Below are 56,233 nucleotides of genomic sequence, written 5' to 3' on the forward strand. Positions count from 1 at the left end.
TCAATGGGAACAGGGAGCATTGAGGAAAACGGAGTCATAAGAAAATATGGTTTATTAACTAAATTGGAAAAACTAGAGCCAACCATTACAAAGGTGCTTGAGCTGGAAAATGAACAAGAAGTCGCTCAGTTTTTGCAGGATGTCCCATGGCAGCCAGCCAATAAGATAGCAAGACCTCCCGAGTATTCTTTTCAGGTTGATGGCGTGCGTATCGAAATGTGGAAGGGCTATGGTGGATCTCTTTATCTTCAAAAGGTAGGGAGTGGAGAAATCCAGCTGAATGCTAAAAGAGCAATGCAGTTAAAAGCGCTAATAGGTTTACAGGAATCTTAGCAAGTCTCTTTGAAAGAGGCTTGTTTTTTGTTGAGGAGAAAATTATAGTGAAAGTACCATGTTAAAATAACTTTTCATTACATCTAGGATAAAATACATAGAGATATTTGTTGTTAGGAATAATTGCTTAATGATGGGAAATTAAATGAGTCCAAAGAATTGTAATATTTTGTGTGCAAAGGTAGTATTAAAGAAGTAAGGGTGAAAATAAGGGGGAGCGGTATGAACACACAAGAATTTGAAGAATTATGGATTACGCTCAATGAATTATATAATGCTGATCGCTTTTTAGAATATATAGAAATAAGTAGTGCCGCAATCGAGAGTGCCATTGAGCTTGGAATGTATGATAAGGCTATCCTGCTATTGCGCTATAGTTGTGCTAGTTATTTTCAAACGGGTGATCTACAGCTTTCCATCAGTGTCCTTGAACAATATCGTGAGCTAACCTTTCAACATGGCAATGATATCGATTTAATTCAATACTACAATTTAGCCGCTATTTATTGGGGAACATTTGGTCATTTAAAGAAATCAGAAGAGTTAATGCTGAAGGGCTTAAAAATAGCTGAAACGATTCATCATGTGGAGAGTATGGGGAAAATTTACAATAACCTAAGTGATTTAGAAATTTCGATGGGCAACTATCGCACAGCCAAGGAATTTGCCCTAAAAAGTCTTTACTATTCGAATGCATTTGAAGTGAAGCATAAAGAGCCCTATACAGGGGTTATGTATCCTAAAACGAACCTAGCTGTTGCACTTATCTGGCTGGAAGAATTTGATGAAGCGAACGAACTCTTACTAGAATTGCTGGCAACGATTCAAGATCCGCCTTATTCGAAAGTACAACTAGAGGTATTCAATGCGTACGCCTTCCTATGTGAAAAACAAGGGCGTATCAGTGAAGCCATTGATTTATATCAAAAGACGAAACATTATGCCCTGCAAAACAATGACCTGTCCTTGCTGCAAATCATTTATAATTCTTTAGTGAAATTAATTGAGGCACAGGGCAATAAAATTGTGTTATGTGCTATACAAAAAGAATTTATAAATATTTTATTAGAAATTCAACGTGAAAACTATTCACATGTATTGTTTGAAATGGAATATAACGATCATAAGAAGCAATTTGAAAAAAATGCCTATATGGATCCGCTGACAAATATCTACAATCGACGCTATTTTGATGAACAGGCGAAAAAGATGGTTGAAAAAGCGGCCGAAAGTAATCAGCAACTAGCTTTAATGATGGTGGATTTAGACCATTTTAAAGAAATCAATGATATGAATGGACATTTAATTGGCGATGATGCGTTGACGAGTACAGCCAAAGCATTAAAGGACTATTTTGAACCGTTTGAGTCCATTGTTGCTCGTTTTGGTGGGGATGAATTTATTGTGCTAAGTCAGGTTAAGGAAGGGGAATCGGTGCAAATATTGGCTGATAATCTTTATCACGCATTAACGGCATTGTCTCTGGTAGTGAATAATGAAAAGGTTCATTTGGAATTTAGCATTGGAGTAAGTACCAATCAGCGAGGCAGCATTGTAAAAGTGGAAGAACTAATCCAACATGCAGATGAAGCGCTCTATAAGTCCAAGCGCAATGGTCGCAACCAAATTACGCACTATAATCATTATTCCGATGTGGGAAATGGTATATAAACGAGGGAGAGGCATATCTGCATAGGAAGTGCCTCTTTTGTGTAAGTTGTCAACTAATGGTTTGGATTGATTAAGCCATAATAAACAATATCTTCGAAAGCACCATTTTTATACACATGCTGTTTTAGGGTTCCCTCATAATGCATCCCGCATTTCTCCATGATTTTGCCGGATGCAGGATTGGATTGAAAATACTGAGCATAGACACGATGATACTTTTTCTCTTGAAACGCAAAGGCGATGATTGCTTGGGTTGCTTCTGTCCCATAGCCATTTCCCCAATAGTGCTCCCCAATCCAATAGGCGATTTCGCCCCTTTGATGTGGTTGCTGATTGGACAACCCTATCGCCCCATATAATTGCCCACTAAGTTTGTCTGTTATAGCCCATTCATAGAGGCGATTCTCCTCAAAGTTTTGTTGATGAGTGGCTATCCATGACAATGCACAATCTATTGTATAGGGATAAGGTACGTTCAGTGTGCTTTTGTAAATGGCATAATTGTTACATAAAACACTTACCTCAGGTGCATCTGCTTCTGTAAAAGGGCGGAGTAATAAACGCTCAGTCTCCATTGTTTTTTCTGCTGCTCGGTAAATCATCGAATTCCTCCTTTGTCTTCAGCGATATTTTTTAAAGCTTGAGAAGATGAATCGATTATAGCACAATAAAAGGGAAAATAAACCAAATAACAGTTAAAAATACATCTTGAATCAGAATAAATATTTATTGAAAAACGATAAAAATTATGATAAATTGTACAGGAGAATAAATAAAAGAGGTGCGTCAGATGAAACGAGAAACGCTCTTTTTAAAGATAGCTGTTTTTCTAATGGGAATACCGGTTCTTGCCTTATGTCTATTGGTAGTTCCTCGTGTAGCGATAGGGGCAGCACAGCATTTTCCGAAAACAACCATTTTTGCTTTACTAGGTGTTTATGCAACGGCCATCGCCTATTTTGTTGCTCTGTATACGACGATTAAACTACTAAGCTATATCGATCAAAATATTGCGTTTTCAGAACGATCTGTGAAAGCTTTAATCAATATTAAATATTGTGCAATTATCATTAGTGGTGTATACGTGGTAGGCATGCCACTGATATACTATGTGGCGGAAGTAGATGATGCCCCTGGTCTTATTATTATCGGAATGGTTATTATTTTTGCTTCCTTTGTCGTGGCAGTCTTTGCTGCTGTGCTGCAAAAGCTTCTAAAAAATGCCATCGATATCAAATCAGAAAACGATTTAACGGTTTGAGGTGAATACTATGGCAATGATCATCAATATTGATGTAATGCTGGCAAAACGAAAAATGAGCGTAACAGAGCTTTCAGAAAAAGTGGGCATCACGATGGCAAACCTTTCTATTTTAAAAAACGGCAAGGCCAAAGCCATCCGTTTTTCAACATTAGAGGCCATTTGTGAGGCATTGAATTGTCAGCCTGGCGATATTTTGGAATATCGAAAGAACGAGGACACGCAAAAATAAGAGTCTGCTTCATGCAGATTCTTTTTTTTGTAGGAATTATTGCCAGTAATAGCCGTCCTATGATACGATAAAGGAAAGATATATCGACAGGCAGTCGGTCAAATGTAAGGGGTTGTGATTATGAGGGAAATGAAGAAGGCGGAAGAGCGTCGCAATGAAATATTAGATGCAGCAGACGAATTATTTACACAGAAGGGGTTTGACGGTACTAGCACCAGCAATATTCTTGAAAAAGTGGGCATTGCACGGGGCACGCTTTATTATCACTTTAAGTCTAAGGAAGATATTATGGATGCCCTCATTGAGCGTTATACAAGTACGATGCTTGCAAAGGCAAGAGCGATTGCAGAAGACAAAAGCATTGCTGTGAATGAGCGCATTCTACGTGTTGTGATGGCATTAAACATACAGCATGAAAATGGTGGTCAGGAGATTATGGAGCATGTGCATAAGCCACAAAATGCATTAATGCATCGAAAAATACAGCAGGTGGTGATGAATCAAGTGCCACCAATCCTTACGGCCATTATTCGTGATGGTATTGAACAGGGCGTTTATCATACTCCCTATCCATATGAGTGTATGGAAATGATTATCGCCTATACCAATGCTGTATTCGATGATGATTTAGTGCTGATGACAGATGAAGAACGAGCGGCACGCATTCCAGCATTTATCTTTAATGTTGAACGAATGCTTGGAGTGGAAAATGGTAGTTTGCTCTATATGATGCAAATGTTTGGCAAGGATGGCGAAGGTAGTACGACATAAATACGAATGAGGGTCTTATTGGGTTTGACGGTAGTTAAAAACTTCCAAAGAGGTGACCTATGTATTGGAAATTTGTGCGAAACGATATGGCAAAGAGCAAGCTTATAGCAGGTATCACGATACTGTTTGTGGCAGCTGCTGCTATGCTTGTCACGCTCTCGGCAATGCTCATTGTCCATTTAACAAGTGCGATGGAAACGATGATGGAGCAAGCAGAAACGTCTCATTTTCTACAGATGCATGCAGGCAAAATTGATCAAGCACGACTCACTGAGTTTGCGGAACGTGATGAACATGTAGACGAATTTCAGGTCAATGAATTTCTCAATGTAGATGGTGCCAAGATCCATATTGCTGGCACCACACTAGCGCATAGTGTACAGGACAATGGCTTTAGTACGCAAAGTGAGAAATTCGATTATTTACTGGACCTGGATGGTCATGTAATTGAAGTGGCGAATGGCGATATTTATGTGCCAATAGGCTATTGGAAGGATGGGACAGCTAAACTGGGTGACACCGTGATTGTTCAAGATAAGCACTTGACGATTGCAGGATTTTTACGAGATTCACAAATGAATGCTATGCTGGCCTCTTCAAAACGCTTTCTTGTCAGTGAACAGGACTATGCAGCCATCCAGGGAGCGGGCACGGTTGAATATTTGATTGAATTTCGGTTAAACGATTTGGCTGAATTAAAAGATTTTGAAGAAGCCTACACACGTGCAGGGTTAGAAGCGAATGGACCATCCATTACGTTGCCGCTCTTCAAAATGCTAAATGCACTATCGGATGGGCTAATGATTGCTGTCATTTTATTAATCAGCCTTCTTGTAGTATTCATTGCTTTTATGTGTATTCGTTTTACATTACTCACGAAGATGGAAGAGGATTATCGCGAAATTGGTGTCATGAAAGCGATTGGCATTCGAGTTGCGGATATTCAAAAGATGTATTTTGCCAAATATGCTGTGATCACGGTAATAGGCTGTATGCTAGGGTTTGCTAGCTCTTTCTTGCTTCGAAATAGGCTACTTGAAAATATCCGTTTGTTCATGGGGGAAACGGGCAATACCTCACTGATTTGGCTGTTCACCTTCATCGGGCTATTGCTCGTATTTATCGTGATAATGGGCTATGTACAATCTGTTCTGAAACAATTTCGCAAGCTATCAGCCACTCAGGCGTTGCGTTTTGGTACAACACAAGGAAAAACACAGCATACAAAATGGTTGAACCTCAGCTCAAATAAAAGACTTCCCATTAATCTCTTTCTTGGGGTGAAGGATGTCCTGTCACGGAAAAGGCTGTATGCCACTATGCTGGCCGTCTTACTCCTGGCAACATTTATCATCATCGTACCTCATAATTTACACAATACGATTGCCGCCAAAAGCTTTATGACGTATATGGGCATTGGCAATAGTGATATTCGAATAGATGTCCCACAAAGCAAGCAAACTGCCCAGCAGGTGGCAGCTGTCATTAAGACATTAGAACAAGACAAAGCAATCGAGCATTATAGTGTGTTGACGACAAAAAAGTTCGCGACAATGGCCGATGATGGCTCGGAAGCAAGCTTAAAAATAGAGCTGGGCGATCATACAATCTTCCCAGTAGAATATGCACATGGCAGGGCGCCAATTGCCCACAATGAAATCGCGCTTTCTGTGCTAAATGCTGAAGAGCTTCACAAAAAGGTTGGCGATGCTATGTCATTGATCATTCATGGTGAAGTGAAGGATTTGATTGTTAGCGGCATTTATTCTGATATTACGAATGGTGGCAAGACAGCAAAGGCAGCTTTCTTTGACCATTCTACAGAAAGTATGTGGAGTGTCATCTATGGAACGATGTCTAAGCCATCGCAGGTCGAGGAGAAGCGAAAGGAATATGCAGAAACATTTTCTTTTGCAAAGGTCTCAGGCATTGATGATTATATCAACCAAACCTTTAGCACGACCATCCATGCCATTGAAAAAGCATCTCGTGCAGCACTTGCCATAGCCCTCTTGCTGTGTTTGCTCGTCACGCTGTTATTTATGAACATGCTAATGGCGAAGGATCAAACATCTATCGCTATTATGAAGGCATTAGGCTTTACCAACAGAGATATCGCTACACAATATGCGGCTCGAGCCGTGTTTGTTTTACTATTGGCTATAACAATGGGGACGTTCCTCGCCAACACGCTAGGTGAGCTTGTGACAAGTACGGTTATCGCATCATTTGGTGCGGCTTCATTTAAGTTTACGATTCAACCTCTAGCGGCCTATGTTTTTTGCCCATTAGCGCTCACAAGCGTTGTTCTGCTAGCTACACTCATAGGTACGTCCAGGGCGGGGCATGTCAAAATGATGGACCATATAAAGGAGTAGAACCTTATGAAACTAGTGAGTGGTAAGCAAATAGCAAAGTCATTTCAGGTCGGCGATGAACAGTATAATGTGTTAATGAATATTTCCGTTACAATAAATAAAGGGGAGTTCGTTGCCATTATGGGGCCCTCTGGCTGTGGGAAATCGACACTCTTGTATGCACTTAGTGGGATGGACACTATCGATCATGGGCAAGTGATCTTTGATGGCATGGATTTAGCCTCACTTCGTGACAATGAGCTTGCGGATTTGCGCAGAACAAGAATGGGCTTTGTGTTTCAGCAGCCGACCTTTCTAAAAAACTTAAATATCCTTGATAATATTTTGTTACCTGCGATGCGTGATCAACGAAAAAATGTGAGCATCTTAACAGACAAAGCGCTGTCCATCATGGAAAAAATGGGGATTGCGGATTTAGCAAAGCGAGATTTGACACAAGTTTCTGGCGGACAATTGCAACGAGCAGGCATCTGTCGTGCATTGATTAGCGATCCTCTAATGATTTTTGGAGATGAACCAACAGGTGCTCTAAATTCAACGTCTGCACAGGAAATCATGGATTTATTCACGGTCATCAATAGCGAGGGCACAACAATCATGCTCGTGACACATGACCCAAAAATTGCTGCCAGAACGGAGCGTATTCTCTTTATGTGTGATGGAGCCATCGTAAATGAGCTACGATTGCCCACCTTTACAGGCATAGATTTAGACGATAGAATGGCCAAAGTAGTGGCTACTATGCGAGAAATAGGTATTTAAATAGATGAGAATCCGTAATGATTAAAAAATTACGGATTTTTTTTGTGAAAATTGAATCGTAATGGCAGTGGCGTCCGTCAGTAGTGTAGAAAGAAGGTGAGAGCAATGATGGATATTGAACAGATAATCGAGGAGCATGGTGATTACTTGCTAAAGGTCGCCTATCTATATGTGAAAAATAAGACGACAGCAGAAGACATTGTGCAGGATGTGTTCATCGCCTTTTATCAAAAGCAGGAACAGTTTCGCCAGGAAGCATCATTGCGTACATATTTAGTGAAAATGACGGTTAATCGAAGTCATGATTATTTACGGAGTTGGAAAAGCAAACGGCTGACACTGTTTGAAAAGATTACAGGGCGCACGACAACGGTTACACCTGAAAAGGAGATGCTAGAGAAATCCGTCAAAAAAGAGCTAATGGAGGCATTGTTTACGTTATCAGTCGCCTATCGAGAGGTCTTGATTTTGTATTATTTTGAGGAGATGACGACTGTGGAAATTGCCCAGCTCGTGCATTGTCCAGAAGCAACAATTCGTACAAGACTACAGCGAGCTCGTAAACAGCTGGCAGCAGCAATGGGTGACTTTGATTGGGAGGGGCTACGTCATGAATCAATTTAAAGAGGATTTGCTTAAGGAGCTACAGGATGTCAAGCTCTCACAACAGCGCAAGCAATTAATCGCTGACAAAGCGCGACGACAAGGGCAACGTAAAACAGGAGGGGAATGGACATATCGTCTCGTGCTGGCAACCTTTACTGTTTTCGTCATTGGTTTTAGCTATATTTTGACACAGCAAAAGGAACAGCGTACCACAGGACAGCAAGCAGCTAGTACATCATCAGATACATGGCACTGGTGGTCCCTTTTTGACTCCGATTACGTAAGAGGCATGTTATTGCTTGGTATATTTATCGGAGCAACTTTTATTGTCAAGCGTTTGTTAGTGAAAAAAGGATATGGCCTACCTGTTTGTATTGAATGTGGGGAGAGCTGGTCTGAGAAAGATGCACGTAAGTTGTATCGCAAAAATGGTGAAATTGTGTGCCCTCATTGTGGACAAAAACAATATCGCACAAAAAAATCTATTCAAATCAGTGGTGTGATGACGATGCCAGTGCCGTTATTGATTATGCTGCAGCATGTTTTCCAACATTTTGTTATCGGACTTATTTTCTTTTTAGTGGGCATGTTCTTTTATCATCATCAAATTGCGCCATATGTGTTTAAGCTGCAAGAAAAAGATCCAATGAATGAACCTTTATGGTAATCATTTTGAAAGGAAATTACTATTGTAATCTAGCAATTTCCTTTTTTATTCGAAAATAGATTGACAACGGTTTTTATTTGCTTTATCTTTGTGTTAACTTATTTTAATTATTGGTTAACGCACAAGGGGAGGCTTTTTACATTGAAAAAAGGAAGTACATATCAATACGTGTTAGCAGCATTTGGGGCAGCGATTATCGCCGTTCTAGCACAAGTAACGATTCCACTACCACTTATTCCGATTACAGGACAAACTTTAGCGGTTGGAATTGTCGTAACCATTTTAGGGACAAGATTAGGGACGATATCTGTCCTGCTTTATATACTATTAGGCGCAGTAGGTTTACCTGTATTTAGCGGGATGTCAGGCGGACTCGGGATTTTAGTTGGTCCAACAGGCGGATATATCGTCGGTTTCCTTGTCACAGCGATTATTATGGGCTTATACTTAGATCAATTTGGTATTACATTTGTTCACGCTATTATTGCGAATATTATTGGCATGATCATCACATTAGCGTTCGGAACAGTGTGGTTAAAAATTGTAGCAGAATACACGTGGACAGCTGCCTTTATGGGTGGTGTTGCACCATTTATCGTAGTGGGGATCGTCAAAGCGGTACTTGCAGCGTGGATTGGTGTCATTGTCCGTCGTCGCTTAGAGAGCGCACATTTAATTGAAGCAACAGCATAGGACATGGGAGGAATTGTTTTGGCAACATTATGGACAGGTGGCAAGATTTACACGATGGCTCAGGTTGGTGAAACAGTGGAAGCAGTCCTTGTAGAAGATGGAAAAATTGTGGCGACAGGCTCAGTGGAGAGCTTGTCGCCACTAGCTGCTTCTATCCAACATTTACAAGGACATGTAATGTATCCAGGCTTTGTCGATAGTCACTTACATATTATTGGTTACGGTGAAAAGCTCAAGCATATTGATGTCTCCACAATTACAAGTAAAGAGGCATTACTGAAGAAGCTTCAAGAGCGAATGTCCAAAGCTACGGCACAGGAATGGGTCATTGCAATCGGGCTAAATGAAAACCAATTTGATGAACCGATTTTGCCGACATTAGCGGAGCTGGATGCACTTGGAGAAGCCTATTTAATCATTAAACGGAGCTGTCATCATTTAATTTTAGCGAATTCCAAGGCACTTGCCTTTGCTGGCATTACCAATGATACACCTTCACCAGAGGGCGGTGTCATTGACAAAGTCGACGGTCAGCTCACAGGTGTACTAAAGGACGCAGCATTGTATTTAATTGTCAACCATATGCCGCATATTACACCTGCGTATATCGAGGATGCTTTGGCAAAAGCGGTGGCCTCGCTCCAAACCTATGGTTTAGTAGGAGGGCATTCTGAGGACTTAAGCTATTACGGACCACCAAGCCAACCGATTCTGGCTTATCGTCAAATCGTGGAGGCACAGCAATCCTTTAAAGTTCATTTATTACAGCATCATACGGTCTTTGAAGAGGTCGCAAAAATGGATTTAGCCTCATCACCATTTTTAGAGTTTGGCGCTATGAAAATTTTTATTGACGGAGCCTTTGGCGGTCGCACGGCGGCGCTACGTCAACCGTATAGTGATGACCCTAACAATGCTGGGATGCTCATTCATACAACAGAGCAATTAACAACCTATGTTCAGCTTGCTCGTCAGTACGGACAAACTGTGGCCGTGCATACGATTGGAGATTTAGCAATAGCAACGATTTTAGACGTTTTTGCGGCCTATCCGCCGCAGGATGGTCAGTTTGATCGCGTGATTCACTGTAGCTTAGTTGATGATGAACTATTAGCCAGACTAGCTACTTTACCTGTTGCGGTAGATATGCAGCCGCAATTTGTACAGGGAGAATATCAAGCAGAGTTATCGAGACTTGGAGAGGAGCGCGTTCAAGGCTTACATCCTTTAAAGTCGCTTCTTGACCGAGGGCTGATTGTGGCAGGGGGCAGTGACGCCCCGATTGAGGTTCCCAATCTGCTACAAGGCATTTACGCTGCTGTCACAAGAAGAAATATTGGCGAAAGCCATGAGGGCTATAATCCGCAGGAGAAAATTTCACGGTTTGAGGCCGTCCATCTGTATACCGTAGGAGCAGCCGAAATAATCGGTCAGTCACATAAGCGTGGCAAAATTGCAGCAGGCTATGCAGCCGATTTTACGGTTTTACAGGAGGATCTTTTTACTGTAGATATTGAACAACTACCACATATACAAGTAGCTTGTACGGTGGTGGATGGGAAGATGGTATATGAAAATCGCTGTGAAGGATAACCTTTGCAGCGATTTTTTTCTCGGTCTATTGTTTGTCAGCCAAATTTTTTACTTGCTGCTCTAAGCTCGATACACGTTTTGTTAAGTCCTCTACTTGCTGTTGCATGGTTGGTGGAGGAGGCACAGGGACGGTTGACTTCATTTTTTTAATCATATGAATCATCACGAAAAAGATAGCTAGAAACATACATAAAAGAACAGTTGTACTAATGATATCGCCAAGAGTGAATTTCATGTTTGCGCTCCTTTCTCTAGTGGGTATCTAGTTATATACTGGATAGCAACATGAAAAGTTTCAAAAAAATGGAGAAAGTCACGATAAATACACAAATCTTCTCTTACTTTGATGCATAGGATACTTGAACAAATTGCTATTTTAGCGGCTTTCAGTACTGTGCTATAGCTATTTGAACATACGTTAGAAGAGAGCTATTCTAACAGCATGACAGGGGTGAGTACGTGCACAAGGCAGGACAAGTAATGCGACAGGCTGTCCACAATATTTATGCGTATCGGTTAGATTATGTACAAGTTTTCGCATTGATTAGAATTTTTCAGTTTTTATTGATAATCCCTGTAACCTCGATCGTCTTGAAGCTCATGCTCCGAGTAACAGGGTATACACATATTACTGAGCAAAATTGGCAAAGCTTTGTGGCGCATCCCTTTGTCATCATGATGATTTGTCTATTAATTTTGCTGTTTTTATTATTTGTTTATTATGAAATGGGCTTTCTCTTTCTTATGGCCTTTCATCAGCAAAGGGGGATGCGCTATCGCTTTCTTCCTTTATGGCAGCAATTGAATCGAAAGGTTATTTATTTTTTTAGTGTCCAAGTCTTATTTTTAATTGTCTATCTTGCACTATTAATGCCATTAGCTTCCTTTATGCTACCACTCACCTTAACGCAATCCGTTTCTCTGCCACATTTTTTAACAGACGAAATAATGAGCAGTCGAGCTGGTAGGCTAGCATATGCTGCGGTGGCAAGTATCGTGGTGATGATCGGCATTCGTAGTATTTTAACGTTACCAATTTTTACAATCCAGCCCAACATCTCGATTCTACGTTCCTTTAAGCAAAGCTGGCATTTTTCTAAACGAGGTTTATTTGAACTGTTAGTATTATTAGCGATGCTTTTAACAGGTCATTTGCTAATGATGCTAGGAATAACGGTCATCAGTACGTTTCCGCTCTATTTAATAGAGCGCATAATGCCGAGCGCAGCATTGGTCACAGCGGGGCTTACACTTGCCTTGTTAGAAATGGTCTTTGTAGTGCTATTTAGTTTATTACAGGCTATGTTTTCACAAGTCATGGTTGCCATTACGTATAACACGCCAGTGCTAGGCAAAGTCAGAGTGGCTACCAAGAGACAGCGACGCTATAAGCCATTACTATTGATCAGTTTCATCGTTTTTATCGTATTAAGTATGATGAACATCAATTCTTTAGAGAAAAGTGTTTATGCCCCAGATACTAAAATTATTGCCCATCGAGGCTATGTCGCAGGCAATGTAGAAAATACGATTAGCGGGTTAGTAAATGCAGCGAATGCGGGGGCAGATTTAATTGAAATCGATATTCAGCAAACCGTAGATGGTGAATTTGTTGTCTTTCATGATCGAACATTAAGACGGCTAGCCGGTAAAAACGGTGTCATTGCGAATATGACCCTAAGTGAACTAAAGTCATTAATCATTCACCAAAATGGCTACAGCGATAAAATTGCATCTTTAGAGGATTGTATCGAAATTGCCAAAGCGTTAGATGTGGCGTTATTAATCGAATTAAAGGTGCACGGCCAAGAAACGGAAGATGTTTTACCTAAATTAGTCGAGAAGCTACGTCAATACAAGGTGCTGGATTCCTACTATGTGCAATCCGCTGATGTACAGAAAATGGCGCAATTAAAAAAATTGGTGCCCAATTTGCGAGTGGGCATTGTCTATGCACTCAACATCGGACCAATGGAGGAAAATGTTGATTTTATCGCATTAGAAGAATCCTGGGTAACCGAGCAGCTTATTGAGGAATTAAAGCAGCACCCAACTGACTTATTTGTTTGGACACTCAATGACGACCGTTCCTTGCAAACCTTTATTGAAAAAAACGTCAGCGGCGTCATCACCGACCACCCCGACGTCGCCCGCGAGCTAAGAGCACAACAAAGCGAACATCAATACTTCTTACAGCGCATCCTCAATCGACTGCGATTTATCTTTTGAGGAAGCGAAGTGAATGCTCGCGAGCGAAGTGAATACTCGCGGAGGAAGTGTGAATACTCGCGGAAGGAGAGTGAATACTCGCGGAAGGAGAGTGAATACTCGCGGAAGGCAAGCGAATACTCGCGGAAGGAAGGTGAATACTCGCGGAGGGAGAGTGAATACTCGCGGAAGGAAGGTGAATACTCGCGGAAGGAGAGTGAATACTCGTGGAAGGAGAGTGAATACTCGTGGAAGGAGAGTGAATACTCGCGGAAGGCAAGCGACAACCCGCGAAAGTAAAGCGAACACCCAGATGCCCTCAAATCAAAGCGAACAACATAAGCGTTTCATCATACGCAACCGTTCAATAGCAGTGTGACTTCGCTGAAAATAAAAAAATCGGTCAGATTGTAACCTTTTTCATGCAGAGGCGACTACTTCTATGAATTCGAGATATGAAGGAGATGCTTTTTTATGAAAATGACGAAAGTCGTACCATTTGCTATGTCAGCATTATTATTAGGGGGCGCGATTGGAGCTCCAACTGCATCAGCTAACGAAGGTGAGGCTGTGGTGACGAACGCAGAAACTACGGAGCAACAAGTGCAGCCGACTTTTATTAAAGTAACGGGTACCGTGGAAAATGTAGATGTTCGTGAAAACGGAACGTCCTATACAGTAATGGACGGTGACAATACGAACATTGTCATCGCTAATAAAGAGTCATTCATTTTCGATAATACAGGAAAAGAAGTCAAGCTTCAAAAAGGGGATAAGGTGTCGGCTTACTCTTATGCGAAAAAACCTATGCTTGCAATTTATCCACCGCAGTATAACCCAGAAGTAATTATTGTTGAAACAGAAGCAATGGGTAGCGTGGAAGTTGATTTCTTCGATAAAAATTTAATCGATACAGACAACAACTTAAAATTAAATGTTGGAGAAGATACTAAATTAGTAAGTGCTTCTGGTAAAGATGTAAAATTGGATGATTTAAAAGAGCAGCATTTAGCCGTGTTCTACACAATTGCTACGATGAGTATTCCTGCTCAAACACCACCTTCTAAAGTCATCGTGTTGGACACGATCGAGAAGGAAGAACCAATTGAAGTAGATCCAGAGCCAACTCCTGAACCAGCACCATCGAATCCAGCTGTTCAAGAAATCATCAAGAAAGACTTTTATGAAGTAGAAGGGACGAAAATGGTGCCACTACGATTAATCGCAGAAGAACTTGGCTTTAAAGTAGAAGTTACGCCAAAAGGTGCTATTGTTTCGAAAGGTGCCGTTTCCTATACCATTACTCGTGGTCAAAAGGAATATGGCTACAATAAAGCGCTTCGCCAATTTAAAGTTGCGCCCGCTTTATTAGAAGCTGGCAAAACATATGTACCAGTTGAATTAGCAGAAGAACTAATGAAATAATGACATTGAAGTATCTGGCAATTCGCTAGGTACTTCTTTTTTTATTTCCTTCTAATGGAAAATTCAGTACAATGAAAAAGAAAAGTCGAAGCATAAAGGAGAACGTTATGAAGCAAGCACTCATTATTATTGATATCCAAGAGGCTTTCTTTTTGGATAGCCAACAAAATCTATGGAATGATGAAACGATTATTAAAAATATCAATACGGTAATCACATGGGCACGTCATAAAGAAGTCCCAATTATTTTTATTCAACATACAGAGGCCAATGATGTTGATTTTGCAAAGGGTCAGCCAGGGTGGGAGCTGTATCATGGACTGCTTAGACAGGCACAAGATAAAGTGATTCAAAAAACAACTTGGGATGCTTTTTATCAAACGGATCTTGCACAATATTTGAACGAACAGCACATCGATCAGTTGATTTTTGCAGGTGCTCAAACAGAGTTTTGTCTTGATACGACGATTCGCAGCGCTTTTAGTCATGGCTACCATCATAATATTTTAATCGAAGATGCACATAGCACCTTAAATAGTCAAGTACTCGCAGCACCTCAGATCATTCAGCATCACGAATCCGTATGGCGTAATCGCTTTGTAAAAATTCAGCCAGTTGAGGAGTTCCCAAATGCTCATTGACCAAAAAGCGTTTCATATAAAAGAGCTAGACTATATTATTCGCTGTGCACAACTTGAGGATGCTCAAGCTTTATCGGATTTGCGCCTACAATTGGACGGTGAAACAGAAAACTTCGACCGAGAGCAGGGGGAGGCATTCATCGATCAAGCGGGCTTCGAGCAGCTTATTCAGCAGGATACAGCAAGTCCGAAAAATCTGTGTTTAGTAGCGGTTGTAGGTGATCAAATCGTTGGATACTCCAGATGTGAGGGCTCTCCATTAAAGAGACTTGCCCATAAAGTAATATTTGGCGTCGGTGTTAGGAAGGCTTTTTGGGGCTATGGTATTGGAAAAGCTCTACTACAAGTATCTATTGATTGGGCGGATACCAATGATATACGGAAAATGGCATTAGAAGTGCTAGAAACGAATGAAAAAGCTATACAGCTCTATGAAAAATGGGGCTTTATAGTAGAAGGTATTTTGAAAAATGATAAATGCCTTGCAGATGGTAAGTACTATCACACAATCATAATGGGTAGATGGCAACCCTAGTTAAGAAGGAACAGATATGACCAATTTTATGTATATTTTTTGTTTAATTGTCTGGGGACTTAATTTTATTGCAGTAAAGATTCAAGGAACCCCAGTCAGTCTAGAATTATCTTTAACCTATCGTTTAGTTATAACTGCTTTTTTATTTGGCCTACTTGCTTGGTTGATGAAACCACAGGGTAAGCCACAGCAGCATGATTTTCCATTTATTATCGTCTTTGGTATTTGTAATTTTGCCTTCAGTTATTTAGCTCTATACTATGCGACGATGTTGAGCTCCGCTGCGATTGTCACTTTAATTTTTTCATTAAAAGTAATTTTAACGCCCATAGCTCTACGATTATTTCTTAAAGAACCATTACATCGTCGCGTTTTAATCGGTGGTACTTTAGGGGTAATCGGTGTTGGGGTATTAATCTATCCCACTTTACATAGTTTTTCAGGTTTGGCTGATTTAAAAGGGGTCCTAATTGCTTTACTCGGTACTGTCCTAACAGCAATCGGGGATGCAAGCTCTGCAAGAAATGCAAAGCGCCAGATTGACCCCATTTATGCCAATGCCATTGGTTTTACAGTCGGCAGTGTAGTCATGTGTGGTATTGTCTGGATACAAGGACAAAAAATCGTCTTGCCTACATCCATTACCTATTTATCAGCCCTACTGTATTTAACGATCATCGCATCATTTCTTGCCTGGCTATTTTATTTAAAGCTAGTAGAAAAAATTGGCGGGGCGAAGAGTGGCTACATGGTTGCGTTGTTCCCTGTGATTGGCGGGATTGCTTCTGTTGTCATAGGGGAATCTACGCTTAACCTGTATTTAATCATAGGCTGCCTCTCTAGCTGTATAGGAGCTGCAATTGCCTTAGGCTTTCAATTTAAGCCTTTTTTACGAGGAACGAAAACCTCCTCCCCTTCATAAAATAGAGAAGAACGCTTGAAAAGGGTGAGGACAAAATGTCATTCGTTCAATCGAGTACAATGGCAAGTAGCAGAGAAAAAGAAGAGGATCATTGGGACATTGACCGTTGGGAAAATGATGGTGGCAGAAGTTTGCAGACGTAAGGGGGGACGAAAATTTGTCTCCCTTATAAAATGTTGAAACCTTTTTTCGTGTTGCTCGTATGATTAAGTAGACAAGTTTTAATAGCAGATTTGAAAAAAGGGAGAAATATTTTTTGAACCATTGAACAAAACGATTATTATTCATTATTTATTTGATTGTTATTGCGGATGCATATTACACAACATTGTATATTGAACAAAAAACACCACCGCAATATCAAACCATCAAAGCATCAGCCATTACAGTTAACATGGTACGGTAGCAAGCCTCACAAAAAGAAGCGGACAACCCGTCGCTTGAAGCCTATGTCCTTCAAGCCATTGCTTCAGAGAGTGACCTATGGCATGGTGACACAGGTAAGGAATTTAGAACATCGTACAAAAATGCACGTCTTTTTACGATACCAACAGCTACGTTGCTGACACCCTGTACATTTACAGGGTGTTTTTGATAAGGAGAATGAATGAAATGAGCATGGTAACCTACATAGGATTAAATTTCCAGGCTGCAATAAATGACGACGATACGGAAGATGAAGTTGAAATAACAGATTTGTTCCTTAGTAGCGAAGAGCGTCAAATGCTTCAGCATCAACATTTTACAACGCCATACCTATATGAGCTTGAAGCAAAAGGGAGTCCCATTTGGCAAATGCATAACGACAATAAAGTGCATTCGCCACATAACTACGAAAAATCCAAAAGCACATTACTTCTTGTTTGTAACTTCCTGAAAAAACTTCTGCCAAAAGGTGATTATTGCGAAATCTACATTTGCTGGAAGGGGGAAGAAGGGGAGGATAGCGAAAAGAAATTCGAGCTCCTGTTAGACCAACTCTCAATCGACCAGCTCGAAATGAATGAAAAATACTTGATTACAATAAAAAATCAATTCTAATAAAGATTGAAGCGAAAAGCCTCACCCTTTATTAGAATTGTTTATTGGAAGTCGATCGGAATAAAATCGTCCCCGAAGAATGCTAGGATATTGCAAAGATACTCAAAGACATTCGTGAAACTCGTTTCTCAGATGGCTTGTCTTGTCTACATTGTGTTAGTATATCGGTATAGTTAGTTGCAAAAAGTTTATTTGTTTCGTATTATGAAACAATCTCACATTTCAAGGTGTTTCGATTTACTGTGATATATTCCCCAGTTGATTTATTCATTACTTGTGACACTTTCTTGGTATGCGTTATCTCGCACCAATCATTTTGTACATCCACCAATATTTTTATTTCCACACCACTTTCTCCATATTTTAAACCACTATAAGATAATTTCGTCATGATCATCATTCCTTTCTTAATCTTTAATATATTGTCAAATATGATATTTCAATCTACCTGTTTCTATTATACTGCACATTTATTGATTTATAAAAAAGCAACAATCTTTACGAAACCAGCCTAAAATAAAACGAGTATAGATATTATTAAACTGCCAGGGCAGTTTGGTTTAATAATCGTACAATTGTTAGAATTTGGTATAATTATTTTGGAGGTGAACGTTTCATATATGATAGTATTTGTGTTCATTAGTATTTATTTAATGCCGATTTTAGCAATTATATTTTGTCTAAACCTTGTAGAAATAATAAAGAAAGTAAAAAAAGAACAACCAACTACTGCTAACACAGTTTGGTTAACAATCTCTTTTGCATTAATTATATGGAGCATTGCTGTTACATCTTTTGGTGAATAATAGAAACGCTTTAGCCAAAGCAATCAACAGCTCTCCCTTAAAAATAAAATTTAACAACCAGCCACGATTCTGCTAAAAGAATTGTGCCTTTTCTTTGGGGGAAGGGACAGATTGCTAAACGGATAGTAGTTTAAGGCGAGGGGAAAATAAATTTCAGTTAATCGTTCAAGTTGCATACAAATATAAAGTGTGATGAATATTAGTAACTCATTAGCTATAATTATTCCAGAAAAAAGCGCTATTTGTGAGTTGAAAAAAATCCCAATTTCTCAATTTGAACACTAGGAAATTGGGATTTTATTTGATATAACAGTCAGATTTGCTTTTAAATCGCTTTGTTGTATGCAATAGTCAAGCAATTTTAAGCATCGTTTATAAATAGGAGCGTTTAGCTGGCCATGAACCTTGTAGTTTACGAAGTTGTACAATTTGTCCTGTATGATAAGCATCGTGCAAAAGGATATTTAGATATTGTTGCCAAACTGGAAGAGAAGGACTAGGTTGATCCAATTCTGCTTCTTGAAGGGATGCTAATGAAGATTGTAAGGCATCATGTACGTGAAGTGTTCGCTTCACAGTTTCTTGCCAAGCATCCTCATCATTCGCTCCACCTTGGACAAACGTTTCATCATTATTTTGTGGAGCAACAAATGAGTGATCTTTATGTAAGCGAGAAAGTAAGCGCTCTTTAAAGGCTAGTAGATGGTTAGTATTTTCCCAAATCGTATTAGCGGCCTTTCCTTCTGGTTGCCAACATGCTTGTGCAGCAGTGAGATTCTTTAATGCTTCTGATAGTGGTGGATACCATTCTTCTTCGAAAAAAACTTGATTGACTCCATTTTGCAAGAGTTCCTTTTTACTCATTGAGATAGCCCCCTCTTTTGTAACCTTCTAAACAGTACTTACTATTAATTTATCAAATTTTCCGAAAAGAGTATATAGGAGTGAAAATATACTAACAGGGACGTTAACCTTAGGCTCAGTGCAGGTTAGAAGAACAAGAAAGGCTATTGAATGACGTTCTGTTTTGTATCGGAATCTGATGGATTTGCTTAAGTATTTATTTATAATATAAGGGAAAAATACTTACAAAATTTACATTAGAGGTGGCGATAATTCTTGAGAAGGTTAGTCATACTAGTCATGGTGATTTTTGGATTATTTTTCCCGATACAATTGCTATTAGTAAAGGCGAGTATTCAACCAAAATTGGAAAAAGTAGATGTTTCATTTATTCAAGTAAATCGTTTAAACGGGGAAACTCGTTTGTTTAAGGAAAATGATGGATATGAGGAAGTGATTATCGATAAGATTGTTAACTGGATAAATACATCAAGCCCTTCCGAAGAAGCAAATGAGTTAGAGTTAAATCAAACTTCCATCATCTCGATAATGAAAATAAAACTAAAAAACGAAGACGTTGCAGTTATTGAACCAGCTTATAATTGTGTATCCCAAAACCAAGTAAAAACATGTACGATTGCAGATGGTGAGGTTATCTATACAAGTAATAATAAAAAGCTTCGATTGAAATCAGTAGAACTTTATGATTGGCTCTTAGTTGGCTGGAAATATGAAAGTGTTGGAGCACCAAAAGATGAGTTGCTTGAAGAAACTTTATATAGCAAATATTTTTCCTATCTCGATGAAACTTACGCAGATTTTATCATGTGTCCAAAAATCGATAAAGTTGAAACAATAGATGGCAATACAAGGAGACATATTGTTCAGGCAAGTGCGTTAAATTATAGTGCACATCATGGTGATGTTCCCTTTGATAGAATCCATATAATGTTGACTGATACGCCAGAAAATGGAGTGAAAATAAATAAAGTGACAATACAAAAGGGGATTATTGAAAAAGAAAGCGCTATACAATGTAGGCGAGCGAGCTAAAGGATGACAGTGTGAATGGATGGAACAATTGATAAAGGAAATAATGTCTCAGAGTAGCCAATATAAAGTTCAAATTATTAAACGTAAGGATTGTCTCTATACTATAGAAGTATTTATGTGGCAAGAAGAGTATGAATATGAGTATTGGCGTCCAATAAAAAAAGATTTGACTTTGGTTGAAACGGAGGAAGGTGCAATAGCATTAGCCATTGAACATTTAAGCGTGTACTCTGGAGAACAATGCTTTTATTAATGTGCCCAATTTTGGATTGATGTTTTAAAATGCACTTGCTTCGGCAGGTGTTTTTTTCATTATCAATGCTCAAAAATAACATGTTTAATAATACAAAAATGGTTAAATATTGTATAATGAAGTTAGGATATTTTGATATTAGTAGCTTGTAGAAAAGAGAAAGTGGTTGAGAAAATGAAGAACAAAAAAGGCATAGTTATTGCTAGTATTATATTATTATACTGTGTGATTTCAGTTATCTATACGCTTTTACTGGATGGAAAAATCAATTGGTCTCTATTATTTTTAGCAATATGTATGATTTATATTATAGAAGTTGCTATATCTAATAATAAATTACTTAAAAAGAAATTGACTAAGTAGGGCCAATACCAAAAGCTTAACAGGTTAAATCAGTTTTTACAGTTAAGTTACATCTGTTGGTAGGGCATCCACTCACATTCCAACGGTTTTATTATTCTCCATGTGCATTTAATACCTCACATTATCAGGTGAATAAGAAGGTGGGTATGCTATTGTTTAAAGAAGTTTCAAAGCTACAATTGGTACTATCTTTTTTGATGGCTTTTATTGGCTTCTCACAAGCATTTAACAACTGGGGAGAAAAGAGAATGTTATCTTTATTCTTTTTGATTGCTAGTATGTTTGTTTTAATTGTTGCGAGTTTAGCTCTGATTTTTTATAGAAAACGGCAAATCATTAAAGAGTAATGATGGGCTTCAAAAAGAAAAAGATTGAAGCTTTTTAGCTCCAATCTTTTTTCTTGTGCAATCATACCGTATTTTCTAGCCGAGGCTCAAAATAGGGGACATGATCTAAAACATTGATATATCAACTTGCATTTATTTTATTTGACGTTTGGATAAATCATCGTTGCTGGGTCGACATATTCATCGAATTGCTCTTCTGTTAGTAAACCACTTGCGATAGCTGCTGCTTTTAAAGTAGTGCCTTCTTTGTGCGCTTTTTTCGCGATTTTTGCTGCGTTTTCATAACCAATGTATGGATTTAATGCCGTTACAAGCATTAATGAATTTTGTAAATTATGATCTAGTACTTCTGTGTTAGGCTCAATGCCTACAGCACAATGGTCGTTAAATGATTTCATTGTATCGGCTAATAGGCGAGTCGATTGTAAGAAGTTGTAAATAATAACGGGTTTAAAGACGTTTAGTTCAAAGTTCCCTTGAGAAGCGGCGAAGGCAATTGTCGCGTCATTGCCGACTACTTGTGTGACAACCATTGTCATAGCCTCACTTTGGGTAGGGTTTACTTTACCTGGCATAATCGATGAGCCTGGCTCGTTTTCAGGGATTGTGATTTCGCCAATACCAGAACGAGGGCCACTCGCAAGCCAGCGAACGTCATTAGCAATTTTCATTAAATCAGCTGCTAATGCTTTTAATGCACCATGAGCAACAACAGCTTCATCATGGCTTGTTAAGGCATGGAATTTATTCGCAGCCGATGTGAACTGTTTGCTTGTTAGTTCACTAATCTCTGCTGCTACACGATCACCAAATTCAGGATGAGCGTTGATACCAGTACCAACAGCTGTGCCACCAATCGCAAGCTCCTTCATATAGTCAATATTTTGGAGTATCATATGCTCGGATTTTGCTAGCATGGCTGCCCAGCCGCTAATTTCCTGACCCAATGTAAGAGGTGTCGCGTCCTGTAAATGCGTACGACCAATTTTAATAATGTCTTTAAATTGAGCTGCTTTGTCTTCTAACGTTGATTTTAATAGACGAAGTCGTGGTAATAAGTAATCTTCCACTTTTAACACAGCTGCAATATGCAATGCTGTTGGGAATGTATCATTTGAGCTTTGTGATTTATTGACATCATCATTTGGATGAACAATATCAGCTTCGCCAGCGTCCTTTAATAATTGGTTCGCACGGTGTGCAATGACCTCATTCACGTTCATGTTGGATTGTGTACCGCTACCTGTTTGCCAAACAACAAGTGGGAATTGATCGTCCCATTGACCATTTAAAATTTCATCTGTCGCTTGTACGATGGCATTCGTTTTAATATCAGAAAGTTTGCCTAGTTTGTTGTTCGCAATCGCAGCACTTTTCTTTAAAATAGCCATGGCTTGGACAAGCTCAATCGGCATTTGCTCTGTACCAATTTGGAAATTCTCTTTACTGCGCTGTGTTTGCGCACCCCAAATTTTATCAGCAGGTACTTTAATTTCACCCATTGTGTCTTTTTCAATACGATAATCCATGTTCAAACAGCTCCTTTATTATGTAAAACTCTCCTAATATACAGATAAAAACGGATACTCTTAGTCTGATGTAAGAATATCCGTTTGATACATGCTTATTCAAAAAAGAGGGGGATTCTGAATTAAGCAATTTGGAGAAAAGAAATAATCTACTGATAATGATAATTGTTATCAATTAAAAAGTCAACGGTTTTTCTTGAAGAAATTAATGATGAGAATAATTCGCAATCGTTATCTTTGGTTTTCCCGAATTTCTAAGAAATAAACGGCGCTGTGAGGCGTTATCTCTTTTTCTTTCCGATTTCTTTCAACGGTTGTTTTTTAGGGATTTTTTCAAATAAAACCTTTACCTGAAAATTATGGTCATCCATTTGAAGTACCTCTATCACCTTGGCTTTACGCCCTTTAATTCGAATATCCTCTTCCACTGTAGGCAGTTTAACGAGCAATTGGCTTAAAACAGACGTCTTGTTTTCATAAAAATGAGTCACAAACATCGCTCTTCTCCTTCTAACATTTGATGTTACTCAATTTATGAGTGGGGCATAGTAGATAGAACTTTTGGTGAAGTGGTTGATTAGATTGGAGCTTCTTTAAGCGTTCATCAATTGAAGAGACTCGCTCACCGAGATTTCCAAATTGCTCATCATGTGAGAGAACCATGCTTCATAAAGCATTCCCCATAAGTAATCTCCCAAAATGTCTGCGCAATAAAATCATTGAAATGAGCCAATTGCTAGGAAAACCAATGATTGTTGCGGAGAAAGCGTGGTTCATTCTGAAATACTTCACCAACAAAAGGTTTTATTTTATTTGAAAATCAAAAATATGACATAATTCTACGTATGAGAATTGCAACTTTCGACATATCCTTTATTTATTTCTCGGGAAATATCTCATAGGATTATGAGGGAATAGTAAGGATTTCGTAAGCTATTTCAGACAATGATTTGATTAGGGATTCAGATGGGTTCTTTTAGAGAAATATAATGTGTTTATGATTTGATTGACTATTCTTATTTTTCTTTTGACTCGTGAGATAGGTGTATTATGTTTCAGCTAGGGCGATGTTCGTTATAATAAGAGAAAGGAGGAAACGAGATGTATTTAAAATCATGTAAGGTATTACAGGACACGATTCCGAATAAACAAATGTATCCTTTTAATATCCCAAGCTTGCAGGATTTATATGAGCTGGAGTTTCCGACAAATGTAACGTTCTTTGTTGGAGAAAATGGGTCGGGGAAATCAACATTACTTGAAGCAATTGCAGATCGCTGCGATTTTAATACAGCGGGTGGTGGTCGCCAGAATTTATATGACGTACATAAGGCAGAGTCTTCACTGGGTGAATATATCCGCTTGTCGTGGATGCCGAAAATCTCGAATGGCTTTTTTCTACGATCAGAAACATTTTATCAATTTGCCAGTCATATTGATTTGTTAGAAGATCCAAGGAAATATAACGCTTTTGGTGGGAAGTCGTTGCACCACCAATCTCATGGTGAATCTTTTCTTGCATTATTTATGAATCGTTTTAATGGCAAAGCTATCTATTTATTGGATGAGCCTGAGGCAGCATTGTCTCCAACGAGGCAGCTAAGCCTGCTGAAAATTATCAAGGATCTAGAGCATGAAGCCCAATTTATTATTGCCACACACTCGCCCATTTTACTGGGCTATCCCAATGCTACAATATATAGTTTTGATGAAGGAGAGATTGAATCGATTCGCTATGAGGATACCATTCATTACATCGTCACTAAACGTTTTTTAGATGCACCGCAATCCATTTTACGTGAGTTATTTGATGAGGAGAGGGAATTATGAATCAACGAAAAGGCTTAGTCATGCGAGAAATTCGATTAGACGAAATGGCACAGTCCATTGATTTACTGAATTATGTATTTCAGATGTCTATGTCCATTCACAAGGATCGCCGTTTTGTAAATGCCAAGAGCAGGCAGTTTAATGAAGGGCATGCCATTGGTTGGTTTGATGGCAAACAGCTTGTATCCCAAATTTTAAGTCTACCTTTTGAGGTTAATGTACATGGCAAAATTTATGAAATGGGCGGCATCACAGCAGTTGGCACATACCCTGAGTATTCTGGGCATGGCTTAATGGAGAGCTTGATTATTGAAAGCCTGCAAAGTATGCGAAATGAAGGACAATGCATTTCCTATTTATTTCCATATTCTATCCCTTATTATCGCAAAAAGGGATGGGAAATTATGAGCGATATTGTAGAGTTTCAGGTGAAGGATACACAGCTTCCGCATTATGCGGGACTCAATGGGAAAATTCGTCGTGTTGATCCCAAACATGAGGATGTTGTAGATATTTACGCACGTTACGCACAGAAAACGCACGGAGTAATGGTGCGCAATAGCATTGCGTGGAATGAAAAATTTCAGGAGGATTTCTGGGAGGAGAAATTCATTGATAGTGATGTCCAACTACAGGCAGCGGTCTATTATGATGAAGACGATATAGCGCAGGGCTATATGTTCTACCGTATAATGGAGGAAAATTATTATATTGATGAAATCGTTTATTTACAGGAAGAGGCTCGTAAAGGCTTATGGAACTTTGTCTCGGCACATAGCTCGATGGTTTATAATGTTTACGGGAAAACAACGGGAAATGAAGCTGTGGCCTTCTTATTAGAGGATAGCGAGATTATTCAAAAGGTCTCTCCTTATTTCATGGCGAGAATTGTCGATGTCAAAGAGTTTTTACTACGCTATCCCTTTGTCAGTCAGGATTTCGAGCTTCAGCTTGCTGTCAGTGATCGCGTTGTGGCGTGGAATAATGGTACATTCATCATCAAAATGAAAGATGGAAACCTGTCTGTGCAAAAGGTAAGTGAGACGTTAAACGATAATGCTGTTCATTTAACTGTGCAAACATTGGCTACGATGCTGTTAGGCTATAAACGCCCAAATTATTTAGAAAAAATTGAACGGCTACAGGGTCGTGCTGAGGAAATTGCGTTGCTTGAAGCTGTCCTGCCAGTGGGTATCCCAACATTTATTGATTATTTTTAAGCCTTTTAGTGCGCGAGGGGGAGAGCCATAACGTTGACAGTTATGGCTGCCATGCCTCTTTTAGCCGTTCGACACCTAGTTTGATTTCTTCCATTGTTAACTTACTAAATCCTAATTGTAGCAATGGGTCCTCACTTGTTTGATTAATAAAAAACGGGCTTGTTGGATAAACCTTCACACCATAAGTCTCGGCTCGCTGGATGAGCTGTTGTTCTGAAAGGGGAGACTTGACCTTCACTACTATATAAAGCCCCGATTGCTCGCCCAATACAGCTATTTGTGGACCAAATTGTCGTTGCAGCTCCTGAACAAGGTGCTGCATTTTTTGTTTATACGTCAAGCGCATTCGTTTAATATGACGTGTCCATTCCCCTTGTGCCATGAATTGGGCCATTGTCCGTTGATGAAGGGACGAGGCATTTTGTTCAAAATGAGCAAAGCGTTCTTTAAATGGCTGTACTAGCGTATTGGGTAAGACCATATAGCTTAATCGTACACCAGGTAAAAACGATTTTGAGAAGGTGCCGAGATAGATTACCTTTGAAGGGTCGATCGAGGCAAGGGCAGGAAATGGTTGTTGTGTATAGCGAAATTCGCCATCATAATCATCCTCAAGAATATAGCCATTGACTTGCTGCGCCCATTGAATTAAGGTTTGTCGCTGCTGAATGGTCATGGACACACCGTATGGGAAATGATGTGAAGGGGTGACATACAATAAGCGTGATTGACAATGTTTAAGTATATCAAGTTGTGCCCCTGTCTCCATTACTGGCAATGTCTCTATGACAAAACGATGTAACTGAAAGGCCTCACGCGCCCCATTATAGCCAGGGTCTTCTAAAAGAACACTTGGAAAATGATCTTTTAATAAAAAGCCCACATACAGTAGCATTTGCTGTGTGCTACTGCCGATCATGATATTTTCGCTCGTTGTCGATACGCCTCTTGCTTGTAGTAAATACGGGACAAGCTGCTCCTTGAGCAAGGGATCTCCAAATAGCTCTCCATATTGATAGCATGATGGTTCCTGTAGCACTTGATTGGCTAATTGACGCCATGTTTTCATAGGAAAATATGTCTGGTCAACAGCCCCAGCACGAAAATCTACAAGCAATGATGTTGTGTTGCTGGTTGGCTGTGATAGAACTGGCTGTTCCTGTTCCTGCAAGAAAACTGGCTCTAATGCATTGACGAAATAGCCTTTGCGTCCTTCTCCACGTATATATCCCTCAGCTACAAGCTGTTCGTAAGCAGTTAACGTTGTATTACGGCTAACCTGTAACGTTTCTGCTAATTTTCGAATGGAGGGCAGAGAATCGTTTGTTTGAAGTGTTCCTTGTGTAATGAGTATTTTCATTTGCTGATACACTTGTTTATATTTAGCCTCTTTTTCTGTTAATAGAAAGATAAAGTCATCCATATGATACCACCTTGACATGTTGAAATATTTGAAATTGTTTCTTTTGGAATGTCAGATTATTTACTACCATCATATAAGAAGGACAATGAAAAAGAAATGGGGAATCGAAACATGAAAATTTGTACAGTGTCACAGGCGACCATTGAGGATGTTGTGCCTTTATTTAATGCCTATCGGGAATTTTATGGGCAATTGTCTGATATACAGAAAGCGGAGCAATTTATACGTGATCGAATAGAACGGGCAGAGTCCATTATTTTTCTTGCGTATCAGGAGGATGAGGCAGTAGGGTTCGCTCAATTATTTCCTCTCTTTTCATCCGTAGCCATGAAAAAAGCGTTTATCTTAAACGATTTATTTGTCGCCAAACAAGCCAGACAACAAGGGGTGGCACAGGCTTTAATGGAACAATGCTACGTCTACTGTAAGCAGGAAAATGCTCGTTACATGATGCTTGAAACTGCAACGGATAACATCAATGCACAGAAGCTCTATGAAAAGATGGGCATGACGATTGATAACAATGTCTATTATTATAGTATTTATTGGTAATTAAGCTGTATGGTTGCTTAAGCGTGGAGCTCGATTGGTTGGTGATGGGATTGCTCATAAAAGGACGAAAGTGCTAGACCTCGCCATGTCTAATTAGACATAGCGGGGCCTTGTGTTAGGCATGACTCATCCAGCCTGCGAAAAGACCAGAGGAGAAAAAGCGGGTAATGTTTTTGAATCCAGCTTCACTTAATAATTGTTGGATTTCTTGATCGGAAATGAAAGAGATATTCATGATGACTTTACCCATATTTTCTACTTTCTCTTTTGTGTAGCCAGCGTCTAAAAAGCCACTTTGCCAGATTTTGATACGATCTTGTAGTTCGTCACTTTCTCGGTCTCCATAGGCACAAGCAAGGACGAATGGTTTTCCGGGCTTTAATTGATCGTGAATGTTTTGTAGTAGATGTAGTTTTTCCTGACGATCTACAATGAAATGAAGGACGAGGATACAGCTGGCCGCATCGAATTTTGGCGTGGTTTGTGGCAAGCTCTCAATAGTTCCTTGTAGCAGTCGAACTCGGCTTTCTAATTCGAGTTGTACGGCCTTGTGTTGAGCGATTTGGAGCATTTCCTCAGCTGGGTCAATGCCTGTGAATGTCCACAGAGGGTTCGTTGGTCCCCATGCGGAAAGTTCATTGCCACCGCCAGCCCCCACAACTAGCAGGGATGCCTCTTGTTCACCTAAATGAGAACGGAAATAGGCTTGAGCCACGGCAAATAATGTGTCATAGGCAGGCACCGAAATACGAGTACTTTGCTCATATGTACGTGCCTTTTCTAATAAATGTGTTGATAGTTTATCCATCGATATAGCCTCCATTGCTTTATTATATATATTACAGACCCTTATTATCTGTAATTGAGTATAAATGAAAATGATTGAAAGGACAAAGAAATCGCTTTTTATAAAAGAGATTGGCGAAGCCTTTTGGTTTTCAAATGAGCAATTTCATGCAGGGCATCGTGTTTGGCTGAGCTATGTTGTGGGGACACTTTCCGTTCATGTGACCTTGTTAGCCGTGCTTATGACGGCATTTGCGGGCTATGTCATATGATAGATGAATGAACGGATGACAGGAGGCTTCATAGTATCGCGATTTTGGTAGCAGCAGGTTTTTCTATGTTTCCAATGCTATCATGATGACATTTTGACTTATTTGCATTTCTTGGCGGACGCTTGCATAATAGGGCAGAGAAGATTTTTTCGTGAAGGGACGTGCAAGCATGACAGAATGGCCTAAGGGAGTAGCAAAACCAGCAATTCGTGCATTACAGGCAGCGGGTTATACAGAATTGAAGCAGCTGGAAAAAGTGGACCTTACGACACTAGCTCATTTACATGGGATGGGACCAAAAGCGTTAGCGGCGATTGAAGCGGCTCTAAAGGAAGGTAGTGAGCCTCGTGAATAAGCTAACATTGTTTTTACTAGCTATGGTTGTCTACTATATTATCGTTGTATTCCTTATTAGCAAGCTGTTTATTATTCCAATCATGAAAGTGATGGCCTTGATCTTTTTTATAGGGGCAGGCTATATTTTTTCTCGTAAAATGCGTAGAAAATTACAGTAGGAGGCAATATGAAAATTGTAAATCTAACATTCTTTTATGGAGCGGTTATTATCTTAGCGATTACGCTGTCATTAGCAGGTGTTCGACTATCCATCTCACTCGGGATATTTGCGTTATTCGCAATAGGGGTAATTTATCGTCATATACATATTTTATATCGCACCAACAATATGGAGCAGGTGGATAAATGGGTGAAAAAACATAGAAAAGAACCCATCTTTGCTGCACTTTATGCCAATGCTTATGAGACGAAGGAAGAACAGATTCGTGCAGTTGATGCTATCATCGACTATTACAAGCAACCTGCCGTAAAGTATAATTATCAATTTATTAAAGCAATCATGGAAGAGAATTTGGGTGACGCGAAAGTAGCGGCAACAAAAATTGGCAAAGAACCTTTAGCTAGCTATGCACATTGTTATATCGCTGCACTCGAAGGCAGAACAGCTGACATGACAAGTGATAAGCTAACACAGCCGTGGATGCAACCCGCAATCGAAGCAGTCTATGCCTATACAGTAAAGGATCAAGCAAAGTTTCGCCAATTTGCAGATGCGAGCATCGAACACGCTCGTGGCATACAGAAATATGGTCTTATACATAATTTCAAGCAACTAGAAGAAGATTTGGTCATTCAATAATAGTTGGGCTACTTGGTAACCAGTACATACGGTATCAAGTAGCCTGTTTTCGTGTAGCTTACAATAAATGAAAAAATGATTTTATGAGGTGACAATGATTGTCTAAAATTGATCATATGATGCAGATTCTATGGATGCTACATTCAGGCAGGAAAATTACCGCGAAAGAAATAGCTGAAAAATTAGAGATGAATATAAGGACAGTATACCGATATATTGACGCACTTTCTGCCAGTGGTGTACCGATTATAGCAGAAGCAGGTCATAACGGAGGGTATACCCTGTTGAATAATTTTATTAAAAGTCCTCTTCTATTTGAGATTGATGAGAAAGCGGCATTACTTCATGCTGCTATTTTTGCAAAAGAAGCTGGTTATTTTTTAGATGAGGCATTAAATAGTGCAACATCAAAGCTAACAAAATTTTCAAATCAAGAGCAAGATAAAATGATTAAGCAACATTTAGAAGGATTCGAAATTGTAAGTCCTAATGCTCAATCATCTATGGAGCCGATATTGAAAAAAATAGAGGAAAGTATAGTAAACGAAACATCTGTTGAAATGGAGTACCGTACAAATAATGAAGAACAACCTAAACATAGGTTGATTAACCCGTATGGCTTAGTTTATTGGAATAATAACTGGTATGTCATTGCCTATTGTCATTTAAGGAAGGAGATCCGTAATTTTAAAGTAAGCCGCATTATCAATATGAACCAAACAGCCATTACCTTCCAGCGACCACAACCTTTCTCGGCAAGTGATTTTTTTATGAAAAGCATTCTACCACAAGTAGAAGATAAACGGGAGCTTACGCCTTTTATCATTTGTGGTAAGACGGATGCGGTAGATGACATAAGTCAGCATTGGTTTTTAAGGCATCACCTCAAAGAACGGTCCTCAAAGAAAGCGATATTTCTAGTAGGGGAAGAAGCGTTACATAGATATGTTCCCTATTTGCTATTACCATATGGAAAATCAATACAAATAGTAGAACCAATAAGCTTAAAGCAAAAAATGATTGACGTACTTTATGAGCTAATTAATTTTTATCAAGTTGAAAACTTTACTGACGGAGAATGTCAGTGAAGTTTTTTTATAATAAGCGTAATTCATTTAAAAGGAGTGGTTATTATGCATACAAGAAGAGTGTATCTTTATGTATTTAATACGATGTCAGACTGGGAAATAAGCTATTTAATTGCTGAACTGAATTCAGGAAGGTATTTTAAAAAAGGATTAGCGGCTTTTGAGGTAATTACGGTAGGTATTGATAGAAGCCCTGTTACTACGATGGGAGGAATTACAATACTTCCTACTATTTCCATTGATGAATGTCAATTGAATAGTACGGATGTCTTAATTCTTCCAGGAGGCAATACATGGCTTAAGTCTATACATGATCCTCTATTGAAGAAAGTATCCATAGCGTTGAACGAAGAAATTATCATAGCTGCAATATGTGGCGCAACTATGGGTCTCGCAAAGATTGGTTTGCTAGATTCAAGAAAACATACAAGCAACGATTTAGAATACTTGAAAATGTTTTGTCCACATTATATAGGGGATAAACATTTTGAGGAAGGCCCTGCTACAACGGATGGAAATTTAGTTACGGCATCAGGTACAGCCCCACTGGAATTTGCTGTTCATGTTTTGAGGCTACTTGACGTGTTTAGACCAGAAACATTACAGGCGTGGTTGAATCTTTATCAAACGCATGAAAAAAAATACTATTTTGAATTAATGTCTTCTATTGAATAATTAAGGTCTCAGTGGAGCATGTGTAACAACATGCTCCTAAATTTATTCTTATATAAAGAGGTACACTATCGCATTTTCTTTTCCAACAAAATGCCTCGTACGATGCCACCAATAAAGAGGATGCCTAACACTAAAAGAAATAGGTAGGCATGCCACTGCTGTAAAATACGCTCGTGACCTAGTGCCACTGTCAGGTCATTGAAAAGGGAATAAGTAAAATATAATAATATACTATTTTTTATGAGACAAAACGTCATAATGCCATTTTGTCGCTGTCTATGGGACAGGGGTGCTTTATTTTTGCGCATGACAGGGTAGGCAGCTTTCATTTCTAAATAATGTAAAAGTAAAAATAGCATAAGTGCGATAAAGGGTAAATAAAAGATCGCAATTTTCGGTCCAAACTGGGCTTGCTCATTCGTAAAGCTTTGTAAGACAGGAATCATTGCAGGGAGCTTTGAATATTGGATTAGAGTGGCGGTGATGCCAGCTCCAAAAATAGTGGCCGCTATAACAGTCAGCTGGTGACAAAAGCGCGGTGTGGGTGTTTTTTGTTGTGTATGCATCCTTGCCCCTCATTTCTCATCATTCAAAATGTTAATCTGTTATACTGTAACATAGAATGATTGCTTTTTGTGTTAGAGAAAGAAGGATACTATGGAATACTTGTTGTTTTTACTAATTGGCATCATTGGGAATGTCGTGGGCACATTAGTGGGTGGTGGCGGCTTAATTACCTTGCCTACCATGATGCTTATGGGCGTGCCCGTCCATTCGGCTATTGGCGCGAATAAAGTGTCCAATATGGTGAGTGCCTTTTCCAGTTTTTATACGATTTATAAACGAAAAGAATTAGCCTGGACAGAAATGCGTGCTGTCCTACTTGTATCCTTGATTGGAGGCACACTTGGTGGACTTTTCGCTTCGTTCATGAGCAGTCAAACATTGACGTTCATTGCCATTATGTTACTAGGCTTTGCACTCATCATGTCCTTTATGGGTGGAGCTGATTTTGGTGACAATGAATGCTTTACAATGAATCGAAAAAACGGTCCAATCCTTCTTGGGGTTGGTTTTTATGATGGTATGTTTGGCCCTGGCAGTAGCACATTAGCTCTCTATACATATGCACATGAGAAGATTTCCTATATCAAAGCAGTAGGGCTCTCACGGGTGGGGGTATTTGCCATGTGCTCAGGAGCGGCGATTACGTATATTGCGACGGGAAAAATTGAATGGCCATTAACACTTATTTTGATGATTGGCTCAACGATTGGTGCACAAATTGGGCTCGTGCTTGCGAGAAAAGTGAAAGCGAACCAAGTGAAGCTATTATTGCGGATCGTAACGATTGTGCTGATTGTACAGCTTCTTTATGATTTTATCCATCAGCTTTAGGAGGCGATTGTCCTGTTTGAAATAACACCATACCCAACCTTTTCGTGGTCACTCTCGCGTCATAAAACATTGACAAGCTGCGCTCGCAAATATGGCTATGAATATTATTTTTCACATAACGGCTGGCTCAGCTATAATGTAGAGCCTTACCATCAACAGGTGTATCGCTTAAAAAAGCTACAATCGATGCCTATTTTATTTGGGCAAATTGTCCACCGATATATTGAACAGGCCATTAATGATTATCTACAGACAGGGAAAGCTTCTACACTGGAGGAGCTGATGCAAGGGGCACGTGGACAGCTTAATGCAGCCTTTATTGATTCTACACGCCATGTGGAGTTTTGGAGGCAAAAGCCGAATAAATACTATATGATGCAGGAAATTTATTATTACGGCACACTTTCTTCTGAGCTTGTGCAGGACTATAAAGAACGTTTACAGCTTGTGTTTGACCATTTTTTGATGAGCGAAACATTCCAGCAAATCACGGCACAAAAGGGCGCTCTCCGTATTGGGGAACCAGAGCAATTCCGCTCGATGAAAATAGACGGCATCCAAGTATTCGTCGTCATGGACTTTCATTATTATGATGAACGAGCAGATAAATGGATTATTGTTGACTGGAAAACGGGCGGGGAGTCTGATGATGACCGCCAGCAATTAGCGCTCTACGCCTACTATGTTCAGCAAAAATACCGTGTATCCTTGGAGCAAATCGAGGTCTATAACGAATATTTATTAACGGGAAAACGGAAGAAATATAGGTTTACTGCCTACGATATGGAGAATATTTTGCATACATTTCAACGCAGTGTCTTAGCAATGAAAAAATACCAAGCCGATATTTTTTCTAACGAGCCTGTGGACTTGGAAGATTTCGAACAAACACAAGAAAAATGGCATTGTCGAGGTTGTAATTTTAGAGAGTTGTGTGGGACAAGGTGAGAAAGTAAAAGAAGCGAGTGCTAAAATAGCCACTCGCTTCTTTATTATGTCATTTAGGGATGACAATCCAGTACTTCTTCAAGAGACCTTTGTAGTGGTTTTCCTAATAAAATAGAGAAAAATGAGCTGAATGAGCATAACAACTAGAAACACGATGCCCAAAATAATGAATGACACCATTTTAATGGCAGGAGTTTGCACCATCCCAGCAGCATCAACATTTCTTACCCCAATAAATACTGCGAGGGCAGAAAAAATCAATAACCATACAATATTTATAGCCCACCATATAATTTTCGTAAACAAAATGAACATCCTCTTCCTATTTATAATTTCCTTTTATGGTTTTATTATATTGTTTTTGTTTGTTTTTGGAAACACACTTTAGACGGTGTTACCTCTCCGCCTTGAGACGGATTGACTTATTACTCTTCGGTTGGTGTGTAGAAGGTAAAACAATTTTGCCATTTGTCTAGAGCTAAAAAGGCTTTATTCCTTATTTAGGGTATATATGGTAAATTTGGTATATGTAAATATTTAGGTATAAAAGGGGGAGAGAGTATGTTACATAAGAAATCATCTAACCATCACTTAATGGGTATAGCACTGGTAACAAGTGAGGAGACTTCGCAATGCCCAAACAATTTCAAAACACTTTCTGGAGAGGGGGGAGAAAATGATTAATAATAAAAGGGCGCTTATTCGTTCAATCGTAATTTTAGGTATATGTATGTGTCTTTTTTTCCATATCCTTCTAATGAAGTGATGCATGCCCAATCTTCCTTTATGTCGTTTCCTATACAAACACAAGATGGCTATGTGTTGCTCGGCATCATTGGCTCGATTTTATTTATATTTGCGATGATTTTACTAGCTAGGAGCATAAACAAATATCACCTTACAACAATTGTTTCCGTAGTGTTACTCTATTCATTTTTACCCCATTTTCTCATAATGGCGTATCAAGAAACCTTAGCTACTGGTATTATGGCCATTTCATACAAAGGGGATGGCAACTGTGATTTTGAGATGGTGAGCAAAGATTTAATGAATGGGGATTGTACCCTTATCTTACATAATCGAAGCAATGAAGCTGTGTCATTTGATTTAGTATTTTTAGATAGCCATTTCTCGAAAGAAGACGTGCGTATACCATCACTTATGAATATAGCAGGTCCATATCATGTGACAATCGAGGCCAATCGTGAAAAATTGATTCATCTGAAGAAATTACTCGATTTATCAAAAGTTCCCCATCCTATTTATGGTGGAGGTTCGTCCAATGTGCAGGTTAAATTATTGGATGGAAACAATGAAAGAACTTTATAAATAGTCAAGGAGGGGGAAAAGTATGAGTAAATTATCATGGTTTTACTATGCTACCAGCTTAATCATAACGGCTATCATTTTTAGTCTTATACATATTTTCACTGAACCAATTGTGATAGGAAGCTCCAATGGTATAAGTAATGGTAATCCAGGACTCTTTCCCTTAGTATTTTTCACACCGTTCTTCATTGTTTCCATTATGGGTACATATAAACTTGCCAATAGACTGGCTCTAAAAACGATGAAGACGATGCCATTTTACAGCATGATAGTGCTATCCTTTCTGTTTCCAAGTATTGTCTATTCATGGATTTTGAAAAAAGCACAAGAGCTAAGAGTGTTCGTGTTTGAACATAATCAGTTAGTTACGGAAATAGCTGAAATTCCATTGTTGAACACTTATTCCAATTCTATCTTTTTTACTGGATGGACCTTCCTTGCGCTACATTTTACAGTCATTTGGATCGCTTATGTATTAGCATTTCTAAAGCATAAAGGTTAAACAGTTAGCCACTCCAAACAGTTGCAACCTTAGCTGAACCAGATAGGATGGGTTGTGGATATTAATGCTTCTACATTACAGTTTACTCGTTATCATCACTACTCTAGCACTCTGTGTGGGAACACAATTTCCTAGTATAAAATTGATTCGTTCAACATATACAAATAGTAGAGAACGTATTCCTTTTGACATAATAGAGGAGGATGTAGATGAGTAAACAAATGTCTATGTTTGAGCTTTTGGGAACACCAAAGACCGTAGATGAAGCTATCAAAAGTGTGGAAAAGAAAAATGTAGTCGTACCTCGTAAGGTGGGCTATATTGTGCAGCGATAAAACATGCCGTGTAACAGTAAATTAAAACGCTGTATTTGCTTTTATGAGTTACTTGTATTAAATTATAATAAGCTATTCATAGATTTTTAGAGAGGAGGCAAAATGTGATGGAAACTGTTTTCAGAAGAACTGCCGTTGAAGTAAAGACATTTTTACAATTAGATGATTACTGTTCAAAGGGACCAGTCTGTGATTTTTTAGAAAAACACCATATAGAACTCAGTAACCGGAAGCTTTTTGCCTTTGTATGTCATTCGTGAAATACGTATTTTAAAAACGATACAAAGTAATGCTTAGACGCCGGTTTTATGGCGTCTTTTTTGTTGTGATAAAACTTAGAGAGGGTGAGCAAATTGCTGAAAAAACTAAGGCAATTAAGGGATGTTTCAGTGTTCCAAGCGCTTCTAATTTAGCAAAACAATTAGAAGCGAGGAATTTTAACTATGAAAAAACAACCCATTTTTACTACATCATTTCTTTTTCTATTTATAAGTAATTTTTTCATTTTTATAGGATTTGAAATGTTACTGCCTATCTTACCGGCCTATTTATTAAGTATAAACGCCACTCCTATGCAAGTAGGTTTGGTAACGACGGTATTTACACTAGGCGCCATTATAATAAGACCTTTTATAGGTTATTATTTAATCGATCATAAGCGAAAACATCTAGCTATTGGGGCGGGCATCATGTTGCTGATGATTACCATGTTATATCCTTTTCTTAGCACGATTTGGATTTTTTTATTGTTACGGTTTTTCCATGGAACAGCGTGGGGGATTTCTACTACAGCCAATAGTACAATGGCTGTAGATATCATTCCTAAAGCTAGATTAGGAGAAGGAATGGGTTATTTCTCGGTTTCAACAACAGTCGGAGCTATTGTTGCACCAAGTTTAGGTATCCTTATATATAATTCCTTTTCCTTTCATACGCTGATTTGGTCATCTGCATTACTCTGTTTATTTGCGGTTATAATGCTTCCATTTATTCATTCAGCTACACCTAAACAATTTGACAAGCAGCCATTTCGATTTATGGAAGCGATTTTTGAAAAAGATGTATGGTTTCAGTCTTTATTGACTGTAGTGACGACGCTTGGTTTTGGAGCCGTCATTACATTCTTAGTCCTTTTCGGAGAGCAAAAGGGATTAGATCATATTTTTCTATTCTTTTTTATCAACGCAATTGTTTCCACTTTATTACGTCCATTTACAGGAAAATGGTTTGATAAAAATGGACCATGGTCTATTATCATTGTGTCAGCAACACTTGGTTTCTTATCACTAATTGTGTTGTCCTATACAACAAATAATCACACTCTTATTTTGGCAGCCATTTTATTCGGTGCAGGTTATGGGACCGTTATGCCATGTTTACAAACATGGACTGTTCAAAAAGTAAGTGAAGCCAAAAGCGGTGCAGCCAATGCTACTTTTCTTTCAAGCTTTGATGTTGGTGTTGGCGTTAGTGCATTTTTCTTAGGGATTTTAGCAGAATGGATGAGTATAGCAATGATTTTCCGTCTTGTTAGCTTAAGCTTTCTTTTTGTTGTCCTGTTAGTATACTGCGATTACATTACCAATAAGAAAATGAACCAGTAATATAATAATAGGGACCAGTCTCAAATGTCTGGTCCTTTTACTATGATTCATTTCCTAATGATAAAAATAAAGGAAGAAAGCAGGGAATTCTTATTAAAAAACAGAAACTAGCTAAATGCCATAATTTATAAGAAACGGTGAAGGAGGCGCATGTTATGCAAATGGCGAACGGGATAGCAATGCTGGAACTCCATTATCAGGGCTTTGTGATTCATCCTACATTGGTGTGGGACCAGGACATGGCGGTGTTGATTGACACCGGTTTTCCTGGGCAAATGGAAGAGCTGCATGAGGCGATAGTACAGGTGGGTGTGTCGTTAAATCAGCTCAAAGCGATTATCTTAACGCATCAGGATGTGGATCATATCGGCTGTCTACCTGATTTATTACAAGTGTGTGGGCCACATGTTCAAGTATATGCACATGCTCTCGACAAGCCCTATATTCAAGGAGAGCTGCCGCTAGTAAAAGATGGACATTTAGAGAACCCTCCGAAGGGTAAGGTGGATGTGGTGCTGAGTGATGGTGAAGAACTACCATTTTGTGGCGGGATTCGTGTTATTCATACACCAGGGCATACACCAGGTCATATTAGCCTGTATTTAACACAGAGTAAAACATTGGTGGCGGGTGACGCGATGTATAGTGTAGACGGTCATATTGCGGGCGTTCATGAACCAACTGCATTGGACGTAGAAGAAGCTCGTCAGTCTTTACAGAAATGCCTAGATATCGACCTTGAAGCGGTGATTTGTTATCACGGAGGCATCAGTAAGGGAGCAGTCCTTGAACAAATGAAAAAAATATTGTCATGATAAAAAGACCACGCCAAGAGGTCCTGCACCCCTAAAGTTAGAGTCAAAAATCTAAACTTTAGGGGTGTTTTTATATGGCGAAATACAGCGAAGAATTCAAAATACATGTGGTTAATGAATACATGAAAGGCCCTTTAGGTTATAAATTATTAGCGAAAAAACATGACATACCAAATCATTCGCAAATAAAGCGGTGGGTACGTGCCTTCAAAGAATTTGGAGAAGTTGGATTACGTAGAAAAGTAACAAAAAAGGCTTATTCTGTTCAATTCAAGCTCGATGTATTACACTTTATGAAACAAACAGGTGCTTCTTATCAAGATACAGCGATTGAATTTAACATGAATAATCCAGGCTTAATAGCGAACTGGAACAGTAAATTTTTGAAGGAAGGTATAGAAGGCCTGCAAGAAAAAGCGAAGGGACGGCCACCTATGTCTACTAATCCTAAAAATAAACCTGTCAAACAACCAAACACATTGTCTCGTGAAGAACAGCTAGAACGTGAAAATGAGCTTCTCCGATTAGAGATTGCGTACTTAAAAAAGTTAGACGCTTTCGAGGCGAATCCGGATGCCTTCCTCGAAAAGCACAAGCAGCGTTGGCATTCGAACTCAAAGAAGAAGGGTTCCGATTGAAAGATGTATTGAAAATCATTGAGATCCCAGAAGCAACGTATCATTACCATATTCAACAGTTAAAAAATGAAGATCCCAATCAAGAATGGAAAACGTTGATTTCAGCGCTATTTGAGAAGCATGAAGGTAGATATGGTTATCGCCGAATCCATGCAGAATTAAAAGCGCAAGGATACGTCATCAATCACAAAAAAGTACAGCGAATCATGAAGGAATTGGACTTAAAGTGTGTAAAATTCGTTCGTAAATCTCGTTATAAATCGTACAAGGGCAAGGTGGGTAAAGTCGCAAATAATCGATTAAACCGCCGTTTCAATACGCCAAACACTTTACAAAAACTGGTGACAGACGTAACAGAATTCAAGTGTACAGAAGATGAAAAACTTTATTTAAGTCCAATTATGGATCTCTATAATGGCGAAATTATTGGGTTTAGTATGTCTAAACGCCCAACATTGGATTTCGTATTAGAATCGCTACATCAAGTTCTACCAATTATTCAGAACCAAGCTACATATCGTGCAACAATTCATTCGGATCAAGGCTGGCATTATCAACATAATTCATGGGTGAAAACATTACGGCAAAACAAGGTTTTCCAAAGCATGTCTCGCAAAGCGACATGTGCAGATAATGCGGCGATGGAAAACTTCTTTGGCATACTTAAACAAGAGATGTATTACGGTGAAGTATTAATCCCGTTTGAAGAATTGAAGGAAAAAATCGAACGATATATCGACTACTATAACAATGAACGTATTAAACAAAAATTGGCTGGCATGAGTCCAGTAAAATACCGAACTCTAGCCAGCCAATTAGCTGCATAATAAAAACTCTAACTTTAAGGGGTCACTACCTGATGGGTGGTCTCTTCCATTATTCGGCGATGGTCTCTTCAAATGTTTTACGGCCAGGGCTTACTTTATTAATATGAATATCGATTTTACGGATGGAATCCTTCGTTAATGGAATTTTGCCATCCTTTTCTAGTTTCTTCCATGCCTTTACATTATCGCGGTAGAGGTATTCTGATAAGCGAAAGACATCCGCATCCATTTTCAAGCCTTCCTCGAAGGTAGCCATAATTTCATCTTTGACTGCTTTTTCTACTTTTTTTCTTACTTGATCGGGTGTCAGCTTCCCTTTAAAGCCATTTAAAATTGTGTTGAATTTTAAATACACCTCAAATTGGACTTGATTGTTTTGGACGATTGGTTTGACATCGACATCTAACTTTTGAATATCGACAGTTAAGAAATCACTTTTCTCGTTATTTTCCAATTTTACAGTGATTTCCCCTTGCTTTGTTTCATCGTTCATCCATTCAATACCGCGAGCGGCTTTACCTTTAATATAGCCTTTAAAACTATCCTTTGAGAGGATACCGACACCTGCAAAAACGGTTTCTGTTTTGGTACCATCTATGGTTTCCCAGTTTTCATTGACAGTTACGTAAGGGATTTTCATTTCATGGTTTGGCTCATTTAAGCCAATCACTAGCTGTCGCAAATTAACAGGCTCTACAAAGGACTCCTGCTTAGCCGTATTTTTAGGATTACTTAATTTCGCGGCAGTCGGTGACTTCTCTAATAAAGGGGAAACTAATAAAACATCCTCGATGGGGTCTTGTGTGCAGTAGACCCAAATATGATATCTAGTTTCACGAAAGCGTAAAAAAGTATCGATTACAGCAATGGCATGCTCATCCTTCATCGCATTCTCTGAGAAAAGAAGATAGGTCATATGCCCCCAAAATACTTCTTGGTCCATGGAACGATATAATTTATAAATCGCTTCTTCTATTGTTTTTCCCTTCGCTTGACCAATTTCTGTAGGTGAGGCTTGAGGGTTAGATTGTTCTGTTTTCGCTACGTTGGCAAAGTTGATAATTTGTAAGTACACAGTATATTCATTATCCTTATAATCAACCCCAACACCTTGCACATAATACATTCGTTGAGGCTCTGTAACATCCCAGCAGCCTGACATGAGTAGTGTAGTCGTAAGCATTAAAATAACAATCGCAATATTTTTTTGACTCATATGTCTCCCTACTTTTTCTAGTTCATGTATAGTAGTTTGGACAAGAACACATGGTATTATAAGTACAGATTATGTAGGAATGACAAAAGAAAGTGCTATCCCCAGTCAATGTGACATGGTGACAGCACTTGTTGTTTTAGTGGAAATATTTTTCGACACGTTGAATGACGTCATTTGCTGATAGGCCATCCGCATCAATGACAGGGCCTGCCATGACAGGATCACTAATGCCCATCACGTCTCTGTCCTGACCTGTAATGATACAAGCATCACATTTTTTAGCATCCTCTTCATTGCGAAGCTGGATGACCTCATAGCCTTTTGCTTTTAAAGCATCCTCGATATTAGATAATGATTGTTCCACACCAATAATTCTAGACATTTTTTTGTCCACCTCCTATAAATAATGTGCCATTTCAGCTTGTTCATTATTCATATTATTTTTTAGAGAAGATGGATGATGTCTATGCATTTGTCCGTAATAGTGGTTGTGTGCTACATCTAAACGAACCACCAAAGCTTCGGGAGATGTTAAAATCAATGTATTCTACTGTGACACCTCTTTGTACTAATTGCTCGCCAATCCATGTAAATTCTTTATCTGTAATGTAAACCTCTTCATTGATAGGGAGACCGTTTGTTGCAAGTCGTGAGGCATCTTCTAGGGAAACATGAATTTTATCCCAATCCTTTAGCTGTTCGGGGATTCCCTCTAAGAAAGCATCCTCGCAGACAATCATCAGACCATCCCTTACCAAACTAAGTGCACAGTCTAGATGGAGAATCGTTGGATGAAGTGGAACCTCGACCACTGTAAAATCAAAATGACTGGCTAAATTACGCAGCCACTGCACGCCATTTTTATTGGAGGCTAGCCCTGAATTTCCTATGAAAATCGTTTTATCTAGCACTAACACATCGCCACCCTCTAAAAATGGGCCAGCCTCAGAATCCAGCCCGTCTGCGATATCAGGCTTTGGAATGGACACATAGAAACATTGGTTATCGTTTGCTTCCTGAGCTAAAATGTTACGCACTGGCAAGATTTCGTTCCGTCTATGAGGAAATCGAAGGGAGCCTTCAATTAAAAAATGACCGATAGTGAAAAAGGGATCACGAACAAAGAAATTGCTATAGCCATCCTCTTGTCCTAGCTCTTTTTCATAATCTGTTAAAAGTCGTGGCACCTGTACTTCCACACCATATTTTTCAAGTACCTTTTTAAAATTTGCTCGTTCTAATCCCCATTGCTGCTGTCTTTCTGGAAAGACCTCTTTGAAGTTTTTACCGAGCGTATCAACGCCTGCATAAAGGGCTAGCGTTTCTTCTGTTAAAAATTCGTCATCTGTTGGATTGCCTGTAGCGGGAAAAGCAAACTCTGATTGAGCCATGACAACTCTTTTTAACGGAGCAAACTCACTTTTTACAAAAATATTCGTCATAGTACGACCTCCTGTTATATCATTTAGAGAAAATAGTGAAATTTTTTCCTGCGTTGTTCCATATCGTAAGGGATATAGTTACTACATAGTCAAGAAAGGTTGTAGGGTGGTGAAAAGATGGGCATTGCAGAAGTGTTGACCATTGTCTTTGTCGTTTTAAAGCTAACAGATGTGATTGCTTGGTCGTGGTGGGTCGTTTTATTACCAGCCATACTCTCATTCAGTTTGTATGTCATTGTGGTAGTAATAAAGCTTATGACGGTCCTTATTGCGGTAATCGCTGTTAAAAGGCGGGAAAAAAGAGTGGATCAATAAAACAAGGAGAAAATCGAACAAATTCGAAGATCACCTTATTCGTTGAAGTAGCTTGATTTCATAGTCAAAAATTATTGTACAGCGTTCCTCTGGATTCGCTAAAGAAAAAATGATAGAAGCATCTGTATGAGGGAATGAACTTCTTTTTCATCACGAGGTTATCTAATATCGAGATCAGTTGCGCTGTTTCCGCTGGATCAGTATAATACAATTTTTCCCTCGTATCTGAAATTAATACAGTATTGACTTCAGATATAGCATCATACTAGTGGTCTACGATAAAATGATAGTAAATAGTAATCGGAAAATAACCAAGTCCATCTTCTTTTAAGAATCGCGGTCGCCTCCCAGTTCTTGCGCCAATATAAATTAATTTTGGGAGTGGGGGAATGATGTTGTCAAAAATTTCAAAGTGGTAAGATCAGCCCGCCTAGGGCCAACCTTACCACTTCACTATTTGCTTAATTCATAGGTTTTCACAGCTGGAGCAACAAAGCTTTCACATTTATCTAAAAGCGTTGCAGCGTCTTCAGCGACAATTAATGCTTCACGATTTTGAGCTTTTAAAAATTGTTCATTTTGCATATGGTCAAAAAATGAGATTAATAAATCAAAATAGCCTTCCATATTGAAAATCGCACAAGGCTTTTGAAGCAGCCCTATTTGATTCCAAGTAAACACTTCGAAAAATTCCTCTAAAGTACCAGGACCACCAGGAAGGGCAATAAAGCCATCAGCTAGCTCCATCATTTTACTTTTCCGTTCATGCATCGTGTTCACAACAATCAGCTCGGTTAAGTGCTGATGAGCAATTTCACGTTCTTCTAATAATGTAGGAATGACCCCTATAACCTTGCCACCTTCTTGTAGCACGGTATTCGCTACTGTAGCCATGATGCCAACTGAAGCACCACCATAAATAAGGGTAATTTGTCTTTTAGCTAATTCTTTTCCTAGTAGAATCGCACCTTCACGATAAGCATCAGAAGCGCCAAGACTTGATCCGCAAAATACAGCAACACTGTTCATAGTAGATTTCCTCCATAACTGATTAAATTCTTCTTGTACCGAAAGCAGTGTAAACGCCCGTTGAACTTAGGGAATAGCGTAAAAACGCCACGCCTTTAGTAATGACAGTCTCATGCTGTTCCCAAAGCTTCCCATGGGTAGCATAGATTTTAACAAGGGCTTTGGCTAAGGCACAAATAATAGTATAATTTATTTTGAAGAGGAAGGAAATGGAGGAAAAGGAATTGGAACTAAATGAATTTCAACGCTGGGTAAAGGATTATTATGAAGCACGAGGCTGGTCAGAGCTCAATATTTTTACACGTATTGGCTTCTTGGCAGAAGAAACTGGTGAGGTAGCGAGAGCCATTCGAGCGATCGAGATTGGTAGAGATCGACCAGATGAAAAAACACAATCCTATGAGGAACATAAACAAGAGCTTATTGAAGAGCTAGGGGATGTACTAGGCAATCTTATTGTCATTGCCAATCAATATGATATTCCATTAGAAGAAATATTTGCGGCTCATCAAGACAAGCTAGTAAAACGCTATCAGGACTAGGAGGAACTCGATGGAATATCAAGTTGAGGTTTTACATAAACAGCATGAAGCGTTTACGAATTTTTTAAGTGAAAAAATTCGCGCCTATAATAATGAACATTCCTCTTATCATCGTGCAAGTAGACAGCAGGGGGCAATCCAACCATTGCAATTGATAGTCACAGATTTACAGCAGCAATGGGTAGGTGGTATAACGGCTGAAGTCTACTGGGGATGGGTGGAAATACATAAGTTTTGGTTTAGTGAAGAGTATCGTGGAAAAGGAATTGGCACAAAGCTCCTAGCCAAGGCAGAGTTAGTAGCAAAGGAAATGGGTGCTACAAAAGCTCTGCTGACAACCTACGAGTTTCAAGCTCGCACATTTTATGAGGCACAAGGCTATCAAGTGGTAGGAGAAATTAAAGATTATCCACCAGGGAGTAGTTATTATACGATGGTGAAAAATCTAGTGTAAGAGCGGTCAATGGCGATAGAAGCCGGCTTTAATTGACATCTCCTAAATAAATCGCTGTTTGTTGACCTTGGATAAAGTGCTGTAGAGGGCGGATGAATGCTTTAGGATAAAATCTATAAGTGTGTAGCTCTTCTATAGGTATCCACTGTGTGCCGATTTGATGTTGATCTGGATTGGTTGGCTGACAAACTTGCCCATTGAATTGACATTGAAAATAATATTCTACCTGGTGGACATTTGCGTCAAAGGCGGCATGCTCATGATTTTTTCCAATATATTCTCGGATAAAAAGAAGCTCTCCAATCTGAACAGAGGAGCCGATTTCTTCGAGGCATTCTCTTTGCAGTGTTTTAGGGAATGTCTCACCATGCTCTTGTCCACCACCTGGGCAAAGATAAAAATAGCCCTCGTCATCTTGATTTTTTATTAGCAATATATTGCCATCAACGATAATGATGGCTTTTACAGAATTTCTAATCATAGGTATCTCCTTTGGATAGTTATTTTTCGTGGTCATGACTAAAATGCTTCATGAATGTCTACCTTAGTAAAAAGGGGAGATCAAGCGTGTATTCAATGTCCAATTTTAAACTACTTGTCGAAAAACAGGCTGAAATCGATACGATTTATCAGCGTTGTGATGATTTAATTGAGAAGACTGTTACACCGCAATTAGATGAAAAAGTAGAGCAGTTTTTAAAGATGGTCGAACAACATTTAACAAAGCAGGGCTTTAAGGTTACGAATACATCCACAGGTGTAATTGCCAATTATCAAGAAGCCGTCATTAATGTAGATAAACATTCCAAGCATTTGGAAGAATGCTTTTTTATCAATTTAAATAGCTATGCTGAGGATCAAGTATCCATTGTTTTGAACATCTCACCCACGATGCTACCGAAAATATCTAATCAACTCGATGGCTACACGGATATTATCGAGCAAATGACCGATAAGCTAAAGCAAGCCAAAAGTTTAGAAAAAGCCTGTACGAATCCAACATTTCTTTATAAAACGCAAAGCAATAAGGTTTTTCATTCGGCACAGGAAGTATTGGATTATTATTTTCAATAATGTCGTCAATAGGAGAAGCCACCTTAATTATTTAAGGTGGCTCATTTTTATGCTGACGATAAGATGCCCGCTTTCATCGATTATCGTATAAATTTTCTCCCACAAAGCCACATCGTCAGGGATAGACCTAAGAAATAGAGTGGCATTGTTAATAAAGAACCGTTGTGTAGCAAACTCATACCCGTTGTGATGGCACTGACTAATAGGTAATAGCCGAGACTAAAAATCGCGCCTGCTGTCCCAATAACATCCTGAAAGTCTACTAGTGCAAGACTTAGGCAATTAGGAAGTGCCATGCCAGAGCCGAGCAGTAGGACGAAAACGGTCAGCAAGATGCCGATTTCTACGAGTATTGCATGCAGTGGCATCAAACAAACGATAGTCAACAGCACAGCACCCAAAAGCATCACCAGACAGCCGAGGTGAATGATTTTTTGCGGTGGATGGTTGATGACCAGTCGTTTTGAAATCATGGCCCCTATGATAGAAGCCAATGCCACAATGATACCAAGAAAACCGTATAGGCCTGGTGACATTTCAAAATGACCAATGAAGATAAAGGGTGCTTCGGCATAGTAGCTAAATAGTACACCATTGATGCCCCCAATCAGTAGTCCATAGACAAGAACGGTTGGCGAAGCAACAATGCGTTTGACGACAGGCCAAATCGCTATTCGTTGTCTTGCGGCTGGATCTGTTGTTTCAGGAAGTCTGTAATAAGCATACATGAACAACAAGATACTCATCACCACAAGGACAAAAAACACGGCTCGAAAGCCAAGTGCTTGATCGACCCAGCCACCAATCAACGGCCCTACCGCAGGGGTAAAGGCAATGACAGCTGAAATTTGTGCGAACATAGCATGTCGCTGGCTACCTGCTACGCTTTCACGCAAAATGGTCTGTGTAATAATGGAGCCAGTGGCAGCCCCAAACGCTTGAATAAATCGACTTGCAATTAGAAAGGGAATCGACTCTGCGTAAACACAGAGCAAGCTCCCTATACCGTAAAAAAGGAGACCGGCTAACATGGCAGGTCGACGGCCAATGAAATCAGAAATCCATCCCCAGCAAAAAACACCTAATGCAAAGCCAATAAAATAGATGCTTAAAGTTAATTGGACAGAACTATTGGATACACCAAGTGCAGCGGCAATATCTGGTAGAGATGGTGTGTATATCGTTTCACTAATTTGTGGAAATGCCACAAGAACAATCATTAATAATAAAGATGGTACTGCCTGTTTTTTCAACATATTGCCCTCCTACAAGCAAAATCTACTTTGTTCGTTACAAGTAGATAGCGTAGCTAGGGAAACGGCGGGACCATTATAAGTATACGTTCATAGGATGTCATGTTGAAAATCACCTTTATCTATACTCAGCAAAAATGGTATACCGAAAAATACGGAAGCTGAGCTGTAATGGATATGCATGTAGTAGGAGTGCATAGTCTGATTACTATTATAAGCTATTTTATAATACCTTTATAGTAATAATTGCTAATCTTATCAATTTTTAAGAGATAGAGCTAGTGTCAAAAAGGATTTTGAAGGTGGATTAGAGAAATGGTAATGGGTGGTAGAGGAGGAGAAGGGAATGTTTCCAGTTTTAGAAACGGCAAGACTTAGGTTAAGAGAGCTAACTTTAGAGGATGTACCAGCCATTTTCCGCTGCTTTTCGAATGAGGCTGTAACACGCTATTATGGGCAGGAACCCTTTGTCGATACACAGCAGGCTATTAAGCAGTTTGCTAAAAACTTTGAACAAAAAAGAGGGATTCGTTGGGGCATTGAACGCAAAGATTCGAATGAAGTCATTGGTACGATTGGCTTCCATTTATGGTCGGCTGCGCATCATCGAGCAGAAATTGGCTATGAAATTCATCCCGATTACTGGCGACAAGGTTATATAAAAGAAGCCGTGCAAAAAGTGATAGCCTATGGCTTTCAGGACATGAACCTGAATCGCATTGGAGCTGTTGTCTTTTTAGAAAATGAAGCTTCCAGTCAACTATTGATGAAGCTAGGGTTCCAACAAGAAGGCATCCTAAGAGACTATATGTATCAAAATGGGCAAGCCTATGATACATTCATTTATTCTTTATTAAAAAAGGAAGAATAGTGACAATTTTTATTTTAAAAGAATGATATTTAGTGAAAAAAGGATGATAAATAATGATTTAGGCTGAGTTTCGATGCTGCTTTTTTCGGCTATAGTACTAATATGAACAACAATTCATTTGTTCGTGTAAAAAGTATGTGACGAGGGGCTGGGTGTTATGGAGCAATATAGCACAGCTTATTTTCAAAAGCTAGATTTACTAGCAAGCTTATACGCAGGGCATGCCGCTTTAAAGGATTCAATATCAACAGAGAAAGTCAACCAAATGGAGCGCTATCAACAAATCGAAGCGGCAATTGCCAAACTAAATAATGAAATAAGACTGATTGAACGGACTATTTTAAAGTCCTCAAGAAATCGTTAATAGCAGCTCAACCCATGCGTGTACATGCATGGGTTTTTATCTGTAGAGGGGAGAAAACATTGCAACATGCATCGATGAATAGAAGATCTTATTGTTGTATAGTTGAGACTTCAGCATCAAAATATAGCACTGCTTTCATAGAGCTATCCTTCTAGTTACTCGATATATCCGCTACTTTTAACACGTTATCCGTTACTCTGTCCGTTTTATCCACCAATTCGCGTATTTTATCCGTTCCCTTCCTGCTACATTGTATTATTGAACAAGCGTCAGTAAAAATTGATCGCGTTCTGCTTCCTCTTGCATTTTACTATCAATAAGCATTGCACCAGATTGGACACTTGTGATGGCATTGTCTACAAGAAATTGCACATTGACCTTGGCTATTTCATTGTCAACGGGGCAATCCCCCTTGAACTCTACGACGTCCTGTCCCTTTTGTGTTTCAAAATAAACCCAATATGGATTTTCACAGGCAGCGGCAAAGGCACTTTCTAAAGTTTTTGTACTATTTTCATACGTATAGTTTTGTACATATGTAATATATTCATTGTTTGTAATATCCTTTTGTGGGCCATAAAAGTACCAAAATACCCCTAAAATACCGATAGGCACAATCCATAATATATTCCTTTTACTTAATTTCCCCATGCTTTGCTTCCCCCTTTATGTGAATATTTTAACATCTTCTTTTGCATTTTTGCTAGCTTACGATAATATTTTCTATAGAAGGCCGTGATTCTGTTCATAACGTGAGCTTTGAATTCAAGTGGCAGTTATGATAACGTTAGTTGATAGATTTGTTTCGAAGTCGCCATTTTGTTTGGTGAAGGAGGTTTTTGCATGTATAAAAGAAGACGTGGTTTGCTCCTAGTTCTCGTGCTGATATTACTGGGTTTGTTCTTTTTTCTCGGCACAAAAATGCGGCCGGCCACACAAACGACAAGAAATTCTGAGCCATCCCCAGTCCAAGAGGAAGTATCTGAACAAGAGGGGGTGTCAGAAAATGTGGAGGTCATCCTACAGGACATAGCCAGTTTAGCACTAGAAGGAAGAGTCCCTTATGTGCCGTTTGCAGCAGGTGAGGCGGATCAACAAGTGGTTCATCAGCAATGGGGGGAGCCTCAGCAAGTAACGGAGTCAGTGAATGGACGATATGAAGCTTATCAGGATGTGACGATTGGCTTTCAAGGTTCACATGCTTTTGATATTCGTTCATTTAAAGAGGATATCAAGAAAATTCATTTAGCCGATATTAAAAATAAGCTAGGTGAACCCGATGAGGTTCGTTATTATCAGGATACAACGACCAATCAAATCATTCTTGTCTACCAAGTGAATGCCGACTATCAATTAAAATGGATTTTACCAAAACCGACTGACAGTGATCCTAATCCTGTCGTTCATCATATTTCGGTCTATACTGAATTAAAGCAACAAGCAGCTGATACGGTCAAGCAGATGACATTGGACGAAAAAATTGGTCAAATGATGTTTGCAGGTGTGTCAGGTACGACGCTTCAGCAGGACACAACAAGCCTCATTCAAGATGACAAAGTGGGTGGTTTGATTCTTTATGGTAATAATCTTGAAACCCCTCAGCAAACAGTCACATTGATGAATGACTTAATGGCTGCCAATACCAATAATCAGGTGCCCCTTTTCATAGGAACCGACCAAGAAGGTGGGAAGGTGGTTAGATTACCAGGGCCTTTAAAAAACTTCCCAACGAATAAAAGCATTGGGGATATCAATCAATCCCAATTGTCATTTAAAGTAGGTCAATTGCTAGGGGAACAATTAAAGGCATTTGGCTTTAACCTTGATTTTGCCCCTGTACTAGACGTCAATAGCAATCCGAATAATCCGATTATAGGAGATCGCTCGTTTTCGAATCATCCCGATATTGTCAGCAAATTAGGCATTCAGACAATGAAAGGGCTAGAGTCCAAGCAAGTAATTCCAGTAATCAAGCATTTCCCTGGGCACGGTGATACTTCCGTGGATTCCCATTTAGAATTGCCAAAGGTGACGAAAAGTTTGGCCGATTTAAAGCAACTGGAGCTTGTCCCCTTTAAAGATGCCATTGATAACGGTGCCGATGTGGTCATGGTTGCTCATATTTTATTACCAAAGATTGACCCACAATACCCTTCATCGATGTCGAAGGAAATTATCACAGGTATGTTAAGGGAGCAGCTAGGCTTCGATGGGGTTGTTATGACAGACGATATGACGATGAAAGCTATCACGAATCATTTTGCTATCGGTCAAGCGGCTGTAGATTCAATCAAGGCTGGCAGTGATATTATATTAATTGCCCATGAGTACACGAATGTCGCATCAGCCATAAAAGCTGTGAAGGCAGCCGTCCATGATGGAGACATAACAGAGGAGCGCATTAATGAGAGTGTCCGTCGAATCATGCAGCTAAAACAAAAGTATCAGCTTGTCAATCAACCCGTGACAGCAGTTGATATCAACAAGCTCAATACAGACATCGAAAACGTATTCAATATGTATAAATAAAGATGGAGAGGGACATACAGCAAGTAATGTATGTTCCTTTTTGTGAATGATGGATAAGGGTGAGAACGTGGATAAGGAATTCAAATTAGCTAGTCGATTATTAACGCTGTTAGATGCTGAACAAAGATGGTTTACTTTAGCGGAGGTTGAAAAAAGTTTACATGTTTCAGATAAAACCATCCGTAAGCTAGTAGAAGAAATCAATAGGCAATTGCCAGCAGCGATGACTATTGAAGTGTCTAGAGGAAAGGGAATCTTTCTACAACGCGATGGGCGAAGTACAACAGTTAGTGAAGTGGTTTCAAGCATGCTTAGACAAACAATCTTCTATCGACTAATGCATTTATTGTTTACAAATGGGCATCAATCCACCATGGAGGAGCTTGCAGAAGCTATGTTTATGAGTACCTCATCTTTGAAGAAACTGATTATGCAATTAAATAATCACGATTTGAAGCCATATAAGCTACGAATTACATACTCGACGCCAGCCATAAAGGGAAATGAATTGAATATCCGCTATTTTTACTGGAAGTTATATGGTGATGCTTATGAGTTTACAGGATGGCCATTTACGAATAGTGACTTTGATTTTATCAATCAATCCATTACGAATATAGAGAATGAGAAGAACATTGTTTATTTTATCAATTCCAAACGGAAATTATCGTTTTTAATAGCGATTGTACTTGAAAGAGTGAGAAAAGGGAACTATGTCAAAATTGCTGAGGGTGATTATCTTTGGGAAAGTGGGATTTTCTATTTGCCAGTAAAAGACTTTGCGCTGGCACTGGAAGAAAGATTCTCTATAGAATTACCAAAAAGTGAATTGTTTTTCATGCAATCCCTATTTAGCCTAAGCCAATATCATTATTATGAAGGGTCTGACATGACGCCGGAGAAAGAAATTGAATTGTACAAGAATAAAGAAGTCGATCAAATGGCGCAGCAGTTGTTAACAATATTGGCTAAGGCTTACCCCAATCTAGATAGGCAAGAGCGTTTTATCTTGGAAGTATATGAGTTTCTTGACAAGCTTTTAATCGATAACGCCATTCCTGAATGGTTGACGATTGCAAAAAGTAATTTAACAAACTATGTTCAAATCGAGTGTCAGCAGATTTATCAAGATATGCAGAACTGCATGCAAAAGTGGCAAAAAACATACCCTTCTGTCCTGTATAATGACTTTCATTTAACCAAACTCACCTTACTTGTTCGTTCAGGACTACGCTATAAAAGTAAACGAGCCTTCTTGGTCATTGGTGAGGAGTTTTCTATCCGTCATTATATAGCTAATTTGATAAAAAACGAAATTGGAGACCAGCTCATTATTAATACTTCCATTATGAAGGGGCTAACCGATGAAATGGTGGAGCAGCATCACATTGATTTTGTCATAAGTAATTTTCCTGTTGCCTTAACGACAGTGCCCGTTGTTATTATTTCAACGATTCCTTCAAAAAGGGATTTAGATAATATTCGCCAAGAATTGCTTCAGTAATTTGGTCAATTATTTCCTGTACACTACGTAACAATCTGGTCTAGTTTGTTATGATAAAAAAATCTTATACTCATAGTAGTTTCTGAACCGATTTCTTTTAAGAGAAATTGGTTTGGAAACAGCTATGGGTTTTTTTGATGGCAAATGAAAACGTTTACCTTATGGAATTTGAGATAAATAGTTGGAGGGATAAAGATGAGTAGGCATTTAGGTGCAAAAAAGGGAGAAATAGCAGAGCGTGTGCTGCTTCCTGGAGATCCTCTGCGTGCAAGATTTGTAGCAGAGCATTTTCTAGAGAAGGCTTATTGCTATAACGAAGTAAGAGGGATGTATGGTTACACAGGAATGTACAAAGGTGTGCCGATTTCAGTTCAAGGTACTGGGATGGGCAATCCATCGATGAGTATATATGGTACGGAATTGGTCAACGATTATGGCGTTAAGAAACTGGTTCGTATCGGAACATGTGGTGCGATGCAAAAGGATATTAATATCCGTGATATTATATTAGCCCAAGCAGTGTCCTCAGATAGCAATTTGACGGAGAAAATATTCTACGGTAATAATTACGCACCAACAGCAGATTTTTCTTTATTAATGAAGGCGTATCAACAAGCACAAGACAAAAAAGTAAATGTCTTTGTTGGCAATATTTATAATTCTGATGAATTCTATCGTGAAACACTAGACAGGCTTCATAAGTTTATGGAATTCGGTGTGTTAGGTGTAGAAATGGAAAGTACATCCCTCTATACTTTAGCTGCTAAATACGGGGTAAAAGCATTATCTATTTTGACGGTAGGTAGTCAATTATTAACAAATGAAAGCTTATCTCACGAGGAAAGTGAAAAGTCCTTTTATGAAATGGTGGACATTGCACTTCAGACAATCATCGATGAGTAATGCAATAGTAATCGTAAGAAAAGGGGAAGACCGTAATGAAGGCAATATTGTCTGGATTACAGTGGATGGTATTTATGCTCGCTGGTGCTATCGCAGCGCCGATTGCTATCGCAGATGTATATAATCTAACACCTATTGAGACGTCTGGGCTAATCCAAAGTACGATTATTACTTTAGGGATAGCTGGTTTTTTACAAGGGCTGATTGGTCATAAATTACCAATCCATGAAGGGCCAGCTGGTTTATGGTGGAGCATTTTTACCATTTATGCGAGTTTGGTAGGGGTATTATATTCTTCTCACATGGCTGCCTTACAAGCTTTATGTGGAGGAATGATTATAAGTGGTATTTTATTTATCCTACTTTCAGCACTTAAGCTAATGGATAAAATTGCTTGTTTATTTACACCGACCATCACTTTTATCTATTTGCTTTTATTAATCTTTCAATTAAGTGGCTCCTTTATGAAAGGAATGATGGGTATTTCGTCAAGCCACGCAACAGTAGATATTAAAGTATTTCTACTTAGTACGATGGTCATTTGTATCACCTTTTGGTTAGGCAACAATCGCTATACTATCCTGCGGCAATTTTCAATCATCATTAGTATATTGATAGGTTGGTTATTATTTGTGATTTTTGGTCAGACATCTGGGATTTCACAGGTAAATACACTAGTTAAGCTCCCTGAATTCTTCCCATTTGGAAGGCCGAGATTTGACAGTGGAACCATCACTACAGCATTCTTGTTAGCATTGCTATTAATAGTTAATGCGATTGCATCAATCCGTTTGATGGTGACAGTCATGAAACAAAAACAATCAAGGGATGATCGCCGTTATTTGCGTGCTGGATTTATGTCAGGGATTACACAACTAATTTGTGGAGGCCTGGGTGCGATCGGCTCAGTGCCAATTTCGGGGGCAGCAGGATATGTTGAACAAACAGGTATGAAGGAACGCAGGTCGTTTTTAATTGGGTGTTGCTGCGTTATCTGTATCTCCTTGCTGCCACCCTTTATGAATATATTAGCGGGTATTCCAGCACCAATAGGCTATGCTGTAACATTCGTTATTTTTGTCAAAATGGTCGGAATCTCCTTGAAGGAATTGAAAACGGTTACGCACGAGGAACGAACGTATATCGTGAGTGGCGTGTCTCTTTTAGTTGGTGTTGGTTTAATGTTTATTCCTTCATCTGCGACAAGCCAATTATCTCCTATCGTGATTGCTATTTTAAACAATGGGTTAATTTGTGGAAGTTTTTTAGCGATTATTTTAGAACAAGGATTAATCTGGAAGGAAAAACATTCGAGTAAGTCTATATCTTAAACAGAGTAAAACACGGAGGGGACAAGATGCATTATTTAATTTCTATAGTAGGACTCATGCTAGTTCTATTATTAGCATGGGTTGCAAGTAATAATAAGAAAAAGATTAAATATCGCCCCATCATGGTGATGATTGCTATCCAACTTATTTTAGGCTTTCTTTTACTTAAAACGGGTATCGGGGAATTTCTAATTAAAGGTTTTGCTGATAGTTTTGCAAAATTACTTGAATACGCCAATGAAGGTACTAATTTTGTATTCGGTGGGATGGCCAATGAAGGTGCACATACATTTTTCCTTTATGTATTAATGCCAATTGTATTTATGTCAGCAATAATTGGAATATTGCAACATTATAAAATCCTCCCATTTATTATTAAGTATATTGGTTTAGTATTAAGTAAAATAAATGGGATGGGTAAACTAGAATCATATAATGCAGTTGCAGCAGCTATAGTAGGACAAAATGAAGTATTTATTTCCGTGAAAAATCAAATTGGATTTTTACCGAAACATCGTCTGTATACATTATGTGCTTCTGCGATGTCAACGGTATCTATGTCGATTGTCGGCTCCTATATGACGATGTTAGAGCCTAAGTATGTAGTGGCAGCATTAATATTAAACTTATTTGGCGGCTTTATCATAGCCTCCATCATTAACCCGTATGACGTAAAAGCCGAAGAGGATATAATTGAAGTACAAGAAGGTGAAAAGCAAACCTTCTTTGAAATGCTAGGCGAATATATTATGGATGGGTTTAAGGTAGCCATCATCGTTGGGGTCATGTTAGTAGGTTTTGTTGGGTTGATTGCCTTGATTAATGGTGTATTTAGCGGTATATTCGGCATCTCGTTCCAAGACATCTTAGGCTATATCTTTGCTCCAATTGCCTTTGTCATGGGTGTACCTTGGCATGAAGCTGTCAATGCCGGAAGTATCATGGCGACAAAGCTTGTGGCAAATGAATTCGTTGCCATGCTGGATTTTGTTAAAATACAAGATAGTTTCAGTGAGCGCACAACAGCCATCGTATCTGTTTTCCTTATATCCTTCGCGAACTTTGGGTCCATTGG

The 56,233-nt window shown here is 39.0% G+C and carries 67 protein-coding genes and 1 pseudogene (2 of these 68 only partly in view); 50 read left to right on the forward strand and 18 right to left on the reverse strand.

Annotated elements, in window-relative coordinates; all coding sequences use genetic code 11:
- Both NST76_RS09105 and NST76_RS09110 read left to right on the forward strand, forming a co-directional pair.
- Positions 1-333, forward strand: the 3' end of a protein-coding gene (locus NST76_RS09105; RefSeq protein WP_342545043.1) for a hypothetical protein. Its footprint begins 858 nt before the window's first position; the window shows 333 of its 1,191 coding nt (coding positions 859-1,191); its start codon lies beyond the left edge, outside the window; it ends in the stop codon at positions 331-333.
- A 222-nt stretch (positions 334-555) separates the two neighbouring features.
- Positions 556-2,004 carry a GGDEF domain-containing protein gene (locus NST76_RS09110; protein ID WP_036117270.1) on the forward strand — a complete coding sequence of 483 codons (1,449 nt, stop codon included), beginning with the start codon at positions 556-558 and terminating at the stop codon, positions 2,002-2,004.
- Positions 2,005-2,057: 53 nt separating this feature from the next.
- Here NST76_RS09110 and NST76_RS09115 read toward each other — a convergent pair whose 3' ends face one another.
- Positions 2,058-2,606 carry a GNAT family N-acetyltransferase gene (locus NST76_RS09115; RefSeq protein ID WP_058843720.1) on the reverse strand — a complete coding sequence of 183 codons (549 nt, stop codon included), beginning with the start codon at positions 2,604-2,606 and terminating at the stop codon, positions 2,058-2,060.
- A gap of 188 nt (positions 2,607-2,794) precedes the next feature.
- On the opposite strand from NST76_RS09115, the gene NST76_RS09120 reads away from it, so the two are divergent.
- From NST76_RS09120 to NST76_RS09160, 9 genes are all read left to right on the forward strand, one after another.
- On the forward strand, positions 2,795-3,265 hold the full coding sequence (locus NST76_RS09120) for a DUF2975 domain-containing protein (RefSeq protein ID WP_036117275.1): 471 nt from the start codon (positions 2,795-2,797) through the stop codon (positions 3,263-3,265).
- A gap of 10 nt (positions 3,266-3,275) precedes the next feature.
- Positions 3,276-3,497, forward strand: a complete 222-nt coding sequence (locus NST76_RS09125) for a helix-turn-helix transcriptional regulator (RefSeq protein WP_036117277.1) — start codon at positions 3,276-3,278, stop codon at positions 3,495-3,497.
- Between the two features lie 120 nt (positions 3,498-3,617).
- The gene (locus NST76_RS09130; RefSeq protein ID WP_058843719.1) at positions 3,618-4,268 is read left to right on the forward strand and encodes a TetR/AcrR family transcriptional regulator; all 651 of its coding nucleotides are present in this window, start codon (positions 3,618-3,620) and stop codon (positions 4,266-4,268) included.
- A 59-nt stretch (positions 4,269-4,327) separates the two neighbouring features.
- Positions 4,328-6,646, forward strand: coding sequence for an ABC transporter permease (locus tag NST76_RS09135; RefSeq protein ID WP_058843718.1), 2,319 nt, complete (start codon positions 4,328-4,330; stop codon positions 6,644-6,646).
- Positions 6,647-6,652: 6 nt separating this feature from the next.
- Positions 6,653-7,408 carry an ABC transporter ATP-binding protein gene (locus tag NST76_RS09140; protein WP_089932414.1) on the forward strand — a complete coding sequence of 252 codons (756 nt, stop codon included), beginning with the start codon at positions 6,653-6,655 and terminating at the stop codon, positions 7,406-7,408.
- Positions 7,409-7,513: 105 nt separating this feature from the next.
- Complete coding sequence (locus NST76_RS09145) at positions 7,514-8,032, forward strand: sigma-70 family RNA polymerase sigma factor (RefSeq protein WP_089932412.1); 519 nt, start codon at positions 7,514-7,516, stop codon at positions 8,030-8,032.
- A complete protein-coding gene (locus NST76_RS09150; RefSeq protein ID WP_036117294.1) occupies positions 8,019-8,681 on the forward strand; it encodes a TIGR04104 family putative zinc finger protein in 663 nt (220 codons plus the stop codon). Before NST76_RS09145 ends, NST76_RS09150 begins: the two co-directional genes overlap by 14 nt.
- Before the next feature lie 141 nt (positions 8,682-8,822).
- Positions 8,823-9,374, forward strand: a complete 552-nt coding sequence (locus NST76_RS09155; protein WP_036117296.1) for a biotin transporter BioY — start codon at positions 8,823-8,825, stop codon at positions 9,372-9,374.
- Positions 9,375-9,392: 18 nt separating this feature from the next.
- Positions 9,393-10,967 (forward strand): amidohydrolase, encoded by a 1,575-nt coding sequence (locus NST76_RS09160; RefSeq protein WP_342545047.1) that lies wholly within the window; start codon positions 9,393-9,395, stop codon positions 10,965-10,967.
- A gap of 25 nt (positions 10,968-10,992) precedes the next feature.
- Here NST76_RS09160 and NST76_RS09165 read toward each other — a convergent pair whose 3' ends face one another.
- Positions 10,993-11,202: a hypothetical protein gene (locus NST76_RS09165; RefSeq protein ID WP_036117306.1), complete on the reverse strand. Its 210-nt coding sequence runs from the start codon at positions 11,200-11,202 to the stop codon at positions 10,993-10,995.
- 224 nt (positions 11,203-11,426) lie between these two features.
- On the opposite strand from NST76_RS09165, the gene NST76_RS09170 reads away from it, so the two are divergent.
- The 7 genes and pseudogenes from NST76_RS09170 to NST76_RS09200 all read left to right on the forward strand — a co-directional run.
- A complete protein-coding gene (locus NST76_RS09170; RefSeq protein ID WP_342545049.1) occupies positions 11,427-13,196 on the forward strand; it encodes a glycerophosphodiester phosphodiesterase in 1,770 nt (589 codons plus the stop codon).
- A 453-nt stretch (positions 13,197-13,649) separates the two neighbouring features.
- On the forward strand, positions 13,650-14,600 hold the full coding sequence (locus NST76_RS09175; RefSeq protein WP_340808819.1) for a stalk domain-containing protein: 951 nt from the start codon (positions 13,650-13,652) through the stop codon (positions 14,598-14,600).
- A gap of 107 nt (positions 14,601-14,707) precedes the next feature.
- Positions 14,708-15,241 (forward strand): cysteine hydrolase family protein, encoded by a 534-nt coding sequence (locus NST76_RS09180; RefSeq protein ID WP_036127627.1) that lies wholly within the window; start codon positions 14,708-14,710, stop codon positions 15,239-15,241.
- Positions 15,231-15,776, forward strand: coding sequence for a GNAT family N-acetyltransferase (locus NST76_RS09185; RefSeq protein ID WP_058844961.1), 546 nt, complete (start codon positions 15,231-15,233; stop codon positions 15,774-15,776). Before NST76_RS09180 ends, NST76_RS09185 begins: the two co-directional genes overlap by 11 nt.
- A gap of 16 nt (positions 15,777-15,792) precedes the next feature.
- Positions 15,793-16,698: a DMT family transporter gene (locus tag NST76_RS09190; RefSeq protein WP_089932398.1), complete on the forward strand. Its 906-nt coding sequence runs from the start codon at positions 15,793-15,795 to the stop codon at positions 16,696-16,698.
- Between the two features lie 612 nt (positions 16,699-17,310).
- The gene (locus NST76_RS09195; RefSeq protein ID WP_089932396.1) at positions 17,311-17,739 is read left to right on the forward strand and encodes a hypothetical protein; all 429 of its coding nucleotides are present in this window, start codon (positions 17,311-17,313) and stop codon (positions 17,737-17,739) included.
- Positions 17,740-17,804: 65 nt separating this feature from the next.
- Positions 17,805-17,909, forward strand: a pseudogene (locus NST76_RS09200) (IS1595 family transposase); the annotation flags it as partial.
- A gap of 32 nt (positions 17,910-17,941) precedes the next feature.
- Here NST76_RS09200 and NST76_RS09205 read toward each other — a convergent pair.
- The 3 genes from NST76_RS09205 to NST76_RS09215 all read right to left on the reverse strand — a co-directional run bounded on the left by NST76_RS09205 (position 17,942) and on the right by NST76_RS09215 (position 19,409).
- Entirely contained in the window at positions 17,942-18,130 is a 189-nt protein-coding gene (locus NST76_RS09205; protein WP_089932394.1) for a hypothetical protein, read from the reverse strand.
- Positions 18,131-18,385: 255 nt separating this feature from the next.
- Positions 18,386-18,568: a hypothetical protein gene (locus NST76_RS09210; RefSeq protein ID WP_089932392.1), complete on the reverse strand. Its 183-nt coding sequence runs from the start codon at positions 18,566-18,568 to the stop codon at positions 18,386-18,388.
- A 349-nt stretch (positions 18,569-18,917) separates the two neighbouring features.
- A complete protein-coding gene (locus NST76_RS09215; protein ID WP_058844965.1) occupies positions 18,918-19,409 on the reverse strand; it encodes a DinB family protein in 492 nt (163 codons plus the stop codon).
- Positions 19,410-19,664: 255 nt separating this feature from the next.
- On the opposite strand from NST76_RS09215, the gene NST76_RS09220 reads away from it, so the two are divergent.
- The 3 genes from NST76_RS09220 (at position 19,665) to NST76_RS09230 (ending at position 21,404) form a co-directional block, all read left to right on the forward strand.
- A complete protein-coding gene (locus tag NST76_RS09220; RefSeq protein WP_342545052.1) occupies positions 19,665-20,441 on the forward strand; it encodes a hypothetical protein in 777 nt (258 codons plus the stop codon).
- Positions 20,442-20,460: 19 nt separating this feature from the next.
- Positions 20,461-20,694 carry a hypothetical protein gene (locus tag NST76_RS09225; protein WP_036127602.1) on the forward strand — a complete coding sequence of 78 codons (234 nt, stop codon included), beginning with the start codon at positions 20,461-20,463 and terminating at the stop codon, positions 20,692-20,694.
- A 515-nt stretch (positions 20,695-21,209) separates the two neighbouring features.
- Positions 21,210-21,404, forward strand: a complete 195-nt coding sequence (locus NST76_RS09230; protein WP_036127597.1) for a hypothetical protein — start codon at positions 21,210-21,212, stop codon at positions 21,402-21,404.
- A 137-nt stretch (positions 21,405-21,541) separates the two neighbouring features.
- On the opposite strand, the gene fumC is transcribed toward NST76_RS09230, so the two are convergent.
- Together fumC and NST76_RS09240 are read right to left on the reverse strand one after the other, a co-directional pair.
- Positions 21,542-22,933, reverse strand: coding sequence for a class II fumarate hydratase (gene fumC, locus NST76_RS09235; protein WP_089932387.1), 1,392 nt, complete (start codon positions 22,931-22,933; stop codon positions 21,542-21,544).
- A gap of 281 nt (positions 22,934-23,214) precedes the next feature.
- A complete protein-coding gene (locus NST76_RS09240) occupies positions 23,215-23,430 on the reverse strand; it encodes a hypothetical protein (protein WP_089932385.1) in 216 nt (71 codons plus the stop codon).
- 604 nt (positions 23,431-24,034) lie between these two features.
- On the opposite strand from NST76_RS09240, the gene NST76_RS09245 reads away from it, so the two are divergent.
- Positions 24,035-24,763 carry an AAA family ATPase gene (locus NST76_RS09245; RefSeq protein WP_036127582.1) on the forward strand — a complete coding sequence of 243 codons (729 nt, stop codon included), beginning with the start codon at positions 24,035-24,037 and terminating at the stop codon, positions 24,761-24,763.
- The gene (locus NST76_RS09250; protein WP_036127579.1) at positions 24,760-25,983 is read left to right on the forward strand and encodes a GNAT family N-acetyltransferase; all 1,224 of its coding nucleotides are present in this window, start codon (positions 24,760-24,762) and stop codon (positions 25,981-25,983) included. The genes NST76_RS09245 and NST76_RS09250 overlap by 4 nt, the downstream gene beginning before the upstream one ends.
- A 40-nt stretch (positions 25,984-26,023) precedes the next feature.
- Here the strand turns inward: NST76_RS09250 and NST76_RS09255 are convergent, their stop codons facing one another.
- On the reverse strand, positions 26,024-27,406 hold the full coding sequence (locus NST76_RS09255; RefSeq protein ID WP_058844970.1) for a PLP-dependent aminotransferase family protein: 1,383 nt from the start codon (positions 27,404-27,406) through the stop codon (positions 26,024-26,026).
- A 111-nt stretch (positions 27,407-27,517) separates the two neighbouring features.
- Between NST76_RS09255 and NST76_RS09260 the strand changes: the two genes are divergently transcribed.
- Positions 27,518-27,958: a GNAT family N-acetyltransferase gene (locus tag NST76_RS09260; RefSeq protein ID WP_342545054.1), complete on the forward strand. Its 441-nt coding sequence runs from the start codon at positions 27,518-27,520 to the stop codon at positions 27,956-27,958.
- A 115-nt stretch (positions 27,959-28,073) separates the two neighbouring features.
- On the opposite strand, the gene NST76_RS09265 is transcribed toward NST76_RS09260, so the two are convergent.
- Complete coding sequence (locus tag NST76_RS09265; protein ID WP_271913074.1) at positions 28,074-28,766, reverse strand: class I SAM-dependent methyltransferase; 693 nt, start codon at positions 28,764-28,766, stop codon at positions 28,074-28,076.
- A gap of 70 nt (positions 28,767-28,836) precedes the next feature.
- On the opposite strand from NST76_RS09265, the gene NST76_RS09270 reads away from it, so the two are divergent.
- From NST76_RS09270 to NST76_RS09295, 6 genes are all read left to right on the forward strand, one after another.
- Entirely contained in the window at positions 28,837-29,016 is a 180-nt protein-coding gene (locus NST76_RS09270) for a hypothetical protein (RefSeq protein ID WP_271913075.1), read from the forward strand.
- 169 nt (positions 29,017-29,185) lie between these two features.
- On the forward strand, positions 29,186-29,371 hold the full coding sequence (locus tag NST76_RS09275) for a hypothetical protein (RefSeq protein ID WP_036127572.1): 186 nt from the start codon (positions 29,186-29,188) through the stop codon (positions 29,369-29,371).
- Positions 29,364-29,531, forward strand: a complete 168-nt coding sequence (locus tag NST76_RS09280) for a hypothetical protein (RefSeq protein WP_170829807.1) — start codon at positions 29,364-29,366, stop codon at positions 29,529-29,531. Before NST76_RS09275 ends, NST76_RS09280 begins: the two co-directional genes overlap by 8 nt.
- Before the next feature lie 8 nt (positions 29,532-29,539).
- Entirely contained in the window at positions 29,540-30,172 is a 633-nt protein-coding gene (locus NST76_RS09285) for a hypothetical protein (RefSeq protein WP_058844974.1), read from the forward strand.
- A 98-nt stretch (positions 30,173-30,270) separates the two neighbouring features.
- Entirely contained in the window at positions 30,271-31,260 is a 990-nt protein-coding gene (locus NST76_RS09290) for a YafY family protein (protein ID WP_342545056.1), read from the forward strand.
- Between the two features lie 45 nt (positions 31,261-31,305).
- Positions 31,306-31,935: a type 1 glutamine amidotransferase family protein gene (locus tag NST76_RS09295; RefSeq protein WP_342545059.1), complete on the forward strand. Its 630-nt coding sequence runs from the start codon at positions 31,306-31,308 to the stop codon at positions 31,933-31,935.
- A 65-nt stretch (positions 31,936-32,000) separates the two neighbouring features.
- Here the strand turns inward: NST76_RS09295 and NST76_RS09300 are convergent, their stop codons facing one another.
- Entirely contained in the window at positions 32,001-32,501 is a 501-nt protein-coding gene (locus tag NST76_RS09300; RefSeq protein WP_342545060.1) for a DUF1648 domain-containing protein, read from the reverse strand.
- Positions 32,502-32,592: 91 nt separating this feature from the next.
- On the opposite strand from NST76_RS09300, the gene NST76_RS09305 reads away from it, so the two are divergent.
- Both NST76_RS09305 and NST76_RS09310 read left to right on the forward strand, forming a co-directional pair.
- Positions 32,593-33,333, forward strand: a complete 741-nt coding sequence (locus NST76_RS09305) for a sulfite exporter TauE/SafE family protein (protein WP_058844977.1) — start codon at positions 32,593-32,595, stop codon at positions 33,331-33,333.
- Positions 33,334-33,354: 21 nt separating this feature from the next.
- On the forward strand, positions 33,355-34,281 hold the full coding sequence (locus tag NST76_RS09310) for a PD-(D/E)XK nuclease family protein (protein WP_342535765.1): 927 nt from the start codon (positions 33,355-33,357) through the stop codon (positions 34,279-34,281).
- 78 nt (positions 34,282-34,359) lie between these two features.
- On the opposite strand, the gene NST76_RS09315 is transcribed toward NST76_RS09310, so the two are convergent.
- Complete coding sequence (locus tag NST76_RS09315) at positions 34,360-34,587, reverse strand: DUF3923 family protein (RefSeq protein ID WP_089932368.1); 228 nt, start codon at positions 34,585-34,587, stop codon at positions 34,360-34,362.
- A gap of 426 nt (positions 34,588-35,013) precedes the next feature.
- On the opposite strand from NST76_RS09315, the gene NST76_RS09320 reads away from it, so the two are divergent.
- The 7 genes from NST76_RS09320 (at position 35,014) to NST76_RS09350 (ending at position 40,331) form a co-directional block, all read left to right on the forward strand.
- Positions 35,014-35,610, forward strand: a complete 597-nt coding sequence (locus NST76_RS09320) for a hypothetical protein (RefSeq protein ID WP_342545062.1) — start codon at positions 35,014-35,016, stop codon at positions 35,608-35,610.
- 22 nt (positions 35,611-35,632) lie between these two features.
- Positions 35,633-36,112, forward strand: coding sequence for a hypothetical protein (locus tag NST76_RS09325; RefSeq protein WP_340808826.1), 480 nt, complete (start codon positions 35,633-35,635; stop codon positions 36,110-36,112).
- Between the two features lie 209 nt (positions 36,113-36,321).
- Positions 36,322-36,447: a hypothetical protein gene (locus NST76_RS09330; RefSeq protein WP_255358833.1), complete on the forward strand. Its 126-nt coding sequence runs from the start codon at positions 36,322-36,324 to the stop codon at positions 36,445-36,447.
- Between the two features lie 443 nt (positions 36,448-36,890).
- Positions 36,891-38,051: an MFS transporter gene (locus tag NST76_RS09335; RefSeq protein WP_340808827.1), complete on the forward strand. Its 1,161-nt coding sequence runs from the start codon at positions 36,891-36,893 to the stop codon at positions 38,049-38,051.
- A gap of 155 nt (positions 38,052-38,206) precedes the next feature.
- Positions 38,207-38,866: an MBL fold metallo-hydrolase gene (locus NST76_RS09340; RefSeq protein ID WP_342545064.1), complete on the forward strand. Its 660-nt coding sequence runs from the start codon at positions 38,207-38,209 to the stop codon at positions 38,864-38,866.
- 74 nt (positions 38,867-38,940) lie between these two features.
- Positions 38,941-39,504, forward strand: coding sequence for a helix-turn-helix domain-containing protein (locus NST76_RS09345; protein WP_340834099.1), 564 nt, complete (start codon positions 38,941-38,943; stop codon positions 39,502-39,504).
- Positions 39,390-40,331, forward strand: a complete 942-nt coding sequence (locus NST76_RS09350) for an IS3 family transposase (protein WP_340812710.1) — start codon at positions 39,390-39,392, stop codon at positions 40,329-40,331. The genes NST76_RS09345 and NST76_RS09350 overlap by 115 nt, the downstream gene beginning before the upstream one ends.
- A 49-nt stretch (positions 40,332-40,380) precedes the next feature.
- Here the strand turns inward: NST76_RS09350 and NST76_RS09355 are convergent, their stop codons facing one another.
- The 3 genes from NST76_RS09355 to NST76_RS09365 all read right to left on the reverse strand — a co-directional run bounded on the left by NST76_RS09355 (position 40,381) and on the right by NST76_RS09365 (position 42,989).
- Entirely contained in the window at positions 40,381-41,547 is a 1,167-nt protein-coding gene (locus NST76_RS09355) for a Ger(x)C family spore germination protein (protein ID WP_330493913.1), read from the reverse strand.
- Between the two features lie 136 nt (positions 41,548-41,683).
- Positions 41,684-41,929 carry a YkuS family protein gene (locus tag NST76_RS09360; protein WP_036127519.1) on the reverse strand — a complete coding sequence of 82 codons (246 nt, stop codon included), beginning with the start codon at positions 41,927-41,929 and terminating at the stop codon, positions 41,684-41,686.
- Between the two features lie 82 nt (positions 41,930-42,011).
- A complete protein-coding gene (locus tag NST76_RS09365) occupies positions 42,012-42,989 on the reverse strand; it encodes an arginine deiminase family protein (RefSeq protein ID WP_342545066.1) in 978 nt (325 codons plus the stop codon).
- Between the two features lie 117 nt (positions 42,990-43,106).
- Here NST76_RS09365 and NST76_RS09370 point away from each other — a divergent pair, with 117 nt between their 5' ends.
- Complete coding sequence (locus NST76_RS09370) at positions 43,107-43,304, forward strand: Fragile-X-F protein (protein ID WP_036127503.1); 198 nt, start codon at positions 43,107-43,109, stop codon at positions 43,302-43,304.
- A 453-nt stretch (positions 43,305-43,757) separates the two neighbouring features.
- Here NST76_RS09370 and NST76_RS09375 read toward each other — a convergent pair whose 3' ends face one another.
- Positions 43,758-44,333, reverse strand: coding sequence for a TIGR00730 family Rossman fold protein (locus NST76_RS09375; RefSeq protein WP_058844982.1), 576 nt, complete (start codon positions 44,331-44,333; stop codon positions 43,758-43,760).
- A gap of 224 nt (positions 44,334-44,557) precedes the next feature.
- On the opposite strand from NST76_RS09375, the gene NST76_RS09380 reads away from it, so the two are divergent.
- The gene (locus NST76_RS09380) at positions 44,558-44,875 is read left to right on the forward strand and encodes a MazG-like family protein (protein WP_036127510.1); all 318 of its coding nucleotides are present in this window, start codon (positions 44,558-44,560) and stop codon (positions 44,873-44,875) included.
- 10 nt (positions 44,876-44,885) lie between these two features.
- Positions 44,886-45,329 carry a GNAT family N-acetyltransferase gene (locus NST76_RS09385; RefSeq protein WP_082673767.1) on the forward strand — a complete coding sequence of 148 codons (444 nt, stop codon included), beginning with the start codon at positions 44,886-44,888 and terminating at the stop codon, positions 45,327-45,329.
- 28 nt (positions 45,330-45,357) lie between these two features.
- On the opposite strand, the gene NST76_RS09390 is transcribed toward NST76_RS09385, so the two are convergent.
- Entirely contained in the window at positions 45,358-45,810 is a 453-nt protein-coding gene (locus NST76_RS09390; protein WP_036127498.1) for an NUDIX domain-containing protein, read from the reverse strand.
- Between the two features lie 95 nt (positions 45,811-45,905).
- On the opposite strand from NST76_RS09390, the gene NST76_RS09395 reads away from it, so the two are divergent.
- The gene (locus NST76_RS09395; protein WP_230593953.1) at positions 45,906-46,403 is read left to right on the forward strand and encodes a hypothetical protein; all 498 of its coding nucleotides are present in this window, start codon (positions 45,906-45,908) and stop codon (positions 46,401-46,403) included.
- An 80-nt stretch (positions 46,404-46,483) separates the two neighbouring features.
- On the opposite strand, the gene NST76_RS09400 is transcribed toward NST76_RS09395, so the two are convergent.
- Positions 46,484-47,656: a multidrug effflux MFS transporter gene (locus NST76_RS09400; RefSeq protein WP_058844992.1), complete on the reverse strand. Its 1,173-nt coding sequence runs from the start codon at positions 47,654-47,656 to the stop codon at positions 46,484-46,486.
- Positions 47,657-48,002: 346 nt separating this feature from the next.
- Here NST76_RS09400 and NST76_RS09405 point away from each other — a divergent pair, with 346 nt between their 5' ends.
- Together NST76_RS09405 and NST76_RS09410 are read left to right on the forward strand one after the other, a co-directional pair.
- Complete coding sequence (locus tag NST76_RS09405) at positions 48,003-48,527, forward strand: GNAT family protein (protein ID WP_342545070.1); 525 nt, start codon at positions 48,003-48,005, stop codon at positions 48,525-48,527.
- A gap of 157 nt (positions 48,528-48,684) precedes the next feature.
- Positions 48,685-48,891, forward strand: a complete 207-nt coding sequence (locus NST76_RS09410) for a hypothetical protein (protein WP_271913097.1) — start codon at positions 48,685-48,687, stop codon at positions 48,889-48,891.
- A 255-nt stretch (positions 48,892-49,146) separates the two neighbouring features.
- On the opposite strand, the gene NST76_RS09415 is transcribed toward NST76_RS09410, so the two are convergent.
- Positions 49,147-49,542, reverse strand: coding sequence for a glucosamine 6-phosphate synthetase (locus tag NST76_RS09415; RefSeq protein ID WP_101966786.1), 396 nt, complete (start codon positions 49,540-49,542; stop codon positions 49,147-49,149).
- A gap of 192 nt (positions 49,543-49,734) precedes the next feature.
- Between NST76_RS09415 and nagZ the strand changes: the two genes are divergently transcribed.
- The 5 genes from nagZ to NST76_RS09440 form a co-directional block, all read left to right on the forward strand.
- The gene (nagZ, locus tag NST76_RS09420; protein ID WP_342535581.1) at positions 49,735-51,420 is read left to right on the forward strand and encodes a beta-N-acetylhexosaminidase; all 1,686 of its coding nucleotides are present in this window, start codon (positions 49,735-49,737) and stop codon (positions 51,418-51,420) included.
- Positions 51,421-51,487: 67 nt separating this feature from the next.
- Positions 51,488-52,924, forward strand: coding sequence for a helix-turn-helix domain-containing protein (locus tag NST76_RS09425; RefSeq protein WP_342545072.1), 1,437 nt, complete (start codon positions 51,488-51,490; stop codon positions 52,922-52,924).
- 195 nt (positions 52,925-53,119) lie between these two features.
- Complete coding sequence (gene deoD, locus NST76_RS09430; RefSeq protein ID WP_036127436.1) at positions 53,120-53,827, forward strand: purine-nucleoside phosphorylase; 708 nt, start codon at positions 53,120-53,122, stop codon at positions 53,825-53,827.
- Positions 53,828-53,862: 35 nt separating this feature from the next.
- On the forward strand, positions 53,863-55,158 hold the full coding sequence (locus NST76_RS09435; RefSeq protein WP_342545073.1) for a purine/pyrimidine permease: 1,296 nt from the start codon (positions 53,863-53,865) through the stop codon (positions 55,156-55,158).
- 26 nt (positions 55,159-55,184) lie between these two features.
- Positions 55,185-56,233, forward strand: partial view of a NupC/NupG family nucleoside CNT transporter gene (locus NST76_RS09440; RefSeq protein WP_036127430.1) — the 5' portion only. Its footprint extends 133 nt past the window's final position; only the first 1,049 of its 1,182 coding nucleotides appear in the window; the start codon lies at positions 55,185-55,187; its stop codon lies off the right edge, out of view.

Source organism: Lysinibacillus sp. FSL W7-1291 (assembly GCF_038593415.1).
Classification (GTDB): Bacteria; Bacillota; Bacilli; order Bacillales_A; family Planococcaceae; genus Lysinibacillus; species Lysinibacillus fusiformis_D.

Excerpts from the sequence above, each read along its gene's own strand:
- NST76_RS09150 (WP_036117294.1), top strand. The coding sequence starts at position 8,019 with ATGAATCAATTTAAAGAGGATTTGCTTAAGGAGCTACAGGATGTCAAG.
- NST76_RS09195 (WP_089932396.1), top strand. The coding sequence starts at position 17,311 with ATGAGCATGGTAACCTACATAGGATTAAATTTCCAGGCTGCAATAAAT.
- NST76_RS09410 (WP_271913097.1), top strand. The coding sequence starts at position 48,685 with ATGGAGCAATATAGCACAGCTTATTTTCAAAAGCTAGATTTACTAGCA.
- fumC (WP_089932387.1), bottom strand. The coding sequence starts at position 22,933 with ATGGATTATCGTATTGAAAAAGACACAATGGGTGAAATTAAAGTACCT.
- NST76_RS09385 (WP_082673767.1), top strand. The coding sequence starts at position 44,886 with ATGGAATATCAAGTTGAGGTTTTACATAAACAGCATGAAGCGTTTACG.
- NST76_RS09130 (WP_058843719.1), top strand. The coding sequence starts at position 3,618 with ATGAGGGAAATGAAGAAGGCGGAAGAGCGTCGCAATGAAATATTAGAT.
- NST76_RS09140 (WP_089932414.1), top strand. The coding sequence starts at position 6,653 with ATGAAACTAGTGAGTGGTAAGCAAATAGCAAAGTCATTTCAGGTCGGC.
- NST76_RS09330 (WP_255358833.1), top strand. The coding sequence starts at position 36,322 with ATGAGTAAACAAATGTCTATGTTTGAGCTTTTGGGAACACCAAAGACC.
- deoD (WP_036127436.1), top strand. The coding sequence starts at position 53,120 with ATGAGTAGGCATTTAGGTGCAAAAAAGGGAGAAATAGCAGAGCGTGTG.
- NST76_RS09115 (WP_058843720.1), bottom strand. The coding sequence starts at position 2,606 with ATGATTTACCGAGCAGCAGAAAAAACAATGGAGACTGAGCGTTTATTA.
- NST76_RS09185 (WP_058844961.1), top strand. The coding sequence starts at position 15,231 with ATGCTCATTGACCAAAAAGCGTTTCATATAAAAGAGCTAGACTATATT.
- NST76_RS09125 (WP_036117277.1), top strand. The coding sequence starts at position 3,276 with ATGGCAATGATCATCAATATTGATGTAATGCTGGCAAAACGAAAAATG.
- NST76_RS09340 (WP_342545064.1), top strand. The coding sequence starts at position 38,207 with ATGCAAATGGCGAACGGGATAGCAATGCTGGAACTCCATTATCAGGGC.
- NST76_RS09265 (WP_271913074.1), bottom strand. The coding sequence starts at position 28,766 with ATGGATAAACTATCAACACATTTATTAGAAAAGGCACGTACATATGAG.
- nagZ (WP_342535581.1), top strand. The coding sequence starts at position 49,735 with ATGTATAAAAGAAGACGTGGTTTGCTCCTAGTTCTCGTGCTGATATTA.
- NST76_RS09145 (WP_089932412.1), top strand. The coding sequence starts at position 7,514 with ATGATGGATATTGAACAGATAATCGAGGAGCATGGTGATTACTTGCTA.
- NST76_RS09245 (WP_036127582.1), top strand. The coding sequence starts at position 24,035 with ATGTATTTAAAATCATGTAAGGTATTACAGGACACGATTCCGAATAAA.
- NST76_RS09165 (WP_036117306.1), bottom strand. The coding sequence starts at position 11,202 with ATGAAATTCACTCTTGGCGATATCATTAGTACAACTGTTCTTTTATGT.
- NST76_RS09250 (WP_036127579.1), top strand. The coding sequence starts at position 24,760 with ATGAATCAACGAAAAGGCTTAGTCATGCGAGAAATTCGATTAGACGAA.
- NST76_RS09285 (WP_058844974.1), top strand. The coding sequence starts at position 29,540 with ATGAAAATTGTAAATCTAACATTCTTTTATGGAGCGGTTATTATCTTA.
- NST76_RS09365 (WP_342545066.1), bottom strand. The coding sequence starts at position 42,989 with ATGACGAATATTTTTGTAAAAAGTGAGTTTGCTCCGTTAAAAAGAGTT.
- NST76_RS09325 (WP_340808826.1), top strand. The coding sequence starts at position 35,633 with ATGAGTAAATTATCATGGTTTTACTATGCTACCAGCTTAATCATAACG.
- NST76_RS09390 (WP_036127498.1), bottom strand. The coding sequence starts at position 45,810 with ATGATTAGAAATTCTGTAAAAGCCATCATTATCGTTGATGGCAATATA.
- NST76_RS09270 (WP_271913075.1), top strand. The coding sequence starts at position 28,837 with ATGATTGAAAGGACAAAGAAATCGCTTTTTATAAAAGAGATTGGCGAA.
- NST76_RS09205 (WP_089932394.1), bottom strand. The coding sequence starts at position 18,130 with ATGACGAAATTATCTTATAGTGGTTTAAAATATGGAGAAAGTGGTGTG.
- NST76_RS09395 (WP_230593953.1), top strand. The coding sequence starts at position 45,906 with ATGTCCAATTTTAAACTACTTGTCGAAAAACAGGCTGAAATCGATACG.
- NST76_RS09215 (WP_058844965.1), bottom strand. The coding sequence starts at position 19,409 with ATGAGTAAAAAGGAACTCTTGCAAAATGGAGTCAATCAAGTTTTTTTC.
- NST76_RS09135 (WP_058843718.1), top strand. The coding sequence starts at position 4,328 with ATGTATTGGAAATTTGTGCGAAACGATATGGCAAAGAGCAAGCTTATA.
- NST76_RS09355 (WP_330493913.1), bottom strand. The coding sequence starts at position 41,547 with ATGAGTCAAAAAAATATTGCGATTGTTATTTTAATGCTTACGACTACA.
- NST76_RS09275 (WP_036127572.1), top strand. The coding sequence starts at position 29,186 with ATGACAGAATGGCCTAAGGGAGTAGCAAAACCAGCAATTCGTGCATTA.
- NST76_RS09405 (WP_342545070.1), top strand. The coding sequence starts at position 48,003 with ATGTTTCCAGTTTTAGAAACGGCAAGACTTAGGTTAAGAGAGCTAACT.
- NST76_RS09370 (WP_036127503.1), top strand. The coding sequence starts at position 43,107 with ATGGGCATTGCAGAAGTGTTGACCATTGTCTTTGTCGTTTTAAAGCTA.
- NST76_RS09305 (WP_058844977.1), top strand. The coding sequence starts at position 32,593 with ATGGAATACTTGTTGTTTTTACTAATTGGCATCATTGGGAATGTCGTG.
- NST76_RS09110 (WP_036117270.1), top strand. The coding sequence starts at position 556 with ATGAACACACAAGAATTTGAAGAATTATGGATTACGCTCAATGAATTA.
- NST76_RS09295 (WP_342545059.1), top strand. The coding sequence starts at position 31,306 with ATGCATACAAGAAGAGTGTATCTTTATGTATTTAATACGATGTCAGAC.
- NST76_RS09190 (WP_089932398.1), top strand. The coding sequence starts at position 15,793 with ATGACCAATTTTATGTATATTTTTTGTTTAATTGTCTGGGGACTTAAT.
- NST76_RS09415 (WP_101966786.1), bottom strand. The coding sequence starts at position 49,542 with ATGGGGAAATTAAGTAAAAGGAATATATTATGGATTGTGCCTATCGGT.
- NST76_RS09335 (WP_340808827.1), top strand. The coding sequence starts at position 36,891 with ATGAAAAAACAACCCATTTTTACTACATCATTTCTTTTTCTATTTATA.
- NST76_RS09180 (WP_036127627.1), top strand. The coding sequence starts at position 14,708 with ATGAAGCAAGCACTCATTATTATTGATATCCAAGAGGCTTTCTTTTTG.
- NST76_RS09120 (WP_036117275.1), top strand. The coding sequence starts at position 2,795 with ATGAAACGAGAAACGCTCTTTTTAAAGATAGCTGTTTTTCTAATGGGA.
- NST76_RS09175 (WP_340808819.1), top strand. The coding sequence starts at position 13,650 with ATGAAAATGACGAAAGTCGTACCATTTGCTATGTCAGCATTATTATTA.
- NST76_RS09360 (WP_036127519.1), bottom strand. The coding sequence starts at position 41,929 with ATGTCTAGAATTATTGGTGTGGAACAATCATTATCTAATATCGAGGAT.
- NST76_RS09375 (WP_058844982.1), bottom strand. The coding sequence starts at position 44,333 with ATGAACAGTGTTGCTGTATTTTGCGGATCAAGTCTTGGCGCTTCTGAT.
- NST76_RS09300 (WP_342545060.1), bottom strand. The coding sequence starts at position 32,501 with ATGCATACACAACAAAAAACACCCACACCGCGCTTTTGTCACCAGCTG.
- NST76_RS09240 (WP_089932385.1), bottom strand. The coding sequence starts at position 23,430 with ATGTTTGTGACTCATTTTTATGAAAACAAGACGTCTGTTTTAAGCCAA.
- NST76_RS09255 (WP_058844970.1), bottom strand. The coding sequence starts at position 27,406 with ATGGATGACTTTATCTTTCTATTAACAGAAAAAGAGGCTAAATATAAA.
- NST76_RS09260 (WP_342545054.1), top strand. The coding sequence starts at position 27,518 with ATGAAAATTTGTACAGTGTCACAGGCGACCATTGAGGATGTTGTGCCT.
- NST76_RS09435 (WP_342545073.1), top strand. The coding sequence starts at position 53,863 with ATGAAGGCAATATTGTCTGGATTACAGTGGATGGTATTTATGCTCGCT.
- NST76_RS09225 (WP_036127602.1), top strand. The coding sequence starts at position 20,461 with ATGGAACAATTGATAAAGGAAATAATGTCTCAGAGTAGCCAATATAAA.
- NST76_RS09345 (WP_340834099.1), top strand. The coding sequence starts at position 38,941 with ATGGCGAAATACAGCGAAGAATTCAAAATACATGTGGTTAATGAATAC.